54 protein-coding genes (1 of these 54 running past the window's edge) are annotated in these 55,781 nt (G+C 74.4%); 36 read left to right on the top strand and 18 right to left on the bottom strand.

Annotated features, from left to right (window positions below; genetic code table 11):
- The 4 genes from BF93_RS13670 to BF93_RS13655 form a co-directional block, all read left to right on the top strand.
- Positions 1–476, top strand: partial view of an ABC transporter substrate-binding protein gene (locus BF93_RS13670; protein ID WP_038373389.1) — the final stretch only. The gene continues 541 nt to the left of window position 1, outside the view; the window shows 476 of its 1,017 coding nt (coding positions 542–1,017); its start codon lies off the left edge, out of view; it ends in the stop codon at positions 474–476.
- A complete protein-coding gene (locus BF93_RS13665) occupies positions 473–2,038 on the top strand; it encodes an ABC transporter permease subunit (RefSeq protein WP_038373388.1) in 1,566 nt (521 codons plus the stop codon). The genes BF93_RS13670 and BF93_RS13665 overlap by 4 nt, the downstream gene beginning before the upstream one ends.
- Complete coding sequence (locus tag BF93_RS13660) at positions 2,035–3,084, top strand: ABC transporter ATP-binding protein (RefSeq protein ID WP_051486966.1); 1,050 nt, start codon at positions 2,035–2,037, stop codon at positions 3,082–3,084. Before BF93_RS13665 ends, BF93_RS13660 begins: the two co-directional genes overlap by 4 nt.
- 89 nt (positions 3,085–3,173) lie before the next feature.
- Positions 3,174–3,824 carry a GOLPH3/VPS74 family protein gene (locus tag BF93_RS13655; protein WP_038373386.1) on the top strand — a complete coding sequence of 217 codons (651 nt, stop codon included), beginning with the start codon at positions 3,174–3,176 and terminating at the stop codon, positions 3,822–3,824.
- On the opposite strand, the gene BF93_RS13650 is transcribed toward BF93_RS13655, so the two are convergent.
- Genes BF93_RS13650 through BF93_RS13635 form a run of 4 tightly spaced genes read right to left on the bottom strand, consistent with a single transcriptional unit; the run spans position 3,821 to position 8,372 of the window.
- Entirely contained in the window at positions 3,821–4,960 is a 1,140-nt protein-coding gene (locus BF93_RS13650) for a hypothetical protein (RefSeq protein ID WP_038373384.1), read from the bottom strand. The two genes, BF93_RS13655 and BF93_RS13650, sit on opposite strands and share 4 nt — an antisense overlap.
- A 9-nt stretch (positions 4,961–4,969) precedes the next feature.
- Positions 4,970–7,435, bottom strand: a complete 2,466-nt coding sequence (gene hrpB, locus BF93_RS13645; RefSeq protein WP_038373383.1) for an ATP-dependent helicase HrpB — start codon at positions 7,433–7,435, stop codon at positions 4,970–4,972.
- Positions 7,432–7,950, bottom strand: coding sequence for a GNAT family N-acetyltransferase (locus BF93_RS13640; RefSeq protein ID WP_038373381.1), 519 nt, complete (start codon positions 7,948–7,950; stop codon positions 7,432–7,434). Before BF93_RS13640 ends, hrpB begins: the two co-directional genes overlap by 4 nt.
- Positions 7,951–7,973: 23 nt before the next feature.
- On the bottom strand, positions 7,974–8,372 hold the full coding sequence (locus BF93_RS13635; protein WP_038373380.1) for a VOC family protein: 399 nt from the start codon (positions 8,370–8,372) through the stop codon (positions 7,974–7,976).
- 23 nt (positions 8,373–8,395) lie between these two features.
- On the opposite strand from BF93_RS13635, the gene BF93_RS13630 reads away from it, so the two are divergent.
- A complete protein-coding gene (locus BF93_RS13630) occupies positions 8,396–9,187 on the top strand; it encodes a metallophosphoesterase family protein (protein WP_038373553.1) in 792 nt (263 codons plus the stop codon).
- Positions 9,188–9,194: 7 nt separating this feature from the next.
- On the opposite strand, the gene BF93_RS13625 is transcribed toward BF93_RS13630, so the two are convergent.
- The 4 genes from BF93_RS13625 to BF93_RS13610 form a co-directional block, all read right to left on the bottom strand.
- The gene (locus BF93_RS13625) at positions 9,195–11,120 is read right to left on the bottom strand and encodes an HNH endonuclease signature motif containing protein (RefSeq protein ID WP_156954150.1); all 1,926 of its coding nucleotides are present in this window, start codon (positions 11,118–11,120) and stop codon (positions 9,195–9,197) included.
- A gap of 107 nt (positions 11,121–11,227) precedes the next feature.
- Entirely contained in the window at positions 11,228–12,157 is a 930-nt protein-coding gene (locus tag BF93_RS13620; RefSeq protein WP_051486965.1) for a sigma-70 family RNA polymerase sigma factor, read from the bottom strand.
- 4 nt (positions 12,158–12,161) lie between these two features.
- Positions 12,162–12,596, bottom strand: coding sequence for a carboxymuconolactone decarboxylase family protein (locus BF93_RS13615; protein ID WP_038373377.1), 435 nt, complete (start codon positions 12,594–12,596; stop codon positions 12,162–12,164).
- A 98-nt stretch (positions 12,597–12,694) separates the two neighbouring features.
- Positions 12,695–13,198, bottom strand: a complete 504-nt coding sequence (locus BF93_RS13610; RefSeq protein WP_038373376.1) for a hypothetical protein — start codon at positions 13,196–13,198, stop codon at positions 12,695–12,697.
- Positions 13,199–13,325: 127 nt separating this feature from the next.
- Here BF93_RS13610 and BF93_RS13605 point away from each other — a divergent pair, with 127 nt between their 5' ends.
- On the top strand, positions 13,326–13,970 hold the full coding sequence (locus BF93_RS13605) for a hypothetical protein (RefSeq protein ID WP_232226438.1): 645 nt from the start codon (positions 13,326–13,328) through the stop codon (positions 13,968–13,970).
- Here BF93_RS13605 and BF93_RS13600 read toward each other — a convergent pair.
- Positions 13,912–14,601: a MerR family transcriptional regulator gene (locus BF93_RS13600; protein ID WP_038373373.1), complete on the bottom strand. Its 690-nt coding sequence runs from the start codon at positions 14,599–14,601 to the stop codon at positions 13,912–13,914. The genes BF93_RS13605 and BF93_RS13600 overlap by 59 nt on opposite strands.
- Positions 14,602–14,680: 79 nt before the next feature.
- Between BF93_RS13600 and BF93_RS13595 the strand changes: the two genes are divergently transcribed.
- Positions 14,681–15,160, top strand: coding sequence for a DUF2306 domain-containing protein (locus BF93_RS13595; protein ID WP_038373372.1), 480 nt, complete (start codon positions 14,681–14,683; stop codon positions 15,158–15,160).
- A 153-nt stretch (positions 15,161–15,313) separates the two neighbouring features.
- Here the strand turns inward: BF93_RS13595 and BF93_RS13590 are convergent, their stop codons facing one another.
- Positions 15,314–16,291, bottom strand: coding sequence for a bile acid:sodium symporter family protein (locus tag BF93_RS13590; RefSeq protein ID WP_038373370.1), 978 nt, complete (start codon positions 16,289–16,291; stop codon positions 15,314–15,316).
- A gap of 142 nt (positions 16,292–16,433) precedes the next feature.
- Between BF93_RS13590 and BF93_RS13585 the strand changes: the two genes are divergently transcribed.
- The gene (locus tag BF93_RS13585; protein ID WP_051486963.1) at positions 16,434–16,991 is read left to right on the top strand and encodes a hypothetical protein; all 558 of its coding nucleotides are present in this window, start codon (positions 16,434–16,436) and stop codon (positions 16,989–16,991) included.
- 29 nt (positions 16,992–17,020) lie between these two features.
- Positions 17,021–19,189, top strand: coding sequence for a RecQ family ATP-dependent DNA helicase (locus tag BF93_RS13580; RefSeq protein WP_038373369.1), 2,169 nt, complete (start codon positions 17,021–17,023; stop codon positions 19,187–19,189).
- Between the two features lies 1 nt (position 19,190).
- On the opposite strand, the gene BF93_RS13575 is transcribed toward BF93_RS13580, so the two are convergent.
- Positions 19,191–20,681, bottom strand: coding sequence for a glutamate-cysteine ligase family protein (locus BF93_RS13575; protein WP_038373368.1), 1,491 nt, complete (start codon positions 20,679–20,681; stop codon positions 19,191–19,193).
- A 107-nt stretch (positions 20,682–20,788) separates the two neighbouring features.
- Here BF93_RS13575 and BF93_RS13570 point away from each other — a divergent pair, with 107 nt between their 5' ends.
- The 3 genes from BF93_RS13570 to BF93_RS13560 are packed head-to-tail and all read left to right on the top strand — an operon-like array spanning position 20,789 to position 23,645.
- A complete protein-coding gene (locus BF93_RS13570) occupies positions 20,789–21,613 on the top strand; it encodes a nucleotidyltransferase family protein (protein WP_038373367.1) in 825 nt (274 codons plus the stop codon).
- On the top strand, positions 21,610–22,860 hold the full coding sequence (locus BF93_RS13565; protein ID WP_084148559.1) for a galactokinase family protein: 1,251 nt from the start codon (positions 21,610–21,612) through the stop codon (positions 22,858–22,860). Before BF93_RS13570 ends, BF93_RS13565 begins: the two co-directional genes overlap by 4 nt.
- On the top strand, positions 22,857–23,645 hold the full coding sequence (locus BF93_RS13560) for a hypothetical protein (RefSeq protein ID WP_038373366.1): 789 nt from the start codon (positions 22,857–22,859) through the stop codon (positions 23,643–23,645). The genes BF93_RS13565 and BF93_RS13560 overlap by 4 nt, the downstream gene beginning before the upstream one ends.
- Positions 23,646–23,648: 3 nt before the next feature.
- On the opposite strand, the gene BF93_RS13555 is transcribed toward BF93_RS13560, so the two are convergent.
- Positions 23,649–25,853: a glycoside hydrolase family 3 C-terminal domain-containing protein gene (locus BF93_RS13555; protein WP_038373364.1), complete on the bottom strand. Its 2,205-nt coding sequence runs from the start codon at positions 25,851–25,853 to the stop codon at positions 23,649–23,651.
- Positions 25,854–26,046: 193 nt separating this feature from the next.
- Between BF93_RS13555 and BF93_RS13550 the strand changes: the two genes are divergently transcribed.
- From BF93_RS13550 to BF93_RS13540, 3 genes are read left to right on the top strand one after another with little or no spacing between them, the layout of a single operon-like run.
- A complete protein-coding gene (locus BF93_RS13550) occupies positions 26,047–27,372 on the top strand; it encodes an MFS transporter (protein WP_038373363.1) in 1,326 nt (441 codons plus the stop codon).
- 21 nt (positions 27,373–27,393) lie between these two features.
- Positions 27,394–27,987, top strand: a complete 594-nt coding sequence (locus BF93_RS13545) for a TetR/AcrR family transcriptional regulator (protein ID WP_038373361.1) — start codon at positions 27,394–27,396, stop codon at positions 27,985–27,987.
- Entirely contained in the window at positions 27,984–29,849 is a 1,866-nt protein-coding gene (locus BF93_RS13540; protein ID WP_038373360.1) for a putative nucleotidyltransferase substrate binding domain-containing protein, read from the top strand. Before BF93_RS13545 ends, BF93_RS13540 begins: the two co-directional genes overlap by 4 nt.
- Before the next feature lie 6 nt (positions 29,850–29,855).
- On the opposite strand, the gene BF93_RS13535 is transcribed toward BF93_RS13540, so the two are convergent.
- Positions 29,856–31,202 carry an aminotransferase class I/II-fold pyridoxal phosphate-dependent enzyme gene (locus BF93_RS13535; protein ID WP_232226435.1) on the bottom strand — a complete coding sequence of 449 codons (1,347 nt, stop codon included), beginning with the start codon at positions 31,200–31,202 and terminating at the stop codon, positions 29,856–29,858.
- A gap of 120 nt (positions 31,203–31,322) precedes the next feature.
- Between BF93_RS13535 and pdxS the strand changes: the two genes are divergently transcribed.
- The gene (gene pdxS, locus BF93_RS13530) at positions 31,323–32,222 is read left to right on the top strand and encodes a pyridoxal 5'-phosphate synthase lyase subunit PdxS (RefSeq protein WP_038373359.1); all 900 of its coding nucleotides are present in this window, start codon (positions 31,323–31,325) and stop codon (positions 32,220–32,222) included.
- A 33-nt stretch (positions 32,223–32,255) separates the two neighbouring features.
- Here the strand turns inward: pdxS and BF93_RS13525 are convergent, their stop codons facing one another.
- The gene (locus tag BF93_RS13525) at positions 32,256–33,479 is read right to left on the bottom strand and encodes an MFS transporter (protein ID WP_038373358.1); all 1,224 of its coding nucleotides are present in this window, start codon (positions 33,477–33,479) and stop codon (positions 32,256–32,258) included.
- Positions 33,480–33,687: 208 nt separating this feature from the next.
- Between BF93_RS13525 and pdxT the strand changes: the two genes are divergently transcribed.
- The 3 genes from pdxT (at position 33,688) to BF93_RS13510 (ending at position 35,952) form a co-directional block, all read left to right on the top strand.
- On the top strand, positions 33,688–34,278 hold the full coding sequence (gene pdxT / locus BF93_RS13520) for a pyridoxal 5'-phosphate synthase glutaminase subunit PdxT (protein WP_038373357.1): 591 nt from the start codon (positions 33,688–33,690) through the stop codon (positions 34,276–34,278).
- 120 nt (positions 34,279–34,398) lie between these two features.
- Positions 34,399–35,016: a WXG100 family type VII secretion target gene (locus BF93_RS13515; protein ID WP_038373356.1), complete on the top strand. Its 618-nt coding sequence runs from the start codon at positions 34,399–34,401 to the stop codon at positions 35,014–35,016.
- A 63-nt stretch (positions 35,017–35,079) separates the two neighbouring features.
- Entirely contained in the window at positions 35,080–35,952 is an 873-nt protein-coding gene (locus BF93_RS13510) for an aminotransferase class IV (protein WP_038373355.1), read from the top strand.
- A gap of 7 nt (positions 35,953–35,959) precedes the next feature.
- Here the strand turns inward: BF93_RS13510 and BF93_RS13505 are convergent, their stop codons facing one another.
- Complete coding sequence (locus tag BF93_RS13505; protein ID WP_232226429.1) at positions 35,960–36,952, bottom strand: DMT family transporter; 993 nt, start codon at positions 36,950–36,952, stop codon at positions 35,960–35,962.
- Positions 36,953–37,092: 140 nt separating this feature from the next.
- On the opposite strand from BF93_RS13505, the gene BF93_RS13500 reads away from it, so the two are divergent.
- From BF93_RS13500 to BF93_RS13435, 14 genes are all read left to right on the top strand, one after another.
- The gene (locus tag BF93_RS13500; protein WP_038373353.1) at positions 37,093–37,941 is read left to right on the top strand and encodes an aldo/keto reductase; all 849 of its coding nucleotides are present in this window, start codon (positions 37,093–37,095) and stop codon (positions 37,939–37,941) included.
- A 4-nt stretch (positions 37,942–37,945) separates the two neighbouring features.
- Entirely contained in the window at positions 37,946–38,443 is a 498-nt protein-coding gene (locus BF93_RS13495) for an NUDIX domain-containing protein (RefSeq protein WP_232226428.1), read from the top strand.
- Between the two features lie 497 nt (positions 38,444–38,940).
- Positions 38,941–40,119, top strand: coding sequence for an endo-1,4-beta-xylanase (locus BF93_RS13490; protein WP_038373352.1), 1,179 nt, complete (start codon positions 38,941–38,943; stop codon positions 40,117–40,119).
- Positions 40,120–40,407: 288 nt separating this feature from the next.
- On the top strand, positions 40,408–41,100 hold the full coding sequence (srlA, locus tag BF93_RS13485; RefSeq protein ID WP_232226426.1) for a PTS glucitol/sorbitol transporter subunit IIC: 693 nt from the start codon (positions 40,408–40,410) through the stop codon (positions 41,098–41,100).
- Complete coding sequence (srlE, locus tag BF93_RS13480) at positions 41,097–42,134, top strand: PTS glucitol/sorbitol transporter subunit IIB (protein WP_038373351.1); 1,038 nt, start codon at positions 41,097–41,099, stop codon at positions 42,132–42,134. Before srlA ends, srlE begins: the two co-directional genes overlap by 4 nt.
- 11 nt (positions 42,135–42,145) lie before the next feature.
- Entirely contained in the window at positions 42,146–42,517 is a 372-nt protein-coding gene (locus BF93_RS13475; RefSeq protein ID WP_038373350.1) for a PTS glucitol/sorbitol transporter subunit IIA, read from the top strand.
- Positions 42,518–42,532: 15 nt separating this feature from the next.
- Positions 42,533–42,958: a transcriptional regulator GutM gene (locus BF93_RS13470; RefSeq protein WP_051486962.1), complete on the top strand. Its 426-nt coding sequence runs from the start codon at positions 42,533–42,535 to the stop codon at positions 42,956–42,958.
- Positions 42,955–44,256, top strand: a complete 1,302-nt coding sequence (locus tag BF93_RS13465) for an NAD(P)H-dependent oxidoreductase (RefSeq protein ID WP_038373349.1) — start codon at positions 42,955–42,957, stop codon at positions 44,254–44,256. The genes BF93_RS13470 and BF93_RS13465 overlap by 4 nt, the downstream gene beginning before the upstream one ends.
- Positions 44,253–45,269, top strand: coding sequence for a thiamine pyrophosphate-dependent dehydrogenase E1 component subunit alpha (locus BF93_RS13460; RefSeq protein WP_051486961.1), 1,017 nt, complete (start codon positions 44,253–44,255; stop codon positions 45,267–45,269). Before BF93_RS13465 ends, BF93_RS13460 begins: the two co-directional genes overlap by 4 nt.
- The gene (locus BF93_RS13455; RefSeq protein WP_038373347.1) at positions 45,266–46,255 is read left to right on the top strand and encodes an alpha-ketoacid dehydrogenase subunit beta; all 990 of its coding nucleotides are present in this window, start codon (positions 45,266–45,268) and stop codon (positions 46,253–46,255) included. The genes BF93_RS13460 and BF93_RS13455 overlap by 4 nt, the downstream gene beginning before the upstream one ends.
- 2 nt (positions 46,256–46,257) lie before the next feature.
- Positions 46,258–47,574 carry a dihydrolipoamide acetyltransferase family protein gene (locus tag BF93_RS13450; protein ID WP_038373345.1) on the top strand — a complete coding sequence of 439 codons (1,317 nt, stop codon included), beginning with the start codon at positions 46,258–46,260 and terminating at the stop codon, positions 47,572–47,574.
- 232 nt (positions 47,575–47,806) lie between these two features.
- Positions 47,807–48,082 (top strand): PTS sugar transporter subunit IIB, encoded by a 276-nt coding sequence (locus BF93_RS13445; protein ID WP_038373344.1) that lies wholly within the window; start codon positions 47,807–47,809, stop codon positions 48,080–48,082.
- Positions 48,083–48,186: 104 nt separating this feature from the next.
- Positions 48,187–49,599: a PTS galactitol transporter subunit IIC gene (locus BF93_RS13440; protein ID WP_051486960.1), complete on the top strand. Its 1,413-nt coding sequence runs from the start codon at positions 48,187–48,189 to the stop codon at positions 49,597–49,599.
- Positions 49,596–50,096, top strand: coding sequence for a PTS sugar transporter subunit IIA (locus BF93_RS13435; RefSeq protein ID WP_051486959.1), 501 nt, complete (start codon positions 49,596–49,598; stop codon positions 50,094–50,096). The genes BF93_RS13440 and BF93_RS13435 overlap by 4 nt, the downstream gene beginning before the upstream one ends.
- Positions 50,097–50,104: 8 nt before the next feature.
- On the opposite strand, the gene BF93_RS13430 is transcribed toward BF93_RS13435, so the two are convergent.
- Both BF93_RS13430 and BF93_RS13425 read right to left on the bottom strand, forming a co-directional pair.
- Positions 50,105–51,061 carry a sugar-binding transcriptional regulator gene (locus BF93_RS13430; protein WP_038373343.1) on the bottom strand — a complete coding sequence of 319 codons (957 nt, stop codon included), beginning with the start codon at positions 51,059–51,061 and terminating at the stop codon, positions 50,105–50,107.
- 81 nt (positions 51,062–51,142) lie between these two features.
- Positions 51,143–51,604, bottom strand: a complete 462-nt coding sequence (locus BF93_RS13425) for an AAA family ATPase (protein WP_038373342.1) — start codon at positions 51,602–51,604, stop codon at positions 51,143–51,145.
- A 110-nt stretch (positions 51,605–51,714) separates the two neighbouring features.
- On the opposite strand from BF93_RS13425, the gene BF93_RS13420 reads away from it, so the two are divergent.
- From BF93_RS13420 to BF93_RS13410, 3 genes are all read left to right on the top strand, one after another.
- Entirely contained in the window at positions 51,715–52,737 is a 1,023-nt protein-coding gene (locus tag BF93_RS13420) for a Gfo/Idh/MocA family protein (protein WP_038373341.1), read from the top strand.
- A 310-nt stretch (positions 52,738–53,047) separates the two neighbouring features.
- Positions 53,048–53,896 (top strand): carbon-nitrogen hydrolase family protein, encoded by an 849-nt coding sequence (locus tag BF93_RS13415; RefSeq protein ID WP_198025436.1) that lies wholly within the window; start codon positions 53,048–53,050, stop codon positions 53,894–53,896.
- Positions 53,897–53,934: 38 nt separating this feature from the next.
- Positions 53,935–54,657: an O-methyltransferase gene (locus BF93_RS13410; protein WP_332248919.1), complete on the top strand. Its 723-nt coding sequence runs from the start codon at positions 53,935–53,937 to the stop codon at positions 54,655–54,657.
- A 16-nt stretch (positions 54,658–54,673) separates the two neighbouring features.
- Here the strand turns inward: BF93_RS13410 and BF93_RS13405 are convergent, their stop codons facing one another.
- Positions 54,674–55,597 (bottom strand): hypothetical protein, encoded by a 924-nt coding sequence (locus BF93_RS13405; protein ID WP_156954148.1) that lies wholly within the window; start codon positions 55,595–55,597, stop codon positions 54,674–54,676.
- Between the last annotated feature and the right edge of the window lie 184 nt (positions 55,598–55,781).

Below are 55,781 nucleotides of genomic sequence, written 5' to 3'. Positions count from 1 at the left end.
AGCGGGACCGCCTCGGCGAGGAGGAGGGGCTGGGGTACCTCGCGCAGCTGTACCCGCAGATCCCGCAGTTCACCCGGTCCGGCACGGCACCCGTCCAGGTCGTCGCCGAGGGGGAGGCGGCGGTCGGGATCAGCTTCGCGCCCTACTGCGATGCGGCCGCCGCCGCCGGCGCGCCGGTCACCACGATCCTCCCGCGGGACGGGACCGGCTACGAGGTCGGCGCGGTGGCCGTGCTCGCCGATGCCCCGCATCCCGCGGCGGCGCGCCGCTATGTCGACCGCGCGGTCTCCGAGGAGGGGCAGCGCTCCGGGGCGGCCTCCGGCATCCACCAGGTCCCCACGCAGCCGGGCCTGCCCGGGTCCTTCGACGAGGTGCGCGGGCAGCTGGGCGTCCCCGTGCTGACCTCCCCGCTGGAGGAGCGGGCCGGCCGCCGCGACGCCCTGCTGAACTGGTTCGCGGCCGAGGTCCCGGCGTGAGGGCGGCCCGTGGCGCCCTCGCCCTCGCCCTGCTCGCCTCCGCCGTGCTCGCCGTGGGCTGGCCGCTGCTGCGCATCCTCGCCGAGGCGCTGGTCGCCCTGCACGCCGGGCTCCCGCCGGGCCTGGGCCGGACCGCCGCGATCTCCCTGGCCCTCTCCGGCGGCGCCACGCTGCTCGCCCTGCTCGGCGGGCTGGGCAGCGCGCTCACGGCCCGCTGCCTGCCGCCGCGGACGAGGCGGCTGCTGGATGCGGCCCTGCTGTCGCTGCTGCTGGTCCCGCCGTACACGGCGGCGGCCGCGGTCCTCGCCGTCGGCGGGCGCAGCGGGCTGCTGCATGATCTGCTGCCGCCGCTGCCGGGCGCGCCCGGGATGCTGCTGGCGCTCACGACCACGCTGCTGCCATATCCGTACGCCGCGGCGCGCCTCGCCTGGCGCGGCGTGGACCCGCGGCTGGTCGACGCGGTGCTGGTCCACGGCGGCGGCACGGGACGGGTGCTGCGCCTGGTGCTGCTGCCGCCGCTTCTGCGGCCCGTCGCGGCGGTCGCCGTGGTGATGCTCGTGACCGCGCTCGCGGATCCCTCCGTCCCCGCCGTCCTGCGCGGCCGCGTCCCCACCCTCGCCCACACGGCCTATCTCGAGGTGATGGCCTGGGGCGACGAGGGCACCGCAGCCCTGGTCGCCGTCCTGCTCGCCCTGCCGGTGCTGCCCCTGCTGCTCCTGCTGGCGCGCACGGGCAGCCCGCTCGCCGAGCCGTGGCGCGGTCACGGGGCGGGCCCGGCGCTGGCGCTCCCGCCCTCGCCGATCCTGCGCACGGCCCGGGCGGTCACCGTCCTCGTCCTCGCGGTGATCGCGGCGCTCCTGACGGCCGCGGCGGTGCGCTCGTCCCTCGCTCCCGGGGAGCTGCTGGGCCACGGCGCCGTCGCGGCGCTCGGATCGACCCTGCAGCACGCCCTGCTGGCCCTGCTGGTCGCCGTCCCGGCCGGTCTCGTGACGGCGGGGCTCGCCGCCCGCGGCGCACCGCGGCGGGCCGCGCTGCTGGACGGGCTGCAGCTGATGCTGCTCGTGCTCCCGGGCACGACCCTCGGCCTCGCCGTCTCCCTCGCCTACCGCCTGGGCACGCCGACCCCGGTGGGGACCCTGCCCCCGCTGGTGGGCGGGGCCTCGCTCGGCTCCGGCTCGATCGCGATCGTGCTGGTCCTCGCCGCCTCGACCGCCCCTCTGGTGCACGTCGCCGCCCGGGCCGGGCGTGCCCAGATCCCGCGCGGCGAGGCCGAGACGGCCGAGGTGCTCGGGGTGGGCCGGCGCCGCCGGCTGCTGCGGCTGGTCCTGCCCCAGGCGGCGCCCCTCGTCGCCGTCGCCGGCGCCGCGATTCTCGTGCGCATGATGGTCTCGGTGACCCCGGTCGCCCTGGTCGCAGCGCCCGATGCGCCGATGGTCCCCGCCCTCGCGCTGGACCTGCTGGACCGTGCCGCGCTCGCGCCCGTCTTCGTCCTCACGCTGCTGGTCGCGATCACGATCGCCGCCCTCGCCGGGGGCGCCGCCGCGGCCGGGAGGCTCCGGTGACCCCCGCCCTCGAGATCCGCGGCGCCCCCTGCGGCGACCTGCAGGTCGCCCCCGGGGAGCTGCTCGCCGTGATCGGCCCCTCCGGCGCCGGGAAGACCACGCTGCTGCGGGAGATCGCCGGGCTCGATCCGCTGCCGCAGGGTCGGGTGCTCCTGCACGGACGCGACATGACCGCTGTGCCCGTGCACCGCCGCGGGGTCACGATGATGTTCGAGGTGCCGGCGCTGTTCGCCCAGCTCGACGTCGCCGAGAACGTCGCCCTGGCGCTCCCGGCCGCCCGCGGGACACTGGCCCGGGATCAGCTGGAGACGGCGCTGACCGCCCTGGACCTGCATCATCTCGCCCGGCGGCGCCCGCAGGAGCTCTCGGCCGGGCAGCGCCAGCGCGTGGCCCTCGCCCGGGCCCTGGTCAGCCGTCCCGAGGTGCTGCTCGTGGACGAGCCGCTGGCCCACGTCGACCCGGCGGCCCGGGTGGCGCTGCGCCGCGAGATCCTCCGCACCCACCGCAGGATGGGCACGGCGACCCTGTACGTCACCCATGACTGGGCGGAGGCGCTCGCCGTGGCGGACCGCCTCGCGGTGCTGCGCGAGGGGCGGTTCGTGCAGATCGGGGCGCCGCAAGAGGTCTACCGGCGACCCCGCGACGCCTGGGTCGCCCAGCGCATCGGCGTGCCCAACCTGCTGCCCTGCCCCGTGCTGGGCACCGCCCCGGGGAGGGTTCTCGTGCGCCCTCTCGGACGGGAGCTGTGGGTCCCGGCGGATCCGCGCCTCGCCGACGGCCGGGAGGAGGCGCTCGTGCTCGCGCACGCCCGGGCGCTCCGGGTCGTCGCCGGGCCCGATGCGCCGGCGGACGAGCTCGATCCCTCCTCGGGCAGGATCCTCGGCGGGAGCTTCGGCGGCGACCACATGGACTACGACGTCGAGACCGCCGCGGGGACCCTCGTCGTCCGGCGCACGCTCGGGCCCGGGGAGGAGCCCCTCGAGGTCGGGACCCCGGTCGGGGTCGAGCTCGTGGCGGACGCCGCGTGGGCCGTCGTCCGGGACTGAGCCGCCGTGACCGGCACGGAGGATCGTCCCGGGCCGGATTCGACCATCGTCGGTCGCGGCGGCGCGGCGCCGATGGGGACGATGGGGCCATGACCACCATCGCCCGGGCCCTGTTCCTGCTGCTGACCTCCGATGCCGGCAGATCGGAGCTCTCGGTGGGGCGGCGCGAGCCCCTGGTCGCGGGCGCGGTCACGGACCTCGTCCTGCTGCGCCGGGTCGAGCTCGAGGACGGGAAGGACCCGCGGGTGCGCGTGGTCGATGCCACGCCGGTCGGGGACCCTGCGCTGGACCATGTGCTGGTCGGGCTCGGCGAGCTGGAGGGGAAACGGCTGAGCGCGCTCGTGGGCCATCGGCGGCTGGACCCGACGGACCTGCTGGCGGAGCAGCTCGTGGCCGAGGGGGTGCTCGAGGAGCGTCGCGGCCTGTTCGGCGTGCGCGTCGTGCCGGTCGACGGGCACCAGGAGGAGGCGCTGCGCGCGCACCTGGCGGCCGCGGTGGGCGGCGAGGTGGAGCCGACGGCGGGGGACGCGGCGGTGCTCGGCGTGCTGCGGGCGCTGGACGTGGCGCATCGTCTGCTGCGGGACCATCTGCCGGGCGTGACCCGGCGCCAGCTGCGCGACCGGATCGACGAGATCAGCCAGGGCGTCCCCACCCTGGACGCGGTGCGGCGCTCCTACGACGCGATGCAGGCGGCGCTGGTCGCCACGATGATCGTGCCGATGGTGATCGCCGGCTCCTAGGCGGCGCGCAGGCCGGTGCCGTCGGCCTCCATGACGTAGAAGGTCTCGGTGTACTCGTCGCCCACGGAGAAGCGCACGAGCACCGGGCCGGTCCACTCGCCGTCCTCGGCGAGGTCGCGGGAGACGGTGAAGCTGACGTCGCCGGGATCTTCGAGCCCCTGCTCGGCGGCCGCCTGCTGGGCGGCGGGCCACAGCGTCTCCCAGGCGACGTCGCCCGCCGCGAACTGCTCCTGCGCGACATCGGGCTGGATGAGGGTGGGGCCGGTGCGCTCGAGGTGCCCGCGGCGGTAGGTCCACTCGTCCGTGTTCACCTCTCCGGCCGCGACCGGCGCGTCGACGACGATCAGGTCCTCCATGATCACCACGTCCATCACGCGGTCGTGCCCGGCGCCCTCCTGCACGGCGCGCAGCGCCGCGTCGATCCCGTCGGGGCTGCGCAGATCGAGGTGCAGACGGCCCTCCGGCAGGGCGGCGAGGGTCTGCTCGACGGCGGCGCGCTGGGGCAGCAGCAGGAGCCCGGCGGTGAGGAGCATGACCAGCGTGAAGGCGAGCGCACGCAGCGGCCGGCCGCGCCGGGAGGTGCTGATCAGGGGCCTCATGCGGGTGCCGTCGGCCCGCAGGGGGCCGGGCTGCGGCAGGCGCAGGGGGATCGCCTCGGAGGCGGGCGGGACGTCCTGGACCGCCGCCGGGGGCACCTGGCCGTCGACGAACTGCAGGTCCGGCTCGCCCTCGAGCAGCAGCGCCACCGGCCGCCGGATCCCGGGCTGGTGGGCGGGCATGTCGGTGAGCGGGACGATGTCCTGCAGCCGGGTGCGGAAGGCCGCGCCGTGGCGCGGCTGGACGGTCAGATCGAGCACGCACACGGGCTGGTCGTTGATCCGGGTGCCCGTCTGCCGCAGGGCGTCGATGCGTGCGGTGCCGGTGCGCCCGGCGGCCAGGGCCGCCTGCACGAGCTCCGGCGGGGCCGCCGCGAGGCCGCCCGTCGTCCGGGCGATCGACAGGAGGACGCTGGTGAGGATCACGAGGATCAGGCCGATGGGCACGCCCCACCATCCCGCTCCCGGCGGGCCGACGAGGGCGGTCACCCCCGCGGCGAGGAGGAACCCGAGGCCGATCATCCGGAGCAGTCGCAGCACCCCGGGATCCTATCGGGGCGCGTGCGGGTCCTCGGGCCAGGCGTGCTTGGGGTAGCGCCCCCGCATCTCCTTGCGGACCTGCTGGTACGGGCCGGCCCAGAAGGAGGCGAGGTCGTCGGTCACCGCCAGGGGGCGCCGGGCGGGGGAGAGCAGGTGGAACAGCACCGGCACGCGACCGTCGACCACCCGCGGGGCGACCTGTGCTCCCATCAGGTCCTGCAGCTTCACGGCGACGACGGGGCGTCCGTCGGCGTAGTCGATGCGGGCCGAGCGCCCTCCGGGCAGGGCGAGGCGCTCGGGGACCAGGGCGTCCAGGCGGGCCGCCTCCGCCCAGGGCAGCAGGCGCCGCAGGGCCGTGGTGACGTCGACCGCCTCGAGGCGGGGGCGGGCGGCGAGGTCCGGGCCCAGCCAGTCGTCCAGGCGCGCGAGCAGCGTCGCCTCGTCGACGGCGGGCCACGGGTCGCCGAGCTCGCGGTGCAGCAGCGCGAGCCGCGCCCGCAGCGAGCGGGCGGCATCGGACCAGGTCAGCACGTCCAGTCCGTCCTCGCGGAGCTTCGCGGCGATCGCCGGGGCCCGATCGGCGGCCGTCGCCGGCACCGGCGTGGAGGCGAGCACGATGGCGCCGAGGCTGCTCTCCTCCCGCGCGACCACCCGCCCCTGCGCGTCGATGCGGACGCTCCGGCGCCGCTGCAGGAGCCCGCCGGCGAGGTGCTCGGCCTCCTCCGCGGTGACCGGCGCGGCCAGGCGGATCACCGCGCCGGTGCCGTCGGCCGCGCGGCCCTCGGCCCGCTGCACCTCCCACACGGCGATCCAGGGGCGGCCGATCAGCGTGCTGCCCTCGGGCAGGGCGGCGCGGGTTCCGGAGGCCAGCAGGTAGCTGCGCGATCCCTCGGCGACGCGGCGCGCGAGGCGCTCGGGGCGGGCCAGGGCGAGCACGGTCCCGGCGCCGCCGCCGGCGGCATCGGCGGTGCTGCGCTCCCCGGCGATGCGGGTCAGGCGGTCCGTCTCGCGCCGCCACCGCTGCGTGCCGGGGGCGCGGCCGGAGCGCAGGTCGCGCAGGAGCCCCTCCAGGTCCGCGCCCTCGGCCCGATGGTCGTCGCTCACGGCGGCGACGACCTCCGCGGCCGCGCGCGGATCGCCGAGCTCGCGGGCGCCCTCGAGCAGGGCCCGCGCCTCCCGCACGCCCACCGGCATCGTCGCCACGCGCCGGCCCAGGGCCGTCGGCCGGTCATCGTCGCCGGTCAGCGCCATCTCTCGGAGGGCGGTCATGGCCTGCGCGATCGCCTCCGGCGGCGGAGCGTCCCAGAGGGCGAGGCCCCGGCCGCCCGGGGTGCCCCAGGCGGACAGCAGCAGCGCGGCATCGGTGAGGTCGGCGGTGGCGATCTCCGGCAGGGAGCGGGCGGGCATGCGCGCCTCGTCCGTCGGGGAGAAGGCGCGCACCGCCGTGCCGGGGCCCTGGCGGGCGGCGCGGCCGGCCCGCTGGACGATGCTCTCCCGGGAGGCGCTCACCGTCACCAGGCCCGCCATGTCCCGGCCGCGGTCGCGGCGCACCTCCCGGGACAGGCCCGCGTCGACGACCAGGCGCACGCCGGGGACCGTCAGGGAGCTCTCGGCCAGGGCGGTGGTCACGACGATGCGGGGCCCGTCGCCGGGGCCGCGGCCCGCGGTGGCCCGGTCCTGCTGGGCCGCGGGCAGGCGCCCGTGCAGGGGGAGGACCTCCGTGCCGGGGGTCCGTGCGCGCAGCCGGCGGACCAGCTCGTCGACCTCGCGGGCGCCGGGGACGAACACCAGGGCATCGGCCCCGTGGCGCGCATGGGCCTCGGCGGTGACATCGGCCAGGTGGTCGAGGAAGCCGCGGGTCACCCCGCGGGCGTCCAGCCGGGCCGGACCGGGGCGATGCTCCACCTCCAGCGGATGCAGCACGGAGGGGACGGCGACCGTGCGGGCCTGCAGCAGGCCGGCCACGGCGTCCGCGTCGAGCGTCGCGGACATCGCCACGACCAGCAGGTCCTCGCGCAGCTGGCGGACCTCGGCGAGCATGCCCAGCAGCAGGTCGGAGTCCAGGGAGCGCTCGTGGATCTCGTCGAGGACCACCGCGTCGACGCCGTCGAGCGTGGCATCGGCCAGCAGCCGCCGCAGCAGCACTCCCGGGGTGAGCATCTCCAGGCGGGTCTCCCGGCCCACCGCGCGCTGCCCGCGGACGGTGAACCCGACGGGACCGCCCAGCTCGCTGCCGTCCAGGGAGGCGACGCGGCGCGCCGCCGCGCGCACGGCGACGCGGCGGGGCTGGGTGACCAGGGTGCGACCGGCCACGAGGTTCGCGACCAGCGGCGGCACCACGGTGGTCTTGCCGGTGCCGGGCGGGGCGAGGACGACGACGGCCCCCTCCGCTGCGGCGTCGGTCAGCTCCGGCACGGCCCCGGCGACGGGCAGCCCCTCGCCGATCCGGGCGAGGTCGAAGCGATGGGCGCTCATCGGTCCAGGGGCCGCTGGTGGATCGCGGTGGTGCTCACGACCGGGCCCGAGGCGTAGGCGGCGGTCTCCCCGGTGGGCGCGTATCCGAGGCGCTCCCAGAAGGGTCCGGCCGCGGCAGCGTTCGCGGCGACGATGCCGATCCGCAGGGTGCGCACGTCGCCCCAGCTCCGGGCCAGCTCGAGGATCTCCTCGTGCATGCGCCGGCCGATGCCGCGGCCCCGTGCCTCGTCGCGGACGATGAGCAGGCCGATGTGCGCGACGTCCGGGCGCGGCCAGCCGTGCAGGACGTCCGCGACGGCGAGGAGCGTGCCGTCGGCCCCGTCCTCCAGGCCGATCCCGACCTTGCGGCCGGCCTCGAGCTCGGGCGGTCGCGCCGTGAGGATCTCGTGGGCGGCCCGAGGGGTCGGCGCGGCGCCGGTCACGCGGATGCTGTACCCGGGGGAGGAGTCGAGCAGCTGCTGGAGCGCGTCCTCGTCATGCGGGGATCGGGCATCGAGTCGGCGTGCGCGGAGCATCGGACCACGGTATCCCGCGGTGCTCAGGCCTGCCCGGCCGCCTCGGCCTCCGAGCGGAGGATGCAGAACTCGTTGCCCTCGGGATCGGCCAGCACGACCCAGCCGGTGCCGGGCCCGTGCTTCCCGCGCAGGTCCGCGACCTCGGTGGCGCCGAGCTCGAGCAGCCGGGCCAGCTCCTGATCCCGGGTGCCCGTGCGGGGGCGCAGGTCCAGGTGGAGGCGGTTCTTGATGGTCTTGGGCTCGGGCACCTCGATGAAGAGCAGCTGGTGGTGCGTCTGCGGGTCGCGGATCATGCACTCCTCGTGCCCGGGGAGGTTCGGGTCCTCGGGGATGTCTTCGTAGCCGAGCACGCCCCGCCAGAACTCGGAGAGCTCGTAGGCGCTGCGGCAGTCGATGGTCGTGTGGGACACGAAGCTCGTCATGGACCCACCGTAGAGTGCCGGTCATGAGCCCGCAGCTGGATTCTGTCGCCGTCCTGTCCGATGTCCACGGCAACCTCACCGCCTATCGCGCGGTGCTGGAGGACATCGCGCGCCGGGGCATCTCCACGGTGCTGAACCTCGGCGACGTGGCGGGCAAGGGGCCGCGCGGCTCCGAGGCCGTGGCCCTGACGCGGCAGCGCTGCCAGGTGACGGTGCGCGGCAACTGGGATGCCTTCCTCGACGGGCCCCGGGATCAGCTGCCGGAGGATGTCCGCTGGTGGCACGACGAGCTCACCGCGCAGGACCGTGCCTGGCTGGGGGCGCTGCCCGGGCACCACGACCTGCTGATCAGCGGGCGACGGGTGCGTCTGTTCCATGCCTCCTCGACGGACGAGTTCACCCGCGTGCACTACCACCACAGCCCCGAGCAGTTCCGGGAGATGTTCCGGGCGACGCCGTTCACGGGGGACGGCCCGGTGCCGAGCGTGGTCGGCTACGGCGACATCCACGACACGTATGTCGAGGTCGAGGACGGGCTCACGCTGTTCAACGCCGGGAGCGTCGGCAATCCGCTGGACGAGCCGACCGCCGCCTACGCGATCCTCGAGGGCGAGCTGGGCGGGGCGGACCCTGCGCCGTTCTCCCTGTCCTTCGTGCGGGTGCCGTACGACGTCGAGGCGGAGATCGCGGTGGCCCGGGAGCTGGGGATGGCCGCGGCCGATGCCTATGCCATCGAGCTGCGCACCGCGATCTACCGGGGCCGTCATGCGGAGCTGGGGCTGAGCGTCGAGGGGACGGACGCGACCGCGCGCTGAACGGCCGTCAGGGCCTGCGGTGGGTCGGCGGGGTGGGCGAGGGGGCCCGGACCTGGTAGGGGTTGGTCCATTCCACGGTGGTGCCGGTGGGGGTGGTGGGGTCGCCGTGGCGGATGGTGGTCCAGCGGCCTTCTTCTTTGGCGTGGTTGGCGCGGGTGTCGAGGCCTTGTCCGTTGTCGAGGGCTGTTCTTCCGCCGTCGCTGTGGCGGTCGATATGGTCGATCTCGCGGGTGGTGGCGTTGGAATAGGGTTCGCGGCTGATGTGGTCGCGGGTGATGATCAGGTCGCGGAGGGTGGCGCGGAATGCGCGGGACGTCTTCTCGATGGCCATGATCTCGGTGCTGGCGGGGTGTTCCCAGATACGGCGCAGTTCGGCGCAGGCGACGGCATGCGCGGCGGCGGTCTCGCGCTGCCGGGTGGTCATGCGGCTGTTCTCGGGGCCGGTGTCGTAGGGCTGGCCGCACAGGTGGGCGCGGATGGCGTGGGCGGGCACGGTCCCGTATCCGGAGAGCTGGGCGGGTTCGGTGTCGTCGTCGCGTCCCAGCAGGGCCCGGTCGGTGATGATGACGTTCACGCGGAGGGCGGGGCCGTGGGCTCGGCGGGCGGGGCGCTGCAGCGTCGGGGGCGCGGTGAGGTCGGGGCCGCGGGCGGTGCCGAGCAGGCCGAACGCGCCCGCGTCGGTGACGGCACGGTCGATGTTGCGGATCGCGTCGATGTCGATCGGGCCGGCGGCCGGGCCGGTGGTGTCCGTGAGCTCGGCGAGGGGCAGCGGGGTGTCGGTCTCGGGGAAGGTCTCGCCCTGCGAGGGGTCCGTGTCCTGGAAGACGGTCTGGTCGTGGAGGCGGTTGACGGCTTCGAGGAGGGCGTCGGCGCGCAGGGCGCTGATGCCGAGCTGGCTGCCGTGGGCGCGGGCGGTCTCGGCGGTGGCCTGGATCGTCGCCTCGATCTGGGCGATGGCCAGGGCGGGCAGGTGGGCGTGGAGGACGCCCATCCCGTCGGCGGTCGCGCGAGTGGTGACGTGGCGGCGGGCGGCGGCGTTCTTCGCGCGGGCCACGGATTCCTCGCGGGGGGAGCGCTGCTGGAGGAGGTCGCGGACGAGGGCGGTGATCGCGCGGGTTCCCAGGCCGTCGAGGTCCTGGTAGCGGGGGTGGAGGGCCTCGTCGATGTCGCGGCAGCGGGCGGGGGTCTCGGCGTGCAGCGCCCCGGCGATCGCGGAGACGACCTCCTCGCTCAGCCGCGCGGTCTGCTGGGCGCGGCGGAGGTGGGGCATGGATTCGGCGATCCGCCGGGCCCGGGCCAGGGTGCGGGAGGTCTTGTGGGTGCTGGTGCGCTGGGCGAAGGCGATGGAGGGGATGATCCCGTCCTCGAGATGGCGGCCCTGCTTGCCGAGGGCGGCGTTGTCCTCCCGGATCCGCCCGCCGGTCTCGACGAGGATCTCGTCCTCGCGGGCGCGGAGGCGGGTGCGGGTCCGGGCGAGGGCGGCTACCAGGGCCAGGGACTCCTCCGGGCTGTCCGGTGCGGCATCGGCGAGGGCGGGCGCGACCGGCGCCGGCCACGTGGCCGGAGGCGGGGGCGGGGCAGTGGTGGTGCCGGGGGCGGTGAGGGCGGCGCGGAGGTCCTCGGCGAGGTCGGCGAGGAGGGCCAGGCCGCGGGGGAGGTGGAGCAGGTCGGTGACGGCCCGGTCGATGCGGGCGACCTGCTCGAGAGCGGCCTCCTCGAGGGCGGCCTCCTCACCCGGGGCGATCCAGCCGTCCGGGGTCCAGGTGCTCTCGCGCAGGAGCTGCTCGTCCATCCGGTCGTAGTCCGCGGGGGACGGCGGGTCGTCGTCCTGGATGATCACCGCGATATTCCCGGGGTCGATGCCGGCGGCAGGAAATGACGGGGAGAAGGTTTCTCCGTCCCCGTTTCCCGGTCCTGCTCCGGCGTATCCCATGCCCCCTATTCTACGCGTCCGGCATGCCCGGGGGAAGGCTTTCCGGGCATCGGCCGGAAAATGTGGATATGTGCGTCGTGGGGAGGACCGGCGGGCCCTGGTCGTGATTATTGTGGATAGTTCGTGTCGATTGTCGGTGCCCTGTGCTCGGGGCGCAGGATCCGCCCCAGCTTCTCCGGGTTCGCGATCATCCGCACCGCGCGGATCCCGCCGTCGCCCACCTCGACGTGCAGCAGCTTGCGGCGCCCGCGCAGGGTCACGATCACGGCGCCCTCGCCGTTGACCACCGCCGGCTCCGCCGTCATCTCCCGGCCCTCCGCCCGGCTCGCCTCCGCGATGCCCACCAGGAACCGCGCCACGCGCTCGGGCCCGAACAGCGGGTTCCGGGCCGCCTGGACGACGCCGCCCCCATCGGCCCACAGCGTGACGTCATCGCTGAGCAGGGAGATCGTCCGCTCGACGTCGCCGTGCGCGACCGCGTCGACCAGCGCCGTCAGGGCCGCGCCCACCCGGGCGCGGTCCGTGCGCGGGGGCCGGCCCACGTCCAGCCGCCGGCCGGCGCGGGAGACCATCTGCCGGGCGTTCGCGGGACTGGTGCCGAGGACCTCCGCGATCTGCGGATACGGCAGGTCCAGCGCGTGGCGCAGCACGTAGGCGGCGCGGTCCTCGGGGCGCAGCTGCTCCATGAGGTGCAGCATCCCGATCGAGGCGATGTCGCGGCGGGCGGCGGCGTCCTCGGGCAGGTCCTCCGCGGCGATCGGCTCCGGCAGCCACGGCCCGGGGTAGGTCTCGCGGCGGTGGGCGGCGGAGCGCAGCACGTCGATCGCCCGGCGGGTCACCACCTGGGTGAAGTAGGCGGGCCAGGAGCGCACCGCGGCGCGCTGCGGCGCGGAGAGGGAGGCGACCCGGGCGGCGGCCTCCGCGACGGCGTCCTCGGCATCGGCCCAGGAGCCGAGGATCCGGTAGGCGAGGGCCAGCAGCCCACGCTGCTGCCGCGCCCAGATCTCCGGCCAGTCCTCGGCTCCCGGATCGTGCACCGTCTCAGGCCTCCGGCTCCTTGCGGGTGGAGATCGCGAAGCGGTTCCACACGTTGATGGTGGCGATGGCGAGCACCAGCTCGCCGAGCATGGACGCATCGTAGTGCGCGGCCGCCTCGTCCCAGACCTCGTCGGGGACGCCGTCCTCGCCGAGCCGGGTCACGGAATCGGTCAGGCGCAGCGCCGCCCGCTGCGCCGCGTCGAAGTGCGGGGACTCGTGCCAGGCGGCGACGCCGAACAGCTTCGCCACCGGGATGCCGGCGGCGATGGCGTCGCGGGAGTGCATGTCGGTGCAGTACGAGCAGCCGTTGACGATCGAGGCGCGCAGCTTCACGATCTCGTACAGCTCCTGGGGGAGCGCCTGGCGGCAGTGCTTCTCCAGGCCCAGGACGGCGCGGAACCCGTCCGGGGCGACGGTGGCCATGTCGATGCGGGACATGAGGGACCTTCCTGCGAAGGGGCCGCCCGGTGCGACCCTCGCCCCCTCCGACGAGACAGCCCGCCCGCCTGTGACAGCCGGGCCGGCGGATCCCGCTGTCAGTTCACCAGGTCGAACTCGACCTCGTCCGCGCAGATGCTGGTGACCGAGATCGTCCAGTCCTCGATCATGATCGTGTCGCCGACCGCGGCGGGCTCGATCGGCGCAGGGTCCCCGCCGTCGACGGCGGCGGTCAGCTCGGCCCGCCCCTGCGCATCCACGCCCGACAGGACGACGTCCAGGCCCGCCCCCGAGCGCTCGGGCAGGGCCGGGTCCGCGCTCTCGCCCAGAGCCGTGCGATGCATGCCCTCTCCCGTGCAGTCGTCCGTGAGCTCGACGGGCTGTGCGGGCGGGGTGACCGCGTAGCGGTGCGCGGCGGATTCGGGGGTCGCGCCGCCGCTGTCCGATGCAGATGCACCGCCGGCGTCCGATGCGCCCCCGGCGTCCGAGACCGCGGGAGGGGCCTCGGCGGCGGTCGGGACGGGGTCCTGCTGCGGGCCGCTGCAGGCGGCGAGGAGGATCAGGGCCAGGGCGGTTCCTGCCAGAGCGGTCTTGCTGTGCACGGGGTCACCGTACCGGAGGGGGCGACCGATGCGGCACCATGGACGGGTGCCCGCCCCGACGCCCCCGCCCCGCCCGACCCCGCGCATTCTGCGCGGGCGGACGGACCCTGCCCGGGCGGTGCGGCCGGTGGACTGGAGCGCGACGGGCCGCACGAGCCCTCCGCCGGAGCCGGAGCAGGAGCAGGAGCGAACGGCGCCGGCACCGAAGCGTCGGGCCCGGACCGTCGAGCTGCCCCGCCCGGCGGCGCCGCCGCAGCCCGGCTACGCCGATCGGCCGCTGCGGGTGCGCGAGGAGATCCTGCGGGTGGTCGGCGCCGAGAATGCCACCCACGAGGAGATCGTCCACGCGGTCGCCGATCCCCAGGACGCCTGGACCGCCGACGGCGGGGTCAGCGACCACTTCCAGCGCGATGGGCTGACGGTGCAGGTGCGCCGTCTGGACAATGCGGTGATCGGCGTGTTCGCCACCCGGTACGCGCTGTCGGTGCGGCCGGAGGAGTTCGAGCGCACCCCGGAGACGGCGCTGCCGACCTCCGGGCCCTCCGCGCGGCGTGGCCTGGGGACCCGCCATCCCACCACCCGCCGGGAGCTGCTGGCGCGGATGGAGGAGGCGGGATTCGTGATCGCCTCCGGCTCGACCCACGGCCGGGTCAGTCATCCGGATCATCCGGGGCTGTTCGTGCCCATGGCCAGCACGCCCTCCGATGTGCGCTTCACCCGTCACGCGGTGGCGCAGATCCGTCGTGTGTTCGGGATAGACCTGCGTCGCTGAGGGTGAGGGAGGCGTGCCCGAGGGCGCGCAGCACCACCAGCAGCCGGGCGAAGGCGAGGGAGCCGACGACGGCCCGCATCACGATGACGTCGGGGGAGGGAGCCACCTCCGGCGGTGCGCCGCCCGGGCGGCGGATGTCCTCGAGGTCCTCCGCCGCGATGCGGGCCATCGGCCGGGCATAGCGCAGCAGGGACTCGGGAGAGACGGGGATCTCCATCGACCGCATCTCGCGCAGCAGCGCATCGAGCGCCGTCCGCGGGACGGTGGGGACGTCGGGCCAGCCGAGCTCGGCCAGCAGCGGGGCGATGCGCGGGTCCTCGTCGTGCGGGACCTCGTCGCGCAGGGACTGCGCGGGCACCCGCAGGGCGAGCGCCTGGGCGATCTCGAGCGCAGCGATGATCGGGCGGTCGGGGTCGTCCAGCACCGCGCACAGGGCGCGGATCTCGGCGATGGAGCTGCCGGCGGCCTCGCGCAGCACCTGGATCAGGTCCAGGCGGTCGCGATGGCGCGGCCCGTAGTCGAAGCGGGTCGCGGTCAGGCGCTCCCCGGGAGGGAGCAGCCCCTCCCGGCGGTAGTACTTGATGCTCGCGACGCTGACGCCGCTGGTGCGCGAGAGCTCCTGGAGCAGCATCGTGTCCTCTCCGGGATAGTGCGAGGACCTCGCACTATCCTCATGGCGCGTCATGGATAGCGCGACTATCTTAAGGGGCATGGACGCCTTCACCCCGGTCATCGCCGTGCACGCCACCTGCGCGCTGTTCGTCATCGTGCTGGGTCCGCTGCAGATCCTTCGCCGTCGCCGCGACCGCGCCCACCGCGTGTTGGGCACCGCGTGGGCGACGGCCATGGTGCTGACCTGCACCACGAGCTTCCTGATCACCCCCGACGGCTTCTCCTGGCTGCACGCGCTGGCGATCTGGACCCTCGTGTGCCTCGTGATCGCGATCGTCGCGATCCGGCGCGGCGTCGTGCCCACGCACCGCGGGTTCATGGTGGGGTCCTACCTCGGCACCGCGATCGCCTTCGCCTTCGCGACGCTCGCGCCGGGCCGCGCGATCCCGCAGCTGCTGCGGGAGGATCCCGTCATCGCCCTGGTGACCCTCGCGGGCGTGATCGTCCTGGTCGCGGTGGGCAGCGCGCTCGTGATCCGGCGCAGCGGCCCGCGCGCGGAGGCGGCCCTCGCCGGCTGAGGGAGCGGACAGAAAAGTGCCCCGGCTCGTCCCCACGAGCCGGGGCCATCCCTTTCCCCCGCGTCCCGGTCAGCGGTTCCCGGCGTCCTCCTCAGTCGGCCGGGTTCCTCTCGGGAACGCGTTGGGACCAGATAACCCCATCCGGCGGGAATTTCACTGGGCGGAGTCTGCCAGCGCGCTGGGAGCCCGGCCCGCGTCGGTGCGCCGGTAGATCGCGGCGAGCAGCGCGCCGGAGAGGTTGTGCCAGATGGAGAACACCGCGCCGGGCAGCGCCGCCGCGGGGGAGAAGTACTGGGCGGCCAGCCCCGCCGCGAGCCCGGAGTTCTGCATGCCCACCTCGATGGAGACGGTGCGCGCGGAGCGGATCGGCTGCTTCAGGGCCCGGGCGATGCCATAGCCCAGCAGGAACCCGAGCCCGTTGTGCAGGATCACGGCCAGCAGGACCAGCAGCCCCGCCGAGGCGATCAGCGCGGCGCTGTTGCCCACCACCGCGAAGACGACCACGGCGATCGCGGCCACGGAGATCCACGGCAGCGCCGGCAGGATCCGGTCGACGAAGCGTCCCAGCAGCAGGCGCACCACGAGGCCCAGGATCACCGGCACCAGCACGATCTTCACGATCGACAGCGCCATCGCCGCCCCGTCGACCGGCATGTACTGGCCGGCCAGCCACAGCGTCAGCAGCGGGGTCAGCAGCGGCGCGAGGAGCGTGGAGATCGAGGTCATGGTGACCGAGAGCGCGGTGTCCGCCTTCGCGAGGTAGGCGATGACGTTGGAGGCCGTGCCGCCGGGGGCGCAGCCGACGAGGATCACGCCGGCGGCCAGCTCCGGCGGCAGCTGCAGCAGGACGCTCACGCCCAGGCCCACCAGCGGCATGATCACGTACTGGGCGATGACGCCCAGCAGGACGGGCAGCGGCCGGCGGGCCACGAGGGCGAAGTCCGGGAGGGTCAGGGTCAGGCCCATGCCGAACATGATCACCGCGAGCAGCGTGTTGACGTAGGGCAGCACGGAGACGGCGGGACCGGGCAGGGCGAAGCCGAGGCCGGCGCCGGCAAGGACCAGCAGAGGGAAGACCGTCACGGCCACCCGGGCGCTGCGGTCCTCGGGGGAGGGAGATGCTGTGGACATGCGCCGAGGGTACGCCGGTGAGACGCGGCGCTCGCTTGGTGAGACGGATTCTGGACGGGAGATGGGTGCGACCTGTGGCGATGGTGTGCAGGGGGACGAAAGTCCCTTGTCGGCGCCGGCCGGGAGCGGAAGAGTGCGGGGCATGAGCGCAGCGCAGGGTCATCGGGACGAGCAGCAGCGGGCCGCCCGCATCACGGCGATCGCGGGGACGCTCGTGATCCTCGCCTATGCGGCGACGTCCCTGCTGGAGATCTTCGTGCTCGGCCCGCTCGAGGGCGTCCCCGGCCGCTCCCTCGCGCAGATCCACGGCGACCTCGCGGCCGCCGGGGAGGCGCCGATGATGACCCTCCCGGCGATCGTGATGCTGACCGTCGGCGGTCTGGCGGCGGTCGCCGTGATGAGCGTGACCTTCGTGCATCGGCGCATGACCTGGCTGTCGGTCGCCCTCACGCACCTGGGGCTGCTGGTGCTGGGCGCCCCGGCGCTGGCGATGGCCTCCTTCGGCCCCGGCATGGCGCTGGCCGACACCTACGGATCCTCCGGCGCGGAGTTCCACACGGTGCTGACCGACCTCCTCCACGGGGTCAGCGGCGCCGCGCTGCTGGCGTTCCTCGTCCTGTGCGCCATCCTGACGCTGGACGCGCTGCGCTCCTCCTCCCCAGCCCCGGGTTCTCCCCCGCGGCGGGCCCTGCTGCGCTGAGCGTCGGCGGCCTCTGCCAGACTCGGGGCATGAGCACACCCGATGCCCTGCACGAGGAGGCCCTCGCCGCCCTGCGCGACCTCACCGGCCGGGAGGACGCCCGCTTCCACGACGGCCAGTTCGAGGCGATCTCCGCCCTGGTGGCGGACCGCCGCCGTGCCCTCGTGGTCCAGCGCACCGGCTGGGGGAAGTCCGCCGTCTACTTCCTCTCCGCCCTGCTGCAGCGTCGCCGCGGGCGCGGTCCGGCGCTGATCGTCTCCCCGCTGATCGCCCTGATGCGCGACCAGGTCGCCGCGGCGCAGCGCGCGGGAGTGCGGGCGGTCGCGATCTCCTCGGCGAACCCCACGCAGTGGCAGCAGATCGAGGAGGACCTCGCGGCCGATGCCGTCGACGTGCTCCTCGTCTCCCCGGAGCGCCTGGTCAACCCCCGCTTCCGGGAGCAGCAGCTGCCGCGGCTGATCGAGCGCCTGGGCCTGCTGGTGATCGACGAGGCCCACTGCATCTCCGACTGGGGCCACGACTTCCGCCCGGACTACCGGCGCATCCGCGACCTGGTGGCCGAGCTCGAGGACTCCGTGCCGGTGCTCGCGACCACGGCGACCGCCAACGAGCGCGTGGTCCAGGACGTCGTCGAGCAGATCGGCCGGCGCCGCGACGGCTCGCACGCCGACGTGCTCACGGTGCGCGGCCCGCTCACCCGCGACTCCCTGCGCCTGGGCGTGCTGTCCCTGCCGCAGGACCGCGACCGCCTCGCCTATCTCGCCGCCGTGCTGGACGAGCTGCCCGGCAGCGGCATCATCTACACCCTCACCGTCTCCGCCGCGGAGGACGTCGCCGCCCTGCTGGATGCCCCGGGCCGCGCGGTGAAGGCCTACACCGGCCGCACCGACCCGGACGCCCGCGTCGCCCTGGAGGCGGATCTCAAGGACAACCGGGTCAAGGCCCTCGCCGCCACCAGCGCGCTGGGCATGGGCTTCGACAAGCCCGACCTCTCCTTCGTCGTCCACCTCGGCGCGCCCTCCTCGCCGATCGCCTACTACCAGCAGGTGGGCCGTGCGGGCCGCGGCACCGACCGGGCCGACGTCCTCCTCCTGCCCGGGGCCGAGGACCCGCGCATCTGGGAGTACTTCGCGACCGCCTCCATGCCCCAGCAGGAGCGTGCCGAGGCCGTGCTGGCCGCGCTCGCCGCCTCGGACCGCCCGCTGTCCACCGCCGCCCTCGAGGCGCGCGTGGACCTGCGCCGCACCACCCTCGAGCTGCTCATGAAGGTCCTCGCCGTCGACGGCGCCGTCGAGCCCGCCCCGGGAGGCTGGCGCGCGACGGGGCGCCCCTGGGAGTACGACGCCGAGCGCTACGCCCGCATCGCCCGGGCCCGCCGCCACGAGCAGGACCAGATGCTCGCCTACGAGTCCGCGAGCACCTGCCGGATGGTCTTCCTCGCCCGGCAGCTCGACGACCGGGCCGCGACCCCCTGCGGCCGCTGCGACGTGTGCGCCGGGGCCTGGTTCCCGGCGCCCGGCGCCGTCACCGAGGCCCAGCGCGCCCAGGTCGGCACCGTGCTGGACCGGATCGGGGTGGACGTCGCCCCCCGCCTGCAGTGGCCCAGCGGCCTGGACCGCCTCCAGGTGCGCGGGCCCTCGGGCGGCCCCGTCTCGGGGAAGATCCCCGCCGCAGAGCGCGCCGAGGAGGGCCGGGTCCTGGCCCGCATGTCCGATCTCGGCTGGGCGGGGCGGCTGCGGGATCTGCTGGCCTCCGATGCCGAGGGCGTGCCGATCGACGCCGAGGTGCCCCGGGACGTCGGCGAGGGCGTCGTGAGAGTCCTCGCGGACTGGGACTGGGAGCAGCGGCCCGCGGCCGTGGTGCCGATCGCCTCGGTCTCGCGGCCGCGCCTGGTGTCCTCCCTCGCGGCGGGGATCGCCGGCATCGGCCGCATGGAGCTGCTGCCGCAGCTCTCGCTGCGGGAGACGGAGGGCCGGCCCCGCGCCGGGGGCAACAGCGCCTTCCGGGTCGCCGCGCTGTGGGACCGGTTCGAGGTCGGACCGGAGCTGGCCGAGGCCCTGGCCCGGCTGGACGGCGCCCCGATCCTCCTGGTCGACGACGTGATCGACTCCCGCTGGACGATGACCGTGGCGGCGCGGCTGCTGCGCCGCGCCGGCTCCGGGCCGGTGCTGCCGCTGGCGATCGCCCAGGCGGGCTGACTCAGCGGCGCCGCGCCGGCATCGGCCACTCGTGCACGGGGGAGCCGGACCAGACCCCCTCGATGTACAGCCGGGTCATCTCCGCGAGGGCCTCGGGGCGGCTCGCGCCGTGCAGCTCGAGGGAGCCCACGGTGTCGATCTGCCAGCGGGCGCCGTTGCGTCCCGTGCGGGCGCGGCCCAGCAGCACCTCGCCGTAGCGGGCGGCGACCGCCGGATCGGCCCCGAGATCCTTCAGGCCGTCCATGGCCTGGGGGATCAGGTGGTCCACCAGCAGGTCCGCGACCCGCACCCGGCCGATCCGCGGCCAGCGGATCCGCGCCTCCAGGCCCCACCGGGAGCAGGCCAGGAAGGCGTCGGAGGCCTGCTCGAAGCTCATCCGCGACCACAGCGGCCGCCGCTCGCCCAGCAGGGAGTGGACCAGCCCGTAGAAGAACGCCGCGTTCGCCGCCATGTCCAGGGACGTCGGCCCCGCCGGCAGCAGGCGGTTCTCCAGCCGCAGGTGCGGGGTGTCGGTGCCGGGATCGTAGATGGGCCGGTTCCAGCGCCAGACGGTGCCGTTGTGCAGCATCAGCTCGTGCAGGCGCGGGGCGGCCCCCTCGGTCAGCAGCGGCTCCTCGGCCATCGTCCGCGTCTCCGGGATCAGCGCCGGGAACATGCGCACGTTCTCCTCGAAGAGGTCGAACATCGAGGTGATCCAGCGCTCGCCGAACCACACGCGCGGGCGCACGCCCTGCTCGGCGTACTCCGGCGGGCGGGTGTCCAGGGACTGCACGAACGCCGGGATGCGGGTCTCGTGCCACAGCCGCTTCCCCAGCAGGAACGGGGCGTTCGCCCCGAGGGCGACCTGCGGTCCGGCGATCGCCTGCGCGGCGTTCCAGGCCGCCGCGAACTTCTCCGGGGCGACCTGCAGGTGCAGCTGCATCGAGGTGCAGGCGGATTCGGGGGAGATCGAGTCGAACAGGGCGTCCAGGCCGCGGCCCTCGCCCTCGATGCGGAGATGGATCTCCTCGCCGCGCGCCTCGAGGACGATCTTGTCCAGGGCGTCGTAGCGCGCGCCGGGGGAGCGCCACGACTCGCCGGAGAGCAGCTCCTCGGAGATGGTGGGCAGGTGCCCGATCGGCACGATCCGGCTGCCGTGGGCGCGGGCGGCGGCATCGGCCCGGCGCATCCGGTCCTCGACGTCCTCCTCGAGGCGCTGCAGGCCGCCGCCGCCGGGATGGGTCACCGGGAGGTTGACCTCGACGTTGTAGCGCCCGATCTCGTGGACATAGTCCTCGTCCGCGAGCTCGTCGAGCACCTCCACCGAGGTCAGCGCCGGCTGGAGCGCCTCGTCGACGAGGTTCATCTCCAGCTCCATGCCGATCGTGCCGTCCACCACGAACACGGCGGTGTCCAGATAGGACTCGAACAGATCGAGGTTGCGGCGCAGCTCGAGGCGGTACGCGGTGCGCTGGGCGCGGGTGTAGCTGGTGGAGCCGATCTCACGTCCCATGGGGACCTCCGAACAGAGGCGACGAGGAAGGGCCAGGATGGCACGCCGACCCCGGACGCGCGCAGTGCGGCCCACGCGCCGGGCAGGCACCTCCGTACAATCCTCGGGTGAGCACTCCGCCCCCCGCCCCGACCAAGGCCGTCATCCTCGCCCGAGGGCTCGGCACCCGCATGCGCCGCGACGATGCCGCGGCAGAGCTCAGCTCCGCCCAGGCCGCCGTCGCGGCCTCCGGCGTGAAGGCCCTCATGGACGTCGGGCGGCCCTTTCTCGACTACGTGATCTCCGCCCTGGCCGATGCCGGGATCCAGGAGGTCTGCCTGGTCATCGGCCCCGAGCACGAGGTGCTGCGCGAGTACGCCGCCGCGGCCTCCGGCGGGCGGGTGCGCGTGAGCAGCGCCGTGCAGGAGGAGCCGCGCGGCACCGCCGATGCCGTCGCCGCCGCCCGCGACTTCGCCGGCGAGGACCGGGTGATCGTCCTGAACTCGGACAACTACTACCCCGCCGAGGCGCTGCGGGCGCTGGCCGGCGCCCCGGGCAGCGCCCTGCTGGGCTTCGACCGCGCCGCCCTGCTGGAGCGCTCGAACATCCCCGCCGAGCGGATCCGCGCCTTCGCGCTCGTGCGCAGGGGAGCGGACGGCCTGCTGGTCGACGTCGTCGAGAAGCCCGATGCGCAGACCCTCGCCGCCTTCGGCGAGGACGCGCCGATCTCCATGAACGCCTGGCTGTTCACCCCCGCCATCTTCGCGGCCTGCGACCGCGTCGAGCCCTCGCCCCGCGGCGAGCTCGAGATCATCGACGCCGTCCGCCTGCTCGTGGCGGACGGCGAGCCCGTGACCGTCGTCCCGGCCGCCGTCGGCGTCCTGGACATGTCCTCGCGCGCGGACGTCTCCGCCGTGCAGGACGCTCTCTCGACCGTGGAGGTCGCCCTGTGACCAGCCTCTCCGCCTCTCCCGTGCTCACCACCAGCGCCTGGTTCGTGCCCGGCCGCGTCGAGCTCCTGGGCAAGCACACCGACTACGCCGGGGGCCGATCCCTGCTCGCCGCCGTGGACCTCGGCCACACGGTCACGGCCCGGGCCCGCGAGGACCGCGTGCTGCGCGTGGTCTCCTCCCTGTCCGAGGACGCGGTCGAGCTGGACCTGGATGCCCCGGCGGCGGCCGCGCCGGCCGAGGACGGGCACTGGAGCGGCTACGTCCGCACCGTCGCCGCGCGGCTGGACGCGAACTTCCCCGGCATACTGCGCGGCGCCGAGGTCGAGATCACCTCCACCCTGCCGCCCGCGGCGGGCATGTCCAGCTCCTCGGCCCTGATCGTGGGGCTGGCGCTGGTGCTCATCGACCTCTCGGGCATCGCGCAGGACCCGCGCTTCGTGCGCGCCGTGCCGGACCGCGAGCACCTGGCCGAGTACCTCGGCACCCTCGAGAACGGGCAGAGCTTCGGGGAGCTGGCCGGGGACCGCGGCGTGGGCACCTTCGGCGGCAGCGAGGACCACACCGCCATGCTCTGCGCGCCCGAGGGCGGTCTGGTCCAGTACTCCTTCTGCCCGGTGCAGCGCGAGCGGGAGGTGCCCTTCCCGGAGGGCCACTGCCTCGTCATCGCGGTCAGCGGGGTGGAGGCGCACAAGACCGGCGCCGCCCGGGAGGACTACAACCGCATCTCCCTCGCCGCCGCGGAGATCCTGCGCCGCTGGAACCTGGACCGCGCCCGGATGGACCCGACCCTCGCCGCCGCCGTCGCCACCGCCCCCACCTCGGCCGCCGCGATCGCCGGGCTCGTCGCGGGCGAGGACTACCTGCCCGGCCGCCTCGAGCAGTTCCTCGCCGAGTCCGAGCGCCTGGTGCCCGCGGCCGCCGTCGCCCTCGAGGACGGCGACCTCGAGGAGCTGGGCCGCCTGGTCGACGAGTCCCAGGCCGCCGCCGAGCAGCACCTGGGCAACCAGGTCCCCGAGACGATCGCCCTGCAGCGCACCGCCCGCTCCCTCGGCGCGGTGGCCGCGAGCGCCTTCGGCGCCGGATTCGGCGGCAGCGTCTGGGCGCTGGTCCCCGATGCGCAGGCCGATGCCTTCGTCCGGGACTGGGAGGCCGCCTATCTCGCGGCGTTCCCGCAGCACCGGGGGGCCGCGCGCGTGCTGCGCACCCGCCCGGGACGCGCCGCGCACCGCCGGGAGGTGACCGCATGAGCGCCCTCGACCCCCGCCGCCTGTCCTGGCCGGCCGCCGCGGGCGTGCTGCCGGTGGCCCCGCTGCGCCCCGTGATCGAGCGCCTGGGCTCCCTCGCCCGCACCCACGAGCGGGACGTCACCCTCATCCCCGGCCTCGCCGCCGAGGGCGAGGTCGAGGTCGATGCCGGGGATCCGCCGCCGGCCCTCGAGCAGGTCGTCGAGGAGATCGGTGGCCTGACCGTGCACGGGGAGGCGGGCCTGACCCTGCTGGTCGCCGAGCGCGCGGACGTCGGCCCGTACACCCTGCTCGGCCCGCCGACCAGCTACTACCCCCTGCACGAGGGAGCGGACGTCGCCGTCGTGCTCACCGTGGACGAGGACGGCGCCCCCGGCGCGGTCTACGGCATCGGGGAGGACCTCGCCCTGCGCCTGGCCGCCCCGGACCTGGCCGGCTACCTGCAGCGCTACGCCGATGCGCTCGAGGCGACCCTCGCGGCGCTGGACGCGGACGGCCCCGAGGACGAGCGCGAGCGCGCCAAGCGGGCCCACGCCCTGATGGACGAGCATCTCTTCGACGCCCTGCTGGGCACGGGCGCCGCCGAGGACGCCCCGCTGCGCGCGATGACCGCCCCGACGGCCGGCGCCGACCTGCCGGAGGGGACGGTCGCCGTCGGCGACCTCCGCGGGGCGCCGGCGGGCACGGGGCTCGATGTCATCGATGCCGAGATCGACGGCGACCCCCTCGAGCACCAGCTCCTCTGGCGCGAGGGCGGCCTCGTGGTGTGCCTGGTGCCGCGCTCCTAGCGCTCAGCGGGCGGCCGCGACGATCTCCTCGAGCTCCGCGCGCGGCAGCGGGAAGCCGTCGAGCCGGTCGACGGGGAAGTTGCCGATCATGGTGAGCAGGTGGGAGTCCGCGTCGCCGTAGCGGGCGTCGAGAGCGGCCTGCAGGGCGGGCCCGGCCACCGGATGGGCGAGCAGCTCCTCGAAGGTCGAGGACAGGGTGATCGGGAGGTCCACCGGATCCCCCTCGACCTCGATGCTCGCGGCGGCGCGCAGGTCGCGGCTGGAGGCGCCGATCTCGAGGGTGTACGTCCCGCCCTCCACGATCCAGCGCTCGACGCGGACGTCCCAGTGCGCGAGGTCCTCGCGGCGCACCAGGAGCTCCACCGGGCGGGTCTCGCCGGGTGCCAGCTCCACGCTCGCGAAGGCCTTCAGCTCCCGCGGGGGGCGCTGCACCGACGAGCCCGGCAGGGCGGTGTAGAGCTGCACGACCTCGCGGCCGGCCCGGTCGCCGGTGTTGGTCACGGGCACCGTCACGGCGATGTCGCCGGCGGCGGTGAGGGCGGCGGTCGCCTCGCCGTAGGCGAAGCTCGTGTACGACAGGCCGTGGCCGAAGGGGTAGCGCACCGCGAGGTCCTTCGCGTCGTACCAGCGGTATCCCACCAGCAGCCCCTCGCCGTAGCGGACGTGCCCGTGCTCGCCGGGGAAGTTCCCGAAGGCGGGGGTGTCCTCCAGGCGCAGCGGGATGGTCTCGGCGAGCCGGCCCGAGGGGTTCACCGCCCCGAGGAGGACATCGGCCAGGGCGCCGCCGCCGGCCTGCCCCAGCAGCCAGCCCTCGAGGATCGCCGGCACGCGGTCGGCGAAGGGCAGCGCGACGACGCTGCCGTTCGAGAGCACCACGACGGTGCGCGGGTTCGCCTCCAGCACGGCGTCCAGCAGTGCGAGCTGATCGGCGGGCAGGTCGATGTGCTCGCGGTCGTAGCCCTCGGACTCGGCGGCGTCGGGCAGGCCCAGGAAGACCACTGCGACCTCCGCCTTCCCGGCGAGCTCGACCGCCTCCGCGCGCAGGGCCGCGACGTCGCCGGAGCCGTCGGTCGTGAACCCGGGGGCGAAGCCGACCTCGCCGCGGGACAGCGCACGGATCTCCTCGAGGGGGACGTCCAGGCGGGTGGGGGTGATCTGGGAGGAGCCCGCGCCCTGGTAGCGCGGGGTGCGGGCGAACTCGCCGATGACGGCGAGGCGGGCCTCGGGGGCGAGCGGGAGGAGCGCGTCCTCGTTCTTCAGCAGGACGATGGCGCGCCCGGCGACCTCGCGGGCGAGCGCGTGATGGGCGTCGACGTCCAGGGGTCCCGGCTGCGCGGGGCGCTCCTGGGCCCGGCGGATCAGCTCCAGGAGACGATCGGCCGCGAGGTCGAGGGCCGATTCCTCCAGGCGGCCCTCGCGCACGGCGGCGACCAGCTGGGCGTCGGTGCGACCGCCGCTGGAGGGCATCTCGAGGTCCAGGCCCGCGGGCAGTCCCGCGACGCGGTCGTCGACCGCGCCCCAGTCGGAGACGACCACGCCCTCGAAGCCCCATTCGCCGCGCAGGACGTCGGTGAGCAGCCACGGATCCTCGGAGGCGTACACCCCGTTGATGCGGTTGTAGGAGCACATGACCGTCCACGGCTGCGCGTCGCGGACCACGCGCTGGAAGCCGCGCAGGTAGATCTCCCGCAGCGGGCGCGGGTCGACATCGGCGGAGACCCGCAGGCGCTCGGTCTCCTGGTTGTTGACCGCGAAGTGCTTGAGCGAGGAGCCGACGCCGCGGGACTGGATCCCCTGCACGAGGCCGGCGCCGATCTCGCCGGAGACGATCGGGTCCTCGGACATGTACTCGAAGTTCCGGCCGCACAGCGGGGAGCGCTTGATGTTGATGCCCGGGCCCAGCAGGACGGCGACGTCCTCGATCGCGGCCTCGAGGCCGAGCGCCGCGCCCACGCGGCGGGCGAGATCGGGGTCGAAGGCGGCGCTCAGGCCCACGGCGGGCGGGAAGCAGGTGGCCGGCACACTGTCGGTGAGGCCGACGTGGTCCCCGCCGGTGCGCTGCTTGCGCAGGCCGTGCGGGCCGTCGGTCACCATGATCGAGGGGACGCCGAGGCGCTCGAGGCCTTCGAGGGACCAGAAGTCGCGGCCGCTGGTCAGGGACGCCTTCTCCTCCAGGGTGAGATCGCGGGAGGTGACGTGCTCGCTCATGGGTGCTCCTGGGGCCGTCGTCGGATGCCGGGGTGATCGAGAAACCGTATCCCTCCAGGTTTTCGCGGTCAAGAGACCCGGGCGCGGAGCGGATCCGGCGAAAAGCGTGCACGCTCCGGGATTCGGGTGCATACTCGCCGTCACACGGGACGCCCGCAGGTCCGACGGCGTCCCCGGGCCGATGGAGGCAGTCATGACCACGAGCGGATCCGCGGCGGGAACGCCGTCCGGCGTCACAGCGGCGATGCGGCTGCGCGGAGAGCACCACTGGTTCGAGGAGCCGACGCAGCCGCCGCCGCGGCGCTACGTCATCGGCCTCATCCTCGCCCAGTTCGTCTTCTTCGTCGCGCTGCTGGGCCCGGCGATCGTCGGCGTCGGGTTGAAGATCAACTCCCTGGTCGGGGCCGGCGTCATCGCGGAGGACGGCGCCGAGGGCGCCCTGGCCGTGCTCGCCGGCGTCGGCGCGGCCTGCGCCGTCGTCGCGAACGTCGTCTTCGGGCGGCTCTCGGACCACACCCGGTCCCGGTGGGGGCGCCGCCGTCCCTGGATCGTCGCCGGCACCAGCATCATGACCGTCGGCCTGGCCGTCATGGGCCTCGCCCCGAGCCTGCTGCTGGCGACCCTCGGCTGGGGCATCGCGCAGATCGGCGCGAACATGACGCTCGCGCCGTTCGTGGCGACCATCGCCGACCAGGTGCCGCGGTTCCGCCGCGGGAGCATCACGGCGCTGCTGGGCATCGCGCAGAACGTCGGCATCCTCGGCGGCACCTACGTCGCCGAGCTGTTCATCGACAACATCCCGGTGATGTTCATCGGCCCCTCGCTGCTGGCGATCGTCGCGATGGTGGTCTTCGCGTTCCTGCTGCCGGACAAGGTGCTGCCCGTCTCCCCGCCGCGGATGACCCTGCGCGAGTGGGCGGAGACCTTCTGGGTGGACCCGCGCCGCTACCCCGACTTCGCGCTCGCCTGGTGGTCCCGCTTCCTGGTCACCCTGGGCAGCTTCATGTTCACCACCTTCCGCTTCTTCTTCCTGCAGCGGGAGCTCGGGCTGGACGAGGGCGAGACCGTCCGCCTGATCACCCAGAGCGTCCTGGTCTACACCCTCGCCCTGGTGGCGACCGCCTGGATCGCCGGGAAGGTCTCCGACCTGCTCGGCCGGCGCAAGATCTTCGTCTGGTCCTCGACGATGCTGTTCGCCCTGGGCACCGTGCTGCTGGCCGGCGTGAGCACGGAGACGCAGTTCCTCCTGGTCGAGGTGCTGCTGGGCTTCGCCTACGGCATCTACGTGGGCGTCGACCTGGCGCTGGTCACGGACGTGCTGCCCAACCCCGACGACGCGGGCAAGGACCTGGGCGTGTTCAACATCGCCAACGCCCTGCCGCAGACCCTCGCCCCCGTCATCGGCGGCGCCCTGATCTACGTCGGCGCGTACCCGAACTACACGCTGCTGCTGTTCGTCGCGGGCGGCTCGGCGCTGGCCGGCGCGATCGTCATCTTCTTCATCAAGGGGGTCCGATAGCCGGACTTGTACCCTGAGGGCATGAGCAGCCGGGGCCCCTATGCGAAAGGCATCGCCAAACGGCGGGAGATCCTCGACGTCGCCCTCGAGGTGGTGGCCCGCACCGGCTGCCGCAATGCGACGAACAAGATGATCGCGGAGACCGTGGGGCTCAGCCAGACCGGGCTCATGCACTACTTCGGCTCGCGGGAGGACCTCTACGTCGAGATCCTCCGCGCCCGCGACGAGCGGGACGCGGCGGAGTTCGTCACCCCGGAGTCCGGCATCGACGGGTTCATCGCCATCATCTCGCACAACGCGCAGGTGCCCGGGCTGGTGCAGCTCTACGTCGAGTTCTCCGCCGAGGCGACGATCCCCGGCCATCCCGCCCAGGCGTTCTTCACCGAGCGCCTGGCGTGGATGCGCCGCGTCCTCGTCTCCGCGCTGCGCGACCACCAGGCGCGGGGCGAGCTCGGCCCGCACCTGGACCTCGAGCAGGCCGCCGGCCTGCTGATCGGGGCGGCCGACGGCGCCCAGCAGCAGTGGCTGCTGGACCGCACCCACGACATGGAGGCCCAGCTGCGCGGCCTGTGGCGGATGATCCGCCAGGACTCCTGGCAGGAGGGTGATCGGTGAGCGTCTCGCAGGACTTCCTGGCGCAGTGCCCCCCGCTGGACCGCATGCCGCCGGAGGTCTCCGCGGCGATCGCCGCCGCCGGCGAGGTCCGCAGGGTCCGGCGCGGGGAGGAGATCTTCGCCGCCGGGGCGAGGAACACCGACGTCCACCTGGTGCGCCACGGCGCCGTCGAGCTGCGCGAGAGCGACGGGGCGCTGCGCTCGCGGCTGGGGGAGGGCGAGTTCTTCGGCCGGCGGTCCGCGACCGCGCACGAGCCCACCGCCTACCGGGCCACGGCGCTCGAGGACACCGTCCTCTACCGCTTCCCGGCGGCGATCCTCGCCCAGCTCGCGGCCGATGTCCCCGAGGTGCGGGCGGCCTTCGCCGGCAGCGCGCAGCGGCTCGAGCACGCGATGACCCGCACCGGCGTCGTCGACGCGGTGGGCGTGCCGACCGCGGCCCGCACCCGGGACCTCGTCACCCGGGCGGTGGTGCACGTCGAGCCCGGGGCCACGGTGCGCGAGGCCGCGACGGCCATGAACGCCCACGACACCTCCCTGGCCTGCGTGAGCGCCGGCGGCGAGCTGCTCGGCGTGGTCACCGACCACGACCTGCGCACCCGCGTGGTCGCCGCGGGCCGGGACCTGCGCACCCCCGTCAGCCAGGTGATGACGCCGCAGCCCTGCACCATCGCGGCGGACCGCTCCGGCTACGAGGCGATGGTCGTGATGCTCGAGAACGACATCCGCCACCTGCCGGTGACTGACGGCGGCCGGGTGATCGGGATCGTCTCCGCGGCGGACCTCTTCCGCGACCACCACAGCATGGCCGCGATCTCGCTCGCCGGCCGGGTCGCCCAGGCCGAGTCGATCATCGAGCTGTCGACCATGATGAGCGGCCTGCCGGAGCTGCAGGGCGCCCTGCTGCGGGCCGAGCTGCCGCCGCTGCAGGTCACCCACGTGCTCACCAGCATCGTCGACGCCTGCACCCGGCGCCTGCTGGCGCTCGCCGAGCGCCGTCTGGGCACCCCGCCGTGCGGGTACGTCTGGCTGGCGGTGGGGGCGCAGGCCCGCGGCGAATGGTCCCTCGGCAGCGGCCAGGCCAGCGCCCTGGTCCTCGAGGACCTCGACCCCGGCGACGAGTTCGCCCTGGCCGATGCCGAGCAGTACTTCTCCGAGCTCGCGCGACGCGTGACCAGCGGGCTCGAGGTCTGCGGCATCGAGCAGCGCGAGGGGCCCCTGGCCGTGAACCCGCGATGGCGCCAGCCCATCGGCCCCTGGCGGGAGTACCTGCAGCGGTGGATCGAGGAGGCCGACCGCGAGGAGCTGCGCGAGGTCTCCGCCCTCCTGGACCTGCGGGCCCTGCACGGGGACGAGGACCTCGCCGAGGAGCTCCTCGCGCAGCTGCGCTCCCGGCTGCGCCGCCCCGGGACCCTGGTGCGGGCGCTCGCCGCGAACGCCGTCCAGGTCGCACCGCCGCTGGGCTTCTTCCGCACCTTCGTGCTCAGCCGCGACGGGGAGGGTCAGAAGGTGCTCGACATCGCCCGCGGCGGGATCGACCCGGTGGTCGACATCGCCCGCGTCTACGGCCTCGCCGCGGGGAGCATCGACCCGGCGTCCCCGCGGCGGCTCGAGGCCGCGCAGCGCGCCGGGCTGCTGCCGCCGGCGACCGCCCGTGACCTCGACAACGCCCTGACCCTCCTGTGCGAGATCCGCCTGCGCCACCGCCAGGCCCGCCGCGAGCGCGGGCTGATCCTCACCGACGAGCTCACGCCCGAGGCGATGACCGCCTTCGACCGGGGCCACCTCAAGGAGGCGTTCGCCGTCGTCCGCTCCGCGCAGACGCAGATGCGGCACGCTGCGGAGTCCGGCGCGCTCGGCTGAGGGACCTCAGCCGGCCTCGGCGGCCGCGGCGGCGACGTCGGCGGCGAGCTGCTCGGCATCGTCCTCGGGGAGGTCGTGGACGGTCAGGCGCAGGTGGTGCGAGGGCCCGGACTCGGGGTCGAGCTGGAACTCGTCCCCGGTGCGGGCCAGCCAGCCGCGGCGCATGAGCCGATCGGCGACCTGGCGCGCGGGGACCGGCACGGGGACCCACAGGCTGAGCCCGTCCCCGGGCGGCACGACGATGCCGTGGCGAGCCAGGCGGCCCGCGAAGTCCGCGTTGCGCGCGGCGTAGTGCGCCCCGGCGCGCTCGATGAGCGCGAGCGCGGCCGGGTCGCGCAGCACCGCGTGGCCGATCCGCTGCAGGAGGTGGCTGACCCACGTCGTCCCCGAGCCGAGCCGCAGCGCCAGGCGCTCGGCGGTGCGGGGGTCCGTGGCGGCGACGGCGAGGCACAGGTCCGGTCCCGCGAACTTCGAGACCGAGCGCACCAGCGCCCAGCGCCGGTGCTCCGGGCCGATGATCGTGTGGAACGGGTGGCGCGACAGCATCGAGTAGTAGTCGTCCTCGATGACCAGCACGTACGGATGCTCGGCCAGGACCTCGCGCAGCGCCGCGGCGCGGGCCGCGCTGCGGGAGGCGCCCGTGGGGTTCTGGGCCCGCGGCGTGCACACCACCGCGCGGACCCCCTGGTCCAGCGCGGCGCGCAGCCCCTCGACGGTCATGCCCTCGGCGTCCACCGGGACGGGGACCGCGCGGTATCCGCCCAGGCGCACCGTCTGGATGCTCGCGAGGAAGCAGGGGTCCTCCAGGGCGATCGCGTCGTCGCGCATGAGGGCCTGGCTGAGCAGGCGCTCGACCGCGTCGACCGCGCCGCTGGTGAGGGTCAGGCGCAGGGCGTCGGCCTCGACGGGGACATCGGGCGCCATCCAGGAGCGGGCCCAGGCCTCGAAGCCGGGGTCGATCACGGCCTCCCCGTAGAGCACGGGGCGCCCGGCCGCGGACTGCAGGGCGGGGGCGAGGTCGGGGATGAGCGCCGGGGAGGGATTGCCGGTGCCGACGTCGCGCAGAGACCCGGCGGCGGCATAGCCCTCCTGCGCGGGCGGGGCGGGGCGGCTCACCCGCGTGCCGGCGCGGCCCTGGGAGACGACCGCGCCGGAGCGGGCCAGGCGCCGGTAGGCGGCGACGGCGGTGTTGCGGTTCACCCCCAGGCGCTCGGCGAGGGCGCGCACGGGCGGCAGCGGGTCGCCGGGGGACAGGTGGCCGCGGTCGATGAGCTCGCGCACGCTGTCGGCGATCTCCGCCGCGGTGCTGCCGGCGATCCTCGCGGCCGCCGGGGTGCTGGTCTGCTCGCTCACCCGGTCGAGTCTAGGGGTGCCCCGCGCCGTCCACGGGACGGACGCCCGCTGGTGCCCGGCTTCGACATGGGCCATGATCTGTTTTGGCATAGATCAAAGTCGGACGGCGGGAGCGGGCACATGGCACAGGAGATCACCGGAGCGGGAGTGGTGGGGCGCGGCCTCGCGGAGATGCTCAAGGGCGGCGTCATCATGGACGTCGTCACCGCGGAGCAGGCGCGCATCGCCGAGGACGCCGGCGCAGTGGCCGTCATGGCCCTCGAGCGGGTGCCCGCGGACATCCGCGCGCAGGGCGGCGTGGCCCGCATGAGCGACCCCGACCTCATCGACGGCATCATCGAGGCCGTCTCCATCCCCGTGATGGCCAAGGCCCGCATCGGCCATTTCGTCGAGGCGCAGGTCCTGCAGGAGCTGGGCGTGGACTACATCGACGAGTCGGAGGTGCTCTCCCCGGCGGACTACGTCCACCACATCGACAAGCGCTCCTTCAAGGTCCCCTTCGTGTGCGGGGCCACGAACCTGGGCGAGGCGCTGCGCCGCATCACCGAGGGCGCGGCCATGATCCGCTCCAAGGGCGAGGCCGGCACCGGCGACGTCTCCGAGGCGACCAAGCACATCCGCACCATCCGCGCGCAGATCGCGGACCTCCAGGCCACCCTCGCCTCGAACCCCGACGAGCTGTTCGTCGCCGCGAAGGAGCTGCAGGCCCCCTACGAGCTGGTCCGCGAGGTCGCCGAGACCGGCTCGCTGCCGGTCGTGCTGTTCACCGCCGGTGGCGTCGCCACCCCGGCCGATGCCGCCATGATGATGCAGCTGGGCGCCGACGGCGTCTTCGTCGGCTCCGGGATCTTCCGCTCCGGCGACCCCGCCGCCCGCGCCGCCGCGATCGTCAAGGCCACCACCTTCCACGACGACCCGGCGGTGATCGCCGAGGCCTCGCGCGGGCTCGGCGAGGCGATGGTCGGCATCAACGTCGCCGACATCCCGGCTCCGCACCGGCTGGCCGAACGGGGCTGGTGAGCTCGCGCCGCCCGCCTCGCGGGCGGCCGGCCGTCACCGGCGCTGGCCCGCGAGCTCGGCGGGCCTCTCCCGGCGCGCCACGAGCCGGTTGAAGCGCTCGGACATGAGCAGCCCCAGTGCGACCAGCACGCCCAGCATGGCCGGGAACGTCCACATCCCCGTCGCGCTGGAGAGCGCGCCGAACAGCGGCGGCGCGAGGGTCGACCCGGTGTAGGCGGCGGCCATCTGGATGCCGATGATCGCCTGCGAGCTGCGGCGGCCGAAGTTCACCGGCGTGGAGTGGATGATCGCCGGATAGATCGGCGCGCAGCCCAGGCCCGCGATCACCAGCCCCGCCAGGGCGAGCATGTCGGTGCCCACCGGCAGCGCGATCAGCACGATCCCGGCGGCGACGGTGAGGAAGCCCCCGCGGATCAGCTGCCGGTCCCCGGCGCGGTCGGCGAACAGGCCGGTGAGGAAGCGCCCGGCGGTGATGCCGAGCAGGAACAGGGAGGCGAAGGCCGCCGCCGTGGCGGGGACCACGGCCCGCTCGCTCACCAGGTACGTCGAGGCCCACAGGATCGCCGTGCTCTCGAGGGCGCAGTAGGCGAAGAAGGCGGTCAGGACCAGGGGGACGCCGGGGATCCGCAGGGCGTTCGCCAGCGGGACGTGGGCGCGCGCCTGCCCGACCTCCCCTGCGACATCGGCCGGATCGGGCTCGGGGGCGGGCCTCGCCCGGCCCCACAGCGGCAGGCTCAGCAGCAGCACCAGGGTCAGCCCGGCCTGGGCCACGCCGATGGTCAGGTAGGCGCCGGTCCAGCCCATGTCGGAGGTCAGGGCGTAGCTCATGATGAACGGGCTGATGGACGCGCCCACGCCCCAGAAGCTGTGCAGCCAGTTCATGTGGCGGGCGGCGTAGTGCAGGGCGACGTAGTTGTTCAGGGCCGCGTCGACCGCGCCGGCTCCCAGGCCGTAGGGGATGGCCCACAGGCACAGCATCCAGAACGCGCTCGAGGTGGAGAAGCCCACGAGCGCGGCCGCCGTCATGCCGACGCTGATCGCCGTGACCCACCCGGCGCCGAGCCGGCGGGTGGCCCGCTCCGAGGCCAGGCTCGAGGCGATGGTGCCGCCGGCGATGATCATCGTGATGATGCCGGCGAAGGCCACCGGGACGCCGAGGTCCTGGTGCATGACGGGCCAGCCGGCCCCGACCAGGGAGTCGGGGAGTCCCAGGCTGATGAAGGCGATGTAGATGATCGCCAGCAGGAGCGAGTACATGGGCGGTGCTCTGCCTTCCTCGGTGGGGGACGGCGCGCGCCGTCGCGGGGGAGTCTACCCACGATGGGGACGTTCGTACACAAGGGGGTCGTGCTCGTGGATGAACCGCGATGGCGCCGGGCCGCCCCGAGGCCGGGCCTCGCGCTACCCTGGCGCGCATGCATGAGCACCTCCCCGCACCCTCGGCCCCTCGGATCGGCGGCGGCCGATGAGCGTCCGCGTCGGCGTGCTCGCCCTGCAGGGCGACGTGCGCGAGCATCTGCGCGTGCTCACCGACCTCGGGGCCGATGCGGTGCTGGTGCGCCGCCCCGAGGAGCTCGCGCAGGTCGACGGCCTGGTGCTGCCCGGCGGGGAGTCCACCGTCATCGACCGGCTGTCCCGCGCCTTCGGGCTGCGGGACCCGCTGCGCGCCGCGATCGCCGACGGCCTGCCGGCGCTGGGGACCTGCGCGGGGCTGATCCTGCTGGCGGACCGGATCCTCGACGGCGCCCCCGGCCAGGAGACCTTCGGGGGGCTCGACGTGACCGTGCGCCGCAACGCCTTCGGCAGCCAGGCGGAGTCCTTCGAGACGCGGCTGCAGGTGCCCTCTCTCGACCCGCCGGAGGTGCGGGCCACCTTCATCCGCGCGCCTGTGGTCGAGGAGATCGGCCCCTCCGCCCGGGCGCTGGCCCGCCTCGAGGATGGCCGCACCGTCGCCGTCGCGCAGGGGAGCCTGCTGGGCCTGTCCTTCCATCCGGAGGTCTCGGGGGAGACGCGCTTCCACCGGCTGCTCGTGCAGCGGGCGCGCGAGCGCGGCTGAGGCCCGGGCTCCTGCGATCGGCGGCGCCATGGGGACTCCTCCCCATGGCCCCGCCCGCGTCCCCGCCGTACGCTCGACCTGCAGGGGCAGGGGAGACGAGCGGCGCAGGAGGCAGCAGGGATGACCACGTTCTACGGGGCCGATACGGAGTCCCTGCGCGACGGCTCCTCGCTCGTCGCCCGCCGCGCCGAGATGCTGCACGACCTCGAGGCCCGGCTGCGCGCCCTCATCGAGGGCGTCACCTGGACCGGCCCGGATGCCGACGCCTTCCGCACCGAATGGTCCTTCCGCGTGCGCCCCGCGATCGCCGACGCGGCCCACCTGCTGCGCCGGCGCAGCCTCGCCCTCGCGGCCGCGGCCGATGAGCAGGACGCCGCCTCCTCCCCGGACGGGCCCCGCGATGCGGGCGGACCGCGGCACGTCCCGGCCCTGCCGGGCCTCCCGCTCGGACCGGTCGAGCTGCCGCGGGTCGAGCTGCCGCCGATCATCGGAGGGCCGCATCTCGTCGCCCCCGAGCCGCCCCTCCTGCGGGTCGACCCGCCCCTGGTCGGGGGTCCGCAGCCGATCGTGCCGGGAACGCCGCTCGGGCCCATCCGGCCGCCGCGGTTCTTCACCTGCCCGGTGCCGGTCCAGCCGGGCTGGCGGATCGGCGAGGACCTCGGCACCTTCCATGCCCTGCCGGCCCCGGTGACGCTGCCCCCGGGGGTGCTGGTCTCGGAGTCCATCGGGCACGAGTAGCCTGGGGCCCGCGAGCACCGGGAGCCCGTCCCGGAGCACGCGGAGCACAGGAGGCCCGATCGCATGTCCGCCCAGCCCGTCCTCGTCCTGGTCCCCGGAGTCGCCGGCGGCGGCACGCACGCCATGCCCTACGCGGTCGCCGAGGAGGCCGCGGCGCAGCTGACCGTGATCGACCTGGGCGTCACCCGCGGCGACGGCGTCTTCGAGACCGTCGGCGTGTTCGACGGCGCTCCCCAGAACCTCGGGCCCCACCTGCAGCGCCTGGCCCGCAGCGCCGAGATGCTCGAGCTGCCCGCCCCCGACCTCGACATCCTCGAGGAGGCCTTCGCGCTCGCCGTCCACGAGCACGCGGACGTCCCCGAGCTGTCCGTGCGCGTGGTGATGACCCGCGGGAACGAGGGCTCCGGGCGGCCCAGCGCGTGGATCCACGCCCGCGAATCCGTCGACTGGTCCCGCGAGCGCGCCGGCATCCGCGTCGCCGCGCTCAGCCGCGGCCTGCCCAGCACCGTCGTCGCCGATGCGCCCTGGCTGCTGGCCGGCGCCAAGACCCTCAGCTACGCCGGGAACATGGCGGCGGTGCGCGAGGCGAAGCGGCGCGGCGCGGACGACGTCCTGTTCGTCTCCACCGACGGCTACGCCCTCGAGGGGCCGACCTCCACCCTGCTGGTCCGCCATGGCGAGGCCTTCTCCACCACCCCGGTCAGCGCGGGCGTGCTGCAGGGCACCTCCGTGGCCTCCGCCTTCGCGCTGCTGGCCGCCGAGGGCGCGAGCACGGGGGAGCGGTTGATGACCCCGGCGGAGGTCGCCGCCTCCGACGGCGCCTGGCTGCTCTCGAGCACCCGCCTGGTCGCGCCGATCACCCACCTCGACGCGCAGGAGCTGCCGCAGGATCCCGAGCTCACCGCCCGTCTCCTGGACCACCTGCGCGGCCGCTGAGCCGGCGTCAGGCCGCGGCGGGCCTCCGGCGGCGCAGGCCCGCGGTCACCAGCGCCGCGAGCAGCGTCAGCACCGCGCCGCCGATGGTCGCCGGGGTCAGGTGGCCCTGCCCGCCCAGCGCGTCCAGCGCCACGGAGCCGATGATCTGCCCCGAGATCGTGGCCATCGCCAGCGTCAGCACGCCCAGCGGCCCGGCCAGGTGCGCGGCCATCGCGATGAAGACGACGCCGATCGCGCCGCCGCAGTACAGCAGCGGGTTCGTCGGCAGCGGCTGCGGGGCGCCGACCACGAGGGCATGGATTCCTGCGGCGAGCACCAGCGCGGTGGTGCCGACGATGAAGTTGCCCAGGGTCGCGACCATGAAGTGGCCGCTGTGCTGGGAGACGCGGCCGTTGACGGCCTGCTGCAGGCCCATCGCCACGCCCGCGACCATCGGCAGCGCGAGCAGGTACCACGGGGCCTCGGTGGCGATGCCGCCGGACATCGCCAGGGCCACCGAGGCGACCATCATGATCGCGCCGACCACGCGGGTGGGCGTCAGGTGCCGCACCCCGCCGGGGCCCAGCCCCACCCGGTCCACCACCAGGCCCGTCACCGTCTGGCCGGCGACGACGCAGACGATGAACAGCGCCACGCCGATCAGGCCGACGCTCAGGCCCTGGCCGAGCACGAAGGTCGCCCCGCCCAGGCCGCCCAGCGCGAGCGGCCAGGGGAAGCCGCCCGAGCGCAGGTCGCGCCAGAACCCGCGCGAGAGCTCGCGCACGCGCGGCATCACCACGAGCAGCAGCAGGATGATCACCAGCCCGCTGCCGAAGGAGATCGCGGCGGCGGTGAAGCCGTCCTCGAGCTCCGCCGCGAGATCGGCGTTGATGCGGGACTGCAGCGCCCCCATCACGCCGCCGACCACGGCCGCCGGGAGCGCCCAGCGCGGGGCGTGCAGCGGGGCGGGGGCCGGGATGCCGACGGGGAGGGGAGGGGTCTGCGGGGGAGTGCTCGTCACGTCGGTCCACGATACGCCGGGGCGCCCGCCCCCGGTCGCGGGCCGCCCGCGCAGGTCTTCATCGGCCGATGGGAAAGCGATAGCCTGACCGGGTCCGTGCAGCCGCGGCGCCCGGCCGCGGCCCGTCCCCGAGGAGCATCATGCCCAGCACGCCCGCGATCACCTTCCACGACGGCCGTTCCATCCCGCAGCTCGGCTTCGGCGTCTGGCAGGTCGGCCCGGAGGAGACGGCCGAGGTCGTCGGTCACGCGCTCGAGGCCGGCTACCGCCACATCGACACCGCCCGCGGCTACAACAACGAGAAGGGCGTGGGCGCGGCGCTCGCCGCCACCGACATCCCGCGCGACGAGATCTTCGTGACCAGCAAGGTCCCCAACCAGGACCAGGGCCGCGAGGCCACCCTCGCCTCCTTCGACGCGACCATGGCCGACCTCGGCCTCGAGGAGCTGGACCTGTACCTCATCCACTGGCCCGCGCCGGGCGTGGGCCTGGCCGTGGAGACCTGGAGGACGCTCGTCGAGCTGCAGGAGCAGGGCCGCATCCGCTCCATCGGCGTCTCGAACTTCCGCGCCGAGGACCTCGCGCTGCTCGAGGCGGAGACCGGCGTGCTGCCCGTCCTCAACCAGATCGAGCTGCACCCGTACTTCGCCCAGCCCGAGCTGCGCGCCCTCCACGCCGACAAGGGCATCGTCACCGAGTCCTGGTCCCCGCTGGGCCAGGGCGGCGGCGAGCTCACCGACCCCGTCGTCGAGGACATCGCCGCCGCGCACGGCGCGACGACCGCGCAGGTCGTCCTCGCCTGGAACCTGGCGCTGGGCAACGTCGTCATCCCCAAGTCCGTCACCCCCGAGCGCATCGCCCAGAACCTCGCGAGCCTCGAGGTCGAGCTGACCTCCGAGGAGGTCACGGCGATCACCGCCCTCCACCGGGGCGAGGCCGGCCGCCAGGGCCCGGACCCGTCCGTCTTCGGCGGCCACCAGGGGCGCTGACCCCGTGACCAGCGGCCCCGGGCGGACGCCGCGGGCGGCGGTGAAGGCGATGATCGTCCGCGACGGGGCGATCCTCATGAACCGGTCCCGCGTCCGCGGCGCCGACGGGCGCGAGCGCGAGATCTTCGACCTGCCCGGCGGCGGCCACGAGTTCGGGGAGACCCAGGAGGAGGCGCTGCGCCGCGAGTGCCTCGAGGAGATCGGCGCCCGGGTCCGGGTCCACGGGGCGGCGCTGGTGTACGAGGTGCGCACCTGGGCGCCGGACCGCACGCACCTCACGTTCCAGCAGGTCAACGTCGCGTTCTGGGCGGAGCTCGAGGCCGGGGAGGAGCCCGGGCTCGGCAGTGCGCCCGACGGCGCCCAGGTCGGGACCGCCTGGCTGCCGATCCGCGACCTGCCCTCCTACGAAGTGCACCCCGCAGGCGTGGCGGCGTGGCTCCTGGCTGATCCCGGCTCCCGTCCCCTGGGCATCGGCCCCTTCGAGATCCCTCCGGAGCTCTGAGGCCGGGCCGCGCCGACCCGCCGGCGCGCGCGATGCGCGCCCTCGTTCGCGCGGTGGGTGTGCGGGTCGCGGCGAGGCGATGCCGCGGTCGGGGAGGGCGACCGCGAGACTCGAGGAATTGCAGGCCCCTGTTCCAGGACATCGCTTTCCGTGGAACAGGGGCCTGCAATTCCTCCAGGGCGCGGACACGATCATCCGTCTCACCCTGGAGCGGGCGCGGGCGCCGCCGTCTCCGATCGCCCGAGCTGCACCTCGGGCTCTCCCTCAGCGCCGGGGTGCGCGACGGGTCGCGAGGTCGCGAGGCGTCCGTCCGGCGCGTGGTCGTGCGCGCCTTGACGCGTGGGCCGGGTCACTCTAGGCTCCTCCCGGACATAAAAGTTCCCGAAAAGTTTCGCGGCGGGAGCGGGCGCGAGGGACGTCATGGAGGACGTCCCGGCCCGGCGACGCCGCGCAGCGCATCGGCCCGAAGGGGCCTGCCCCGAGTCGAAGGAGACGACATGATGCGACGCGAGATCCTCACCGCCGCGGCGGTCACCGCCGGAACGATCGCCGGAGGGACGCTGGTCGCCGGCTCGGCGGCCGCCGCCCCGGGCGGGGGCGACGCGGCGCCCGGCCGGGGCACCGCGCCGGGGCTGGCGAAGAAGGACACCCTGGCGTTCGCGGCGGGGTCGGCGATCTGGATCGGCACCGCCGTCGCCGGCGGCGGGCACCACGACAGCCAGGACTACCCGCCGCCGTTCACCGACGATGCGACCTACCGCGAGCTCCTGGGGCGCGAGTTCACCTCGCTGTCGGCGGAGAACCAGATGAAGTGGGACTTCCTGCGGCCGGACCGCGAGACGTTCCGCTTCGACGAGGCCGACGCGATCATGGACTTCGCCGCCGAGCACGGCCAGGTCGTGCGCGGGCACACCCTGCTGTGGCACAACCAGAACCCGGAGTGGCTCGAGCAGGGCGGATTCTCCGCGGACGAGCTGCGGGCCCTGCTGAAGGAGCACATCGAGACCGTCGTCGGCCGGTACGCGGGGCGCATCCACCAGTGGGACGTCGCCAACGAGATCTTCGACGACGACGCCCGGCTGCGCGAGGAGCAGAACATCTGGATCCGCGAGCTGGGCATCGGGATCGTGGCCGATGCCTTCCGCTGGGCGCGCGCCGCCGATCCGCAGGCCCAGCTCTTCTTCAACGACTACAACGTCGACGGCATCAACCCCAAGTCCGACGCCTACTACGCGCTGATCCAGGAGCTGCTGGCCGACGGCGTGCCGGTCGACGGCTTCTCCACGCAGGGCCACCTCTCGACCCGCTACGGGTTCCCCGGCGACCTGGCCGACAACCTCCAGCGCTTCGCGGACCTGGGGCTGCGGACCGCCGTCACCGAGCTCGACGTGCGCATGGACCTGCCCGACGGCGCGGAGCCCACCCCGGAGCAGCTCGAGAAGCAGGCCGAGTACTACCGGCGCGTGACCGAGGCCGCGCTGTCCGTCGAGGGCTGCGAGTCCCTGACGCTGTGGGGCTTCGTGGACACCTACTCGTGGGTGCCGGTCACCTTCGAGGGCCAGGGGGCGGCGACGGTGATGTGGGAGGACTACACCCGCAAGCCGGCCTACCACGCCGTGCGCGACGCCCTCGCCGCGGCGAGCGGCCGCGCCGGCCATCCCGCCCTGGAGCGCTGACCCGCTCCTCGCCTCCCGACCGGGCCCGCCTCCTGCACCGCGCAGGAGGCGGGCCCTTCCGCATGTGCACACCTGTGCGTTTCCCGGATTACCCCCGGGGAGGGACTTGCGCGCCCGCTGTGCCGGAGGGCACGATGTCACCGCACGAGTACACAGGTGTGCTTCTGGTTATCACAGATGTGACGACCGTTCGTGCCCAGCGTCGGGCCCGACCCGCCCGCGCACCACCGCACCACCGCCCTGTCCGAGGCGCCGCCGGCGCCGCCCGTGGATCGAAGGAGATTCACCATGACTCGCTCCGTCCCGCTCGGGACCGGCGCCCTGGAGAAGGCCGACGGCCTGATCCTCGCCGAGCCCGCAGCGCCCGCCGTCGGCGCGGACAACCCGGTGATGAAGGCCGTCACCTGGGTCGCCGAGCACTTCATCGGCCTGTTCCAGGCCTCCGCAGACAGCTTCATGGGCCTCGTGACCGGGGTCCTCCCGCTGCTGATCGTCCTGCTCACCGCGATGTACGCGGTGACCACGTGGATCGGCGAGGACCGCGTGACCCGCGCCGTGCAGTGGTCGGGGAAGTACGCCCTGACCCGCTACACGCTGATGCCGATCCTCGCGGTCATCATGCTCACCAACCCCATGGCCTACACCTTCGGGCGCTTCCTGCCCGAGCGGTACAAGCCCGCCTTCTACGACTCCGCCGTCTCCTTCGTGCACCCGGTGACGAGCTTCTTCCCGCACGCCAACGCCGGGGAGATCTTCGTGTGGACCGGCGTCAGCGCCGGCGTCCTCGCGGTGAACCCGGGGGCCTACACGAAGCTCGCCGTCCTGTACTTCCTCGTCGGCATCATCGTGATCCTCATCCGCGGCATGGTCACCCAGTGGATCACCGCCGTGATGATCCGCCGCGACCCGCAGCACCGCGCGACCTTCGCCCAGTTCGACGCCGACTACCAGGACGGCCGCATCCAGGGAGGCTCCCGATGAGCGCAGGCAGCGTGCGCGTCCGCCACGGACGCGGCGGCTGGGGCCCCGGCCTCACCCTCACCCCGACCGAGGGCAAGGACATCGTCCTGTCCGTGACCAGCGGCGGGATCCACCCCGTCGCCGCGAGGATCGCCGAGCTCACCGGCGCCACCGCGGTCGACGGCTTCACCAACCACATCGACGACGAGCGCGTGATGTGCGCGGTCATCAACTGCGGCGGCACCGCCCGCATCGGCGTCTACCCCCGCAAGCGCATCCCCACCGTCGACGTCTACCCGGGCGAGCCCTCCGGTCCGCTCGCGCAGTTCATCACCGAGGACATCTTCGTCTCCGCCGTCGGGGTCGAGGACGTGCTGCCGGCCGATGAGGACGCCGCCGCGGCGGCCCCCGCCGCGGGGGCATCGGCCGCCGGGGCGACGGCCGCGGGCGCCCCGACGGCCCTGCCCACCAAGCAGGAGCGCATCGAGGCGACCGGCGCCGCCATGGCCGGCGGCGGCATGGGCGGGTTCTCCGGGATCGTCGTGAAGTTCGGCGGCGCGATCGGCTACTTCATCAACACCCTGCTGTCCTCCGGGCGCCAGGCCATCCAGCTGTGCCTGCAGACGATCATCCCGTTCATGGCGTACGTGTCGCTGCTGATCGGCATCGTCACCTACACCGGGATCTCCGAGGCGATCGCCAAGGGCGTCACCCCGCTGGTGCAGAACCCCATCGGCCTGGTGCTGCTGGGCGTCATCACCGCCATCCCGATCCTGTCCCCGATCCTCGGGCCGGGCGCCGCGATCGCCCAGGTCGTCGGCGTGCTCATGGGCACGCAGATCGGCGCCGGGAACCTGCCCGTGCAGTACGCGCTGCCGACCCTGTTCGCGATCAACGGCCAGGTGGGCTGCGACTTCATCCCCGTCGGCCTGTCCCTCGGGGAGGCGAAGGCGGAGACGGTCGCCATCGGCGTGCCCGCCGTGCTCTTCTCCCGCCTGATCACCTCGCCGATCGCCGTCGTCATCGCCTACCTCGCCGGCTTCCTCGTCAACTGAAAGGCCCCCTCATGACCACCGAGCTGTACACCTCGACCGTCACCGGCATCGGCGCCGATGCCCCCGGCATGTTCGAGGCCGGGGTGATCATCCTGTTCGGCGAGCCGGTGCCGCCGGCCCTGGCCGACGTCAGCGTCGTCCACGCCCATACCGGCGAGCTCGCCCGCGACATCGAGCCCGGCGACGTGATCGCCATCGGCCCCGCGGAGTACCGGGTGGAGCAGATCGGCGAGCAGGCCTCCGGCAACATGCGGGAGCTGGGGCACCTGGTGCTGTACGTCGACGCGGGGGAGCAGAAGCTGCTGCCCGGCGCCGTGCACGTCACCGGCCCCGCTCCCGCCCCGCAGACCGGCGCGCGGATCACCGTCCGCGCCGGCGGCTGACCCGAGGAGCACCCCATGGACCAGCTCGGATTCGTCGTCCTGCTGATCGCCGCGATCCTCCTGTCGTTCGCGTTCAGCTACCTCCAGCACCGCGCCTACTCCCGCACCGTGCGCGCGGTGGCCCTCGCCCACGACCGCACGGGCGTGGTCGTCGTCTCCGGGCGCGGCAAGGGATTCCTGCGCGGATGCGTCGTCATCCTCGCGGTGGACACCACCACCCGGCGCATCCTCGAGGCCCGCACCATGCAGGGCTCGACCGTCCTGGCGCGGTTCCGCCGCGCCGAGTTCCTCGAGGGCCCGCTGAAGGCCGCCCCCTCCCGCGCCACCAGCCGGTGGATGGAGGAGGCCCTCCAGCAGGCCACCACCCAGTACCGCGAGACCGCCCGGTCCGCCCGCCGGTCGCATCCCGCCGCGACCACCCCGAAAGGATCCGCAGCATGAGCTACTCACAGCGTCTGGCCGAGCGCGAGGCCGCCCTCGGCCGCCCCGTCCGCGTCGGCGTCGTCGGCGCCGGGCAGATGGGATCGGGCCTGGTCGCCCAGGTCCATCGCGCCCGCGGCATGGAGGTCGCCGCCGTGGCCGACGTCGCCGTCGAGCGGGCCGAGCAGGCGCTCGCCGCGGCCGGCCGCACCGACGTGGTCCGCGCCGCCTCGATCGAGGAGGCCGCCCGCGTCATCGAGGCCGGGCAGGCCGCCGTCCTGGACGACGGGCTGCGCCTGGCCGAGCTGCCGCTGGACATCGTCGTGGAGGTCTCCGGCATCCCCGACGTCGCCGCCCAGGTGGCGCTGTCCTGCGTGCTCGCCGGCACCGACGTCGCCCTGATGACCGTGGAGGCCGATGTGACCGTCGGCCTGCTGCTGTCCCGCATGGCCGCCGCCGGCGACGCCGTCTACACGGTGTGCCGCGGCGACGAGCCCGTCGAGTGCGTCAAGCTCGTCGAGTACGCCCAGGACCTGGGCCTCGAGGTGGTCGTCGCCGGCAAGGGCAAGAACAATCCGATGCGGCCCACGGACGTCCCCGAGGACGTCGAGGAGGAGGCGAAGCGCAAGGGCATGAACCCCAAGATGCTGTGCTCCTTCACCGACGGCACCAAGACCCAGATCGAGATGGCGGCGCTGGCCAACGCGACCGGCTACGCGATCGAGGAGCCGGGCATGCACGGCGAGGCCGTGGACCTCGCCGACCTCGCGAAGAAGCTCCGCCCGGCCTCCGAGGGCGGGATCATCCAGGGCGAGCGGCCCGTGGTCGAGTACGTGACCGGCGACGTCGCCCCCGGCGTCTTCGTCATCGCCCGCAGCGACAACGCGGTGGTCACCGAGGAGCTGCACTACCTGCGCCTGCCCGGGGAGGGCGACTACTTCCAGATCTACCGCCCCTACCACCTGGCCTCCGTCGAGGCGCCCCTGTCGATCGGGGAGGCCGTGCTGGACCGCCGGCCCTCCTTCATCTCCACCACCTGGAGCGCCGACGTCATCGCGACGGCGAAGTCCGACCTCGCCGCCGGCACCCGGCTCGAGGGCATCGGCGGCCACCACCTGCACGGCACCGCCTACGACGCCGGCCAGGCCCGCGAGGCGGACCTGCTGCCGATCGCGCTCGCCGCGACCTCCACCCTGGTGCGGGACGTCCCCGCCGGGCAGGCCCTCACCTACGCCGACGTCGAGCTGGACGAGTCGCGGCCGCTGGTCGCGATGCGCCGCATGCAGGACGCCCTGATCGGCTCGGGGGTGGTCCGATGAGCACCGCGCTCCTCGAGGACGCCGCGGCCGCGCTCGAGGCCCTCGGCACCATGTGGCGGATCCGCCTGTTCGAGGAGGCCGTCGAGGACCTCTACGGCCGCGGCATGATGCACGGCACCATGCACCTGTCCATCGGCGAGGAGGCGATCCCCACCGGGACCTGCCTGAACCTCGTCGAGGGCGACCAGATCACCTCCACCCACCGCGGCCACGGGCACTGCATCGCCCGCGGCGCGGACCTCGGGAGGATGATGGCCGAGCTGCTGGCCAAGGACAACGGCTACTGCCGCGGCCGCGGCGGGTCGATGCACATCGCCGATGTCGCCACCGGGAACCTCGGCGCCAACGGCATCGTCGCCGGCGGCGTGCCCATCGCCGCCGGCGCCGGGCTGACCAACCAGCTCACCGGCAACGGGAAGGTCGCCGTGTGCTTCCACGGCGACGGGGCCGTGGGCGAGGGCGCCTGGCACGAGGCCCTGACGCTGGCGTCGATGTGGGACCTGCCGGTGGTGTTCGTGTGCGAGAACAACCAGTACGGCATGTCCATGTCCGCGAAGTCCGCCTTCAAGGTCGACCTCTCGGCCAAGGCCGCCGGCTACGGCATCCCCGGCGAGACCGTCGACGGGAACGACGTGGTCGCGGTCGCCGAGGCCACCGCCCGCGCCATCGACCGGGCCCGCGCGGGGGAGGGGCCCAGCTTCATCGAGGCCGTCACCTACCGCTGGCGCGGCCACTCGAAGTCGGACAAGAACCGCTACCGCAGCAAGGAGGAGATCGCCGAGTGGAAGGGCCGCGACCCGATCGCCGCCTTCGCCCACCGGCTGCTCGAGTCCGGCCTGGTCGACCAGGCGCAGCTGGACGCCGCGCAGTCCGCCGCCCGAGACGCGATCCGTGAGTCCGTCGTCTTCGGTACCAAGGGCGAGGACCCCGATCCCGCCGCCCTTCTCGACGCCGTCTACGCGCCCTCCGCCGTGGACGCCACCGACACCCGGCTCCAGGAGGCCTCCCGATGAGCATGCGCGAGATGACCTACTCCGAGGCGATCCGCGAGGCCATGGCCCTGGCCATGACGGCCGACGAGCGGGTGTTCCTCATGGGCGAGGACGTCGGCCTGTACGGCGGCGCGTTCGGCGTGGAGAACGACCTCATCGACCGCTTCGGGGCCGAGCGCGTGCGCGACACGACGATCTCCGAGCTCGGGATCGTCGGCATGGGCGTCGGCGCGGCGGTCACCGGCATGCGGCCCATCGTCGAGATCCAGTTCTCCGACTTCACCGCCCAGGCCATGGACCAGATCGCCAACCAGGCCGCGAAGCTCCACTTCATGGTCGGCGGGCAGGCGACCGTGCCGCTGGTGATCCGCGCCCCCGGCGGCTCCGGCACCGGCGCCGCCGCCCAGCACTCCCAGTCCCTCGAGGCCTGGTTCACGTGCATCCCCGGGCTGAAGGTCGTCATGCCCTCGAACGCGACCGATGCCGCCGAGCTGCTGCTGGCCGCGCTCGAGGACCCCAACCCCGTGATCGTCCTCGAGCACAAGCTGCTGTACAAGCAGTCCTTCGAGGTGCCCGAGACCTTCGCGGTGGGCCGCCTGGGCGTGGGCCGGATCGAGCGCGAGGGCAGCGACCTGACCATCGTCGCCACCGGCGTCGAGGTGCAGCGCGCCCTCGAGGCGGCCGAGCAGCTCGCCGCCGACGGCATCAGCGCCGAGGTCATCGACCCCCGCACCCTCAAGCCGCTGGACCTGCCGCTGATCGTCTCCTCCGTCGTGAAGACCGGGCGGGCGCTGCTGGTGCAGGAGTCCGTGCGCTTCGGCGGGTTCATGGGGGAGATCTCCGCGAGCATCGTCGAGTCCGAGGCCTTCGGGCACCTGCAGGCGCCGGTGCGGCGCCTGTGCGGCCTCGACGTCCCGATCCCGTACAACCCCGACCTCGAGAAGGCCGCCGTCCCGCAGGTCGGGGACATCGTCCGCGAGGCGACCGCGCTCGTGAGGGAGTGGTGACCATGGCCGACATCCCCCTGACCATGCCCAAGATGTCCATGACCATGGAGGAGGGCACCCTCACCGAATGGCACGTCGCCGAGGGCGACGTGATCGCCAAGGGCGACGTCGTCGCCGTGGTCATGACCGACAAGGTCGACATGGAGGTCGAGTCCCCGGCCGCAGGCACCGTCACCTCCCTGCTGTGCGCCGAGGGGGACGTCGTCCCCGTCGGCGGGAACATCGCCATCGTCGCCAGCGAGGAGGACGACCTGCTCGGGGACCTGTTCTCCGGCGACGGCGGGGACGCGGGGGCCGACGCCTCCGGCGGGATCGACACGGCCGCCGACCCCGGGGCGAGCGCAGCGCCGGACTCCCCGCCCGGGCCCTCGGGATCCGGGGAGGTCGCCGGCGGTGCGGCGGACGGGCCGATGCCGCCGTCCGTGCCCCTGGCCCGCAAGCTCGCCCGCGACCACGGCCTGGACCTGCGGACCATCACCCCGACCGGCCCGCACGGGACGGTGCGCGTCAAGGACGTCAAGGAGGCGATCACCGCCTCCGGGGCGCAGCGGCAGGACCCGGCGGCCGCCGCGCCTGCCGCCGGCACGCCCGCTCCCGCCTCGGGCGCATCGGCCGCAGCAGCCGCGCCCGTGGTCGAGGCCGCACCGGAGGAGCTGCTGGGCACCGCGCGCGAGCGCCGCACCCGCCAGCTCACCGCGCAGGCCATGGCCGCCACCCCGCTGATCCCGCAGTTCACCGCGTTCCGGCGGATGGACCTGTCCGTCGCGGCGCGGGCCCGCACCGGCGTGCTGAAGGGCGTCAGCTGGACCACGCTCCTGCTGCGCGCCTATGCGATGCTCCTGCGCGGGAACGAGCAGCTGAACGGCTCGTGGGCCGGCACCGGGGTCAGGCGCAACCCCACCGTGGACGTCGTCCTCGCGGTCGACACCCCCGGCGGGCTGCTGGTGCCCGTGCTGCGCGAGCCCGACCAGCTGGGCGTGCGGGAGCTGGACGCTCAGGTCCGCGCCATCGGCGCCTCCGCCAAGGAGGGGAAGGTCGACCCGTCGCTGTTCGGGCCGGCCACCGGCACCCTGTCCAACCTGGGCGGGCTGGGCGTGGACCGGTTCAACGCCCTGATCACCCCGCCGCAGGCGACGGCGCTCAGCGTCGGCACCGTGGGCGTCGCCCCCGTCGTCGAGGCGGACGGCACCCTCGGCGCCCGCATGACCTGCGAGCTCGGCCTGAGCATCGACCACCGCGTCGCGGACGGCGCCGATGCCGCCCGTGCCCTGCAGACCATCCAGGACCTCCTGGACGACCCGCTGCGGCTCGCGCTGTAGCGACGGGCGACGCCGAGGGCGTGCACGGACGGCGGTCTGAGGGCCGCGAGCCAGGCGATCGCCTGGCTCGCGGCTCCTGGACGACCGGTCGTGCCCGCCCCCGGCGCCGGGTCGCTCCGCCGCGGAGCACGAGCCCGGCCCGTCCGCCTCCCCGGACGCCCGAGGTGCACGCCCCGCCCCGGCACTACCCTCGTACACACCCGCCCGACCCTCACGACCTCCAGGAGCAGCCATGAAGAAGGTCCTCATCATCTGCGGAACCGGCGTCGCGACCTCGACCGTCGTCGCCGCGAAGGTCCGAGACCACCTCGCCGCCCAGGGCATCGAGGCGGACGTCTCCCAGGGCAAGGTCATGGACCTCATGGGCCCCGCGCCCGAGGTCGACCTCATCGTCGCCACCACTGAGGTGCCCGCCACCCTCGGCGTCCCCGTGGTGCGGGCCCTGCCGCTGCTGACCGGCATCGGCGAGGACGCCGCGCTCGCGGAGATCGTCTCCGCGCTGTCCTGACCGCCTGATCGACCGGCCGAGCCCGGCCCGCCCCCGCGGGCGCCTGCCCGGCGGGACCCTCACCCCTGCGCTCGAGGACGAGCGCCGCCCCAAGGAGCGCCATCATGGAGAGCATCCTCGGCCCGATCTCGGGCTATCTCACCGGACTGGGACCGAGCGTCGTGCTGCCGGTCCTCATCACGATCTTCGGGCTGATCCTCGGGCTGAAGCTGGGGAAGTCCTTCCGCGCCGGCGTGACCATCGGCATCGGGTTCATCGGCATCAACCTCGTGATCGGGCTGCTGGGCGGCCAGGTCGGCCCGGCCGCGACCGCCATGGCGGAGGGCCTGGGCGTGAACCTCGACGTGGTCGACGTCGGCTGGCCCTCCTCGGCCGCCATCGCCTTCGGCTCCGCCATCGGGGCGATGATCATCCCGCTGGGCCTGCTGGTGAACGTGATCCTGCTGGTCACCGGGCTGACGCGGACCTTCGACATCGACCTGTGGAACTACTGGCACAGCGCCCTGATCGGGGCGCTCGTGGCGGCGGTGACCGAGAGCTTCCTGCTGGGGCTGCTGAGCGCCGCCGTCCACCTCGCCCTGGTCCTGGCCTTCGCCGACCTCACCGCGCCGATCGTCCAGAAGTACTTCCAGCTGCCGGAGATCTCCTTCCCGCACGGCACCTCGGCCCCGTACGGCCTGCTCGCCATCCCGCTGAACCGCCTGTTCGACGCGATCCCGGGGCTGAACCGGCTGGACGCGACCCCGGCGGCGATCCAGAAGCGCTTCGGCATGTTCGGGGAGTCGCTCATGATGGGCCTGGTGCTGGGCCTGCTGATCGGCATCTTCGGCTACGGCTTCGACGATCCGGCGGCCGATTCGACGGCGATCCTCACCCTGGCGATCTCCCTCGCGGCGGCGATGTTCCTGCTGCCGCGGATGGTGGCGATCCTCATGGAGGGGCTGATGCCGATCTCCGAGGCGGCGCGCACCTTCGTCCAGAAGCGCTTCCCGGGCCGCACCTTCTACATCGGCCTGGACTCCGCGGTCGCCGTCGGCCAGCCCTCGGTGATCGCGACCTCGCTGATCCTGGTGCCGGTCACGCTGCTCATCGCGGTGGCCCTCGCCCCGGCCGGCAACCGCGTGCTGCCGCTGGTGGACCTCGCGACGATCCCCTTCGTGGTCGCGGTGATGGTGCCGATCTTCCGCGGGAACATCGTCCGCAGCGTGATCGGCGGCGGGATCCTCATCGGCGCCGGACTGTTCGTCGCCACCTGGATCGCGCCGACGTTCACGCAGGTCGCCGTCGCCTCCGGGTTCGCGCTCGAGGAGGGGCAGACGACGATCTCCTCGATCGTGGACGGCGCCAACCCGCTCACCGCGGTGTTCTTCGCCGCCGCCCGGCTGGGCGTTCCGGGCGTGCTCGGCGCGGCCCTCCTCTCCCTCGGGGCGGTCTTCGCGATCCGCGTCGCGATGGCCCGCCGGGATCGCGCCGCGGCCGCCGAGGCCGCGGCCGGGTCGCAGGAGCCGTCGGCATGAGCGCCTCCGCCGGGGACGGCGCGCCCGAGCCCGTGCCGTCCCCGCTCGCGCTCCTGCCCGGGGCGGCCATCGCCGGCTGCGCGGCGGCCGATGCCGAGGGCGTGCTGCGCGCGCTCGCGGCCCGGCTCCTGGCCTCCGGCGCGGTCACCGGCTCCTTCGAGGAGGCCGTCCTCGCCCGCGAGGCCGCCTACCCGACGGGCCTGCCCACCATCGTCCCCGCCGCGATCCCGCACACCGACCCCGAGCACGTGCTGCGCCCCGGGCTTGCGGTGGCGACGCTGCAAGCGCCGGTCGCCTTCGGGGAGATGGGCTCGTCCGGGGCCGAGGTGCAGGTGCAGCTGGTGGTGATGCTGGTGCTCGCCGACGCCCACAGCCAGCTCGCCGCGCTGCAGAGCCTCATCGCCCGCCTGCAGGACGAGGCCGCCGTCCGCGAGGTCCTCGCCGCGCGCGACGACGCCGATCTGGAGGCCCGCGCCCGCGCCTGGCTCGCCGGCTGACCGGGCGCTCACACCCGGGCGAGGACCTCGCGGGCCAGGTCGGTGTCCAGCACGATCGTGTCGATGATGCCGCTGCGCAGCACGCCGATCACCCCGGGGGCCTTCTCGATGCCGGCGGCCACGCCCACCACCTCGGGGATCGCCTGGAGCTCCTCGAAGGTCACCGCGAGCACGCGGTCCTGCGCGGGCGGGCCCAGCGGCACGCCGTGCGCGTCGACGAAGCGGGCGCAGACGTCGCCGACGGGGTTCTGCTGCTCGAAGGCGATGCGCTCGCTCTCGGACAGCTTCATCTGCCGCACCAGATGAGGGGAGGAGTGGAAGCCGGTCGAGCCGATGCCGACGATCGCCAGCTCGACCTTCCCGGCCGCATCCAGCACCGAGGCGATCGAGGACTCGGCCCGCAGGCTGCGCACCGTCGTCGCGGACTCGAGCACCGCCGGGGCGTACAGCGTCTCCGGCCGGGCGCCCAGGCGCGAGGCGAGCACGCGCAGCACCGACTCCCCGGACTCGAGCTGGTCCAGCGCGCTGTGCCCGCCCACCAGCGGCAGCACCCGCGGCGGCGGCCGCAGGTGCAGGGCGTCGAGGTGGGCGACGACGTCCTGCACCGTCTGCCCCCAGGACACGCCGATGCTGCGCACCTGGGCGGCGCGGTCCATGATCACGGCCGCGCCCTCCCGGGCCACGACCTCGATGCCCACCACCCGGGAGGCGGCGACGACATGTGCCTCGCGCAGGGAGAACGCGGAGCGCAGGGCGAGCTCGAGCACCTGGTCGCGCTGGGGCGGGCCCTCCGGATCGTGGATCGTGATCTCGACGATCCCGCGGTCGCGGGCCTGCGTGAGGATGCGCGAGACGTTCGAGCGGGACAGGTTCAGCTCCCGCGCGACCTCCGTCTGCGAGCGGCCCTGCTCGTAGTACAGGCGCGCGGCCCTCACGATCACGCTGGTGTCGCGAGGGGCTGGCATGGTCACTCCCGGGTGGGGCGGGTCGGTCGGGTGGTCTCAGGGTACGCATCCTCGCGGCCGCGTGCGGGGCGAATCGCGCGGTCAGCGGGAGGTTCGCGGGCCCGATCCCAGGAGCTGCTCGAGGATGTCGGCCAGCTCGGCGGTGGGGCGCAGGGCGTCGAGCTCGAGGTCCGCGCTGCGGCGCAGCAGCGGCTCGACCTCGGCGTGCTGGCTCCGGATCTCGGCGCGGTCGGCAGGGGTGCTGCCGTAGGGGTTGTCGGTGCGGGCGGCGACCCGGTCCAGGATGACCTCGAGCGGCGCGCTGAGCAGGACGACGTGGTCGAAGCGGTCGCGGAACCGGCCCTGGTTCTCGACGGTCCCCTGGACCACGATCTCCTCGTGCGCGGCCAGCAGCGCGGCGATGCGCGGCTCGTCCCAGGTGCCCTCGGGCAGCACGTAGCCGCCGTAGTCCGTGTCCACCACGCGGCGGCCGCGTCGGGCGAGCTCGGTCAGGAGGGTCGTCTTGCCGGTGCCGGACATGCCGGTGACGAGGATGCGCACCATGGCACGAGCCTACGGGCCGCGCCCTCCGCGCCGGATCGCGGCCGCCTCTGGCGTCCCACCCCCGACGCCCCTAGTATGTCCGGACAAATACTCGTCTCTGGAGGGGCCCCATGCGCATCGGACTCGTCGGCTTCGGCTTCGGCGGCCAGAAGTTCCACCTGCCGTACATCCAGGCCGTCCCCGACTGGGAGATCGCCGGGGTCGTCACCCGGTCCCCGCAGCGTCGCGCCGAGCTGGCCGCCGCGGCGGCGGGCGTGCCGGCCGTCGACGACCTCGACGCCCTGATCGACCTCGGCGTGGACGCCGTCGTCATCACCACCCCTCCGCAGACCCGCCGCGAGCTGGTGCTGCGGGCCCTGGCCCGCGGCGTGCACGTCGTCGCGGACAAGCCCTTCGCGCCCGATGCGCAGGTGGCCCGGGAGATGGCCGCGGCAGCCGAGCAGGCCGGGCGCCTGCTCACCGTCTTCCACAACCGCCGTTGGGACACCGATCTGCGCACCGCCGCGGAGGTGCTCGCGGACGGGGCGATCGGCACGCCCTGGCGCGCCGTGAACCGCTTCGACCTCGACGAGCCGGGGACCCTCGAGGTCGGCCCCGCGCACGGGCTGCTGCGCGATCTCGGCTCCCATCTCGTCGACCAGATGACGCACCTGTTCGGCCCGGTCGCGCGGGTGGACGCCCACCTGGACCTGGTCGAGGTCGAGGGGCACCAGGTCGACGCGGGCTTCGTCGTGGCCCTGCACCACGCCTCCGGCGTCCACTCCACGGTCTCGGCGAGCAAGATCAACCATCTGGCCGAGCGGGAGCTGGTGCTGTGGGGCTCGCAGGGGGCGTACACCTCGCGCATGCGCGACGTGCAGACCGATGCGATCCTGCGGGGCGAGCACCCGGCGACGGCCGCGGACTGGGGGCGCGAGCAGCCCGAGCGCTGGGGCGTCCTGCACACGGCGGACGGTGCGCGTCCCGTGCCCAGCGCTGCGGGCGACTATGCCGAGTTCTACCGCCGTCTGCATGCCTCGGTCGCCGAGGGCGCGCCTCTGGCCGTCCTCCTCGACGAGGCGATCCACACCGTGGAGATCACCGACGCCGCCCGCCTCAGCGCCCTCGAGGGACGCACCGTCGAGCTCCGCTGAGATCCCTCGCGGAGCCCGCGCCCGGCGCTATGCTCGACATGGCGTGTCCGACGCCCAACCCCGATGGCCCGTCCCCAGCACGGGCCCGCACCGCGCGTGCAGCCGGGGCAGAGGGACCCTGTCTCCGGTCGCCGTCGTGGATCGCCCGTGCCTCGGGCCGCGGCTGCTGGGGAGCGGGCCAGGGGCATCGCGGGAGTTCCGGATGACAGCAGATCGAGCACGCAAGAAGCGCGTGCGCGCCCGCATGGCGCGCACCGGCGAGTCCTACACGGCTGCCCTCCGGCACCTCCGCTCCGCCGAAGGAGACGACGTGCCCACCACCGACACCACCCCTGCCCCCTCCCTCCGCCTCGCGGTCGCGCAGACGACCCTGCGCACCGACCCGGCCGATGCCGCCGCGATCCGCGCCGGCGCCCGCGAGGTCCTCGCCCTGATGCGGGAGGCCCGCGCCCGGGGCGCGGACCTGCTCCAGCTGCCCGAGGCGACGCTCTGCTTCCCCGACAAGCGGCTGCTCTCCCGCTCCCGCGAGGAGATCACCGACGCCGACTGGTCCCGTCTGGCCTGGGACGAGCTCGACCGCGCCGTGGCCGCGATCCGCAGCGGGGCGCGGGAGCTGTCCCTGCGCACCGTCCTCGGCGTGCAGACCCGGGCGGCCGAGGCGCCGCGCCCGCGCAGCAGCCTGCTGGTCATCGGCCCCGACGGCGCGATCGAGGCGCAGTACGACGAGCGGCGCCTGTCCCGCACCAAGGAGGCGCACCTGTACGAGCGCGGCCACGCGCAGGTCACGATCGACGTGGGCGGGATCCGTCTGGGCCTCGCCTCCGGTCTCGAGGTCCTGTTCGGCGACGTGTTCCTCGGCTACGAGGACGCCGGGGCCGACGCGGTGCTGGTCTCCTGCCAGGCCCCGGCCGATGCGGATGCCTCCTACGGGCTGGTGATCTCGGCGCTGGCCATGGCGCGCCAGCACGGGCTGAGCATCGGCTGGAGCGCCTCGACGGCGAGCGCGGCGCACGCGCCGAGCGGCGTGATCGGTCCCGACGGCCGATGGGCCGCGACCTGCCCCGAGCAGGAGCGGCCCGCCGTCGTGGTGCACGAGATCGGGGCGCGGCCCGAGGGCGGGCCCCGCGCCTGGCGCCGCGCCATGGTCGCCGCCGACTGACCGGCGGCGCGGCGGCGGGCCGTGCCAGGATGACCCCTGTGGACGTCACCCCCGATCACGAGCCCGCCGCCGCCTCGACCCCGGTGAGCCGCTACGCCTCGGCGCCCGCCTGGCGCGCCGTGGACGCCTTTTTCACCCACGCGCTGGTGGGGGAGGACGAGGCCCTGGTCGCGGCGCGCGAGTCCGGTGCCCGCACGACCATGCCGAATGCCGAGGTCGCCGCCAACCAGGGCGCGCTGCTGGGCCTGCTCATCGGCATCGCCGGGGCCCGCCGCATGCTCGAGTTCGGGACGCTGGCCGGGTACTCGACGATCTGGTGCGCGCGGGCCGTCGGCGCGCAGGGCCACGTGACCACCCTCGAGCTGGCGCCGCAGAACGCCCACGTCGCGCTGGAGAACCTGGAGCGGGCCGGGGTCGCGGACCGCGTCGAGGTGCGCATCGGCCCGGCCGCGGAGTCGGCGCAGCGCCTGATCGAGGAGGGCGCGGAGCCCTACGACCTCGTGTTCATCGACGCGGACAAGCCCGGCAACCCCGCGTACCTCGCGGCGGCGCTGTGCCTGACCGGCCCGGGCGCGGTGATCGTCATCGACAACGTGGTGCGCGATGGCGCCGTGGTCGACGCCGCCAGCGAGGACCCGCGGGTCCAGGGCGTGCGGCAGGTCGTGCAGGACATCGCGGAGCATCCCGAGCTCGAGGCGACGGCCCTGCAGACCGTCGGCGTGAAGGGCTGGGACGGGCTGCTCATCGCCCGGCGGCGCTGAACCGCCGCGTCCGGGATCAGATCGAGCAGGACCAGGCGTCCGGCTTCGCACCGCGCAGCTGCATGCCCACGGTCGCGTCCCCGACACCGGCCGCGGTGATCTGCTCGAGCATCGCCTCGCACAGCGGTGACCGGAAGGCATCGACGTAGCCATGGACCGAGAGGCCGTCGCCGGAATCGACGAGGCTGACCTGATCGGCGCCGCCCTCCGTCGCCATCGTCGCGAGCTCCACCAGCAGTTCCTGACGGCCTTCGACCGGACCCGCGTCCACGCGCAGCTGGGCGTCGGTGCTCGTCCAGCCCTCCACGGTCACCTCCCATCGGACCTCGACATCATCTCCCTCGACCCCGATGGCGGTGATCTCGTCGTACGAGGAGACGAGGCCGACCAGATCGTCGGCCTGGACGGTGCAGTCGAAGGTCACCTCTGCGGAGGGATCGTCGCCCAGGTCCCGTCGGTCCAGCTCTGCCGCTGAGCAGGGGGAGCCGCCTGTCGTCCCGAGAAGGGAGAGGAGCAGCTCAGGGCCCGGATCGTAGGACGTCGCGACCCCGCGGGACCGGCCGGAATCCGGGGCGGCGCCGAGAAAGATCTGTGTCGTCTCGGGGCGGTCGTCGAGGATCTCGTCGATGCGGTCGTCGACCTCCTGGTACGCGGCGAGCTGCTCGTCCGGGCCGGGCACCTCGTCCCACACGAGGTGGACCTGGAGCGCGCCCGGGCTCCCGGACACCACGGAGAGGGTCGCCGTGTCGACGAGCCCCTCGGACTCCACGGCATCGGCGAGCTCCTCGAGGGTGCGGGGCTCCTCCGTCGCCGCGGAGGTCGCACTCGGCGTCGCGCGGGGCGACGACGGCGTCGGCATCGGCGGCTCCGGTTCCACAGAGCATCCGGCGAGCAGGAGGACCAGGACCGCGACGGCGGGAACGACGCTTCGGGATCGCATCCGCCGAGCCTACTCGGCCGCGGCGGGATCGTCGCTGCTCAGCGCGCCGTCCAGGGCCGGGGAGCGCTCCGTGGGGCGTTCCATCAGGACCGTCCGCGTCCTTCCACGTCCCGTCGGGCTGCGCCGAGGCCACCCCCGCGCGTTCCAGGGATCGTCGCGTTCTGTTCCACCTGCGGCGGGCGGG

It is taken from the genome of Brachybacterium phenoliresistens, assembly GCF_000576425.1.
Taxonomy (GTDB): Bacteria; Actinomycetota; Actinomycetes; order Actinomycetales; family Dermabacteraceae; genus Brachybacterium; species Brachybacterium phenoliresistens.
This window is presented reverse-complemented; position numbering and strand designations above follow the sequence as displayed.

Coding starts and splice junctions, on each gene's coding strand:
- BF93_RS13655 (WP_038373386.1), top strand. CDS start 3,174: ATGACCACCATCGCCCGGGCCCTGTTCCTGCTGCTGACCTCCGATGCC.
- hrpB (WP_038373383.1), bottom strand. CDS start 7,435: ATGAGCGCCCATCGCTTCGACCTCGCCCGGATCGGCGAGGGGCTGCCC.
- BF93_RS13640 (WP_038373381.1), bottom strand. CDS start 7,950: ATGCTCCGCGCACGCCGACTCGATGCCCGATCCCCGCATGACGAGGAC.
- BF93_RS13635 (WP_038373380.1), bottom strand. CDS start 8,372: ATGACGAGCTTCGTGTCCCACACGACCATCGACTGCCGCAGCGCCTAC.
- BF93_RS13630 (WP_038373553.1), top strand. CDS start 8,396: ATGAGCCCGCAGCTGGATTCTGTCGCCGTCCTGTCCGATGTCCACGGC.
- BF93_RS13625 (WP_156954150.1), bottom strand. CDS start 11,120: ATGGGATACGCCGGAGCAGGACCGGGAAACGGGGACGGAGAAACCTTC.
- BF93_RS13615 (WP_038373377.1), bottom strand. CDS start 12,596: ATGTCCCGCATCGACATGGCCACCGTCGCCCCGGACGGGTTCCGCGCC.
- BF93_RS13600 (WP_038373373.1), bottom strand. CDS start 14,601: ATGCTGCTCCAGGAGCTCTCGCGCACCAGCGGCGTCAGCGTCGCGAGC.
- BF93_RS13595 (WP_038373372.1), top strand. CDS start 14,681: ATGGACGCCTTCACCCCGGTCATCGCCGTGCACGCCACCTGCGCGCTG.
- BF93_RS13590 (WP_038373370.1), bottom strand. CDS start 16,291: ATGTCCACAGCATCTCCCTCCCCCGAGGACCGCAGCGCCCGGGTGGCC.
- BF93_RS13585 (WP_051486963.1), top strand. CDS start 16,434: ATGAGCGCAGCGCAGGGTCATCGGGACGAGCAGCAGCGGGCCGCCCGC.
- BF93_RS13580 (WP_038373369.1), top strand. CDS start 17,021: ATGAGCACACCCGATGCCCTGCACGAGGAGGCCCTCGCCGCCCTGCGC.
- BF93_RS13575 (WP_038373368.1), bottom strand. CDS start 20,681: ATGGGACGTGAGATCGGCTCCACCAGCTACACCCGCGCCCAGCGCACC.
- BF93_RS13560 (WP_038373366.1), top strand. CDS start 22,857: ATGAGCGCCCTCGACCCCCGCCGCCTGTCCTGGCCGGCCGCCGCGGGC.
- BF93_RS13555 (WP_038373364.1), bottom strand. CDS start 25,853: ATGAGCGAGCACGTCACCTCCCGCGATCTCACCCTGGAGGAGAAGGCG.
- BF93_RS13550 (WP_038373363.1), top strand. CDS start 26,047: ATGACCACGAGCGGATCCGCGGCGGGAACGCCGTCCGGCGTCACAGCG.
- BF93_RS13545 (WP_038373361.1), top strand. CDS start 27,394: ATGAGCAGCCGGGGCCCCTATGCGAAAGGCATCGCCAAACGGCGGGAG.
- pdxS (WP_038373359.1), top strand. CDS start 31,323: ATGGCACAGGAGATCACCGGAGCGGGAGTGGTGGGGCGCGGCCTCGCG.
- BF93_RS13525 (WP_038373358.1), bottom strand. CDS start 33,479: ATGTACTCGCTCCTGCTGGCGATCATCTACATCGCCTTCATCAGCCTG.
- pdxT (WP_038373357.1), top strand. CDS start 33,688: ATGAGCGTCCGCGTCGGCGTGCTCGCCCTGCAGGGCGACGTGCGCGAG.
- BF93_RS13515 (WP_038373356.1), top strand. CDS start 34,399: ATGACCACGTTCTACGGGGCCGATACGGAGTCCCTGCGCGACGGCTCC.
- BF93_RS13510 (WP_038373355.1), top strand. CDS start 35,080: ATGTCCGCCCAGCCCGTCCTCGTCCTGGTCCCCGGAGTCGCCGGCGGC.
- BF93_RS13500 (WP_038373353.1), top strand. CDS start 37,093: ATGCCCAGCACGCCCGCGATCACCTTCCACGACGGCCGTTCCATCCCG.
- BF93_RS13490 (WP_038373352.1), top strand. CDS start 38,941: ATGATGCGACGCGAGATCCTCACCGCCGCGGCGGTCACCGCCGGAACG.
- srlA (WP_232226426.1), top strand. CDS start 40,408: ATGACTCGCTCCGTCCCGCTCGGGACCGGCGCCCTGGAGAAGGCCGAC.
- srlE (WP_038373351.1), top strand. CDS start 41,097: ATGAGCGCAGGCAGCGTGCGCGTCCGCCACGGACGCGGCGGCTGGGGC.
- BF93_RS13475 (WP_038373350.1), top strand. CDS start 42,146: ATGACCACCGAGCTGTACACCTCGACCGTCACCGGCATCGGCGCCGAT.
- BF93_RS13470 (WP_051486962.1), top strand. CDS start 42,533: ATGGACCAGCTCGGATTCGTCGTCCTGCTGATCGCCGCGATCCTCCTG.
- BF93_RS13465 (WP_038373349.1), top strand. CDS start 42,955: ATGAGCTACTCACAGCGTCTGGCCGAGCGCGAGGCCGCCCTCGGCCGC.
- BF93_RS13460 (WP_051486961.1), top strand. CDS start 44,253: ATGAGCACCGCGCTCCTCGAGGACGCCGCGGCCGCGCTCGAGGCCCTC.
- BF93_RS13455 (WP_038373347.1), top strand. CDS start 45,266: ATGAGCATGCGCGAGATGACCTACTCCGAGGCGATCCGCGAGGCCATG.
- BF93_RS13450 (WP_038373345.1), top strand. CDS start 46,258: ATGGCCGACATCCCCCTGACCATGCCCAAGATGTCCATGACCATGGAG.
- BF93_RS13445 (WP_038373344.1), top strand. CDS start 47,807: ATGAAGAAGGTCCTCATCATCTGCGGAACCGGCGTCGCGACCTCGACC.
- BF93_RS13440 (WP_051486960.1), top strand. CDS start 48,187: ATGGAGAGCATCCTCGGCCCGATCTCGGGCTATCTCACCGGACTGGGA.
- BF93_RS13435 (WP_051486959.1), top strand. CDS start 49,596: ATGAGCGCCTCCGCCGGGGACGGCGCGCCCGAGCCCGTGCCGTCCCCG.
- BF93_RS13430 (WP_038373343.1), bottom strand. CDS start 51,061: ATGCCAGCCCCTCGCGACACCAGCGTGATCGTGAGGGCCGCGCGCCTG.
- BF93_RS13425 (WP_038373342.1), bottom strand. CDS start 51,604: ATGGTGCGCATCCTCGTCACCGGCATGTCCGGCACCGGCAAGACGACC.
- BF93_RS13420 (WP_038373341.1), top strand. CDS start 51,715: ATGCGCATCGGACTCGTCGGCTTCGGCTTCGGCGGCCAGAAGTTCCAC.
- BF93_RS13405 (WP_156954148.1), bottom strand. CDS start 55,597: ATGCGATCCCGAAGCGTCGTTCCCGCCGTCGCGGTCCTGGTCCTCCTG.